The sequence below is a fragment of the Nonomuraea sp. NPDC050556 genome (assembly GCF_044457355.1).
GTDB lineage: Bacteria > Actinomycetota > Actinomycetes > Streptosporangiales > Streptosporangiaceae > Nonomuraea.
In genome coordinates this window covers 911,035-963,959 of record NZ_JBITGU010000003.1, presented here as the reverse complement: position 1 = coordinate 963,959, position 52,925 = coordinate 911,035, and the positions used below count along the sequence as shown (strand labels likewise).

General features: G+C 68.5%; 50 protein-coding genes and 1 pseudogene (1 of these 51 running past the window's edge). 23 read left to right on the top strand and 28 right to left on the bottom strand.

What is annotated here, in order from left to right:
• The 4 genes from ACIBG8_RS33545 to ACIBG8_RS33530 form a co-directional block, all read right to left on the bottom strand.
• A partial coding sequence (locus ACIBG8_RS33545) for a DUF5682 family protein (protein ID WP_397347077.1) occupies positions 1 to 2,046 on the bottom strand: 2,046 nt, incomplete at its 3' end.
• Positions 2,043 to 3,104 (bottom strand): AAA family ATPase, encoded by a 1,062-nt coding sequence (locus ACIBG8_RS33540; RefSeq protein ID WP_397347076.1) that lies wholly within the window; start codon positions 3,102 to 3,104, stop codon positions 2,043 to 2,045. The genes ACIBG8_RS33545 and ACIBG8_RS33540, both read right to left, overlap by 4 nt.
• Positions 3,101 to 4,414, bottom strand: coding sequence for a DUF5691 domain-containing protein (locus tag ACIBG8_RS33535; protein WP_397347075.1), 1,314 nt, complete (start codon positions 4,412 to 4,414; stop codon positions 3,101 to 3,103). The genes ACIBG8_RS33540 and ACIBG8_RS33535 overlap by 4 nt, the downstream gene beginning before the upstream one ends.
• The gene (locus ACIBG8_RS33530; protein WP_397347074.1) at positions 4,411 to 5,271 is read right to left on the bottom strand and encodes a hypothetical protein; all 861 of its coding nucleotides are present in this window, start codon (positions 5,269 to 5,271) and stop codon (positions 4,411 to 4,413) included. Before ACIBG8_RS33530 ends, ACIBG8_RS33535 begins: the two co-directional genes overlap by 4 nt.
• Positions 5,272 to 5,386: 115 nt before the next feature.
• On the opposite strand from ACIBG8_RS33530, the gene ACIBG8_RS33525 reads away from it, so the two are divergent.
• From ACIBG8_RS33525 to ACIBG8_RS33505, 5 genes are read left to right on the top strand one after another with little or no spacing between them, the layout of a single operon-like run.
• On the top strand, positions 5,387 to 6,664 hold the full coding sequence (locus ACIBG8_RS33525; RefSeq protein WP_397347073.1) for an ABC transporter substrate-binding protein: 1,278 nt from the start codon (positions 5,387 to 5,389) through the stop codon (positions 6,662 to 6,664).
• Positions 6,661 to 7,488, top strand: coding sequence for a carbohydrate ABC transporter permease (locus tag ACIBG8_RS33520; RefSeq protein WP_397347072.1), 828 nt, complete (start codon positions 6,661 to 6,663; stop codon positions 7,486 to 7,488). Before ACIBG8_RS33525 ends, ACIBG8_RS33520 begins: the two co-directional genes overlap by 4 nt.
• Positions 7,485 to 8,294: a carbohydrate ABC transporter permease gene (locus tag ACIBG8_RS33515; protein ID WP_397347071.1), complete on the top strand. Its 810-nt coding sequence runs from the start codon at positions 7,485 to 7,487 to the stop codon at positions 8,292 to 8,294. Before ACIBG8_RS33520 ends, ACIBG8_RS33515 begins: the two co-directional genes overlap by 4 nt.
• Positions 8,295 to 8,319: 25 nt before the next feature.
• Positions 8,320 to 11,622: an NACHT domain-containing protein gene (locus ACIBG8_RS33510; protein WP_397347070.1), complete on the top strand. Its 3,303-nt coding sequence runs from the start codon at positions 8,320 to 8,322 to the stop codon at positions 11,620 to 11,622.
• Entirely contained in the window at positions 11,613 to 12,158 is a 546-nt protein-coding gene (locus ACIBG8_RS33505; RefSeq protein WP_397347069.1) for a cupin domain-containing protein, read from the top strand. Before ACIBG8_RS33510 ends, ACIBG8_RS33505 begins: the two co-directional genes overlap by 10 nt.
• Here the strand turns inward: ACIBG8_RS33505 and ACIBG8_RS33500 are convergent.
• From ACIBG8_RS33500 to ACIBG8_RS33490, 3 genes are read right to left on the bottom strand one after another with little or no spacing between them, the layout of a single operon-like run.
• Positions 12,155 to 13,117 carry a DUF2278 family protein gene (locus tag ACIBG8_RS33500; protein ID WP_397347068.1) on the bottom strand — a complete coding sequence of 321 codons (963 nt, stop codon included), beginning with the start codon at positions 13,115 to 13,117 and terminating at the stop codon, positions 12,155 to 12,157. The genes ACIBG8_RS33505 and ACIBG8_RS33500 overlap by 4 nt on opposite strands.
• Before the next feature lie 60 nt (positions 13,118 to 13,177).
• Positions 13,178 to 13,663, bottom strand: coding sequence for a DinB family protein (locus tag ACIBG8_RS33495; protein WP_397347067.1), 486 nt, complete (start codon positions 13,661 to 13,663; stop codon positions 13,178 to 13,180).
• Position 13,664: 1 nt separating this feature from the next.
• Complete coding sequence (locus ACIBG8_RS33490) at positions 13,665 to 14,033, bottom strand: VOC family protein (RefSeq protein ID WP_397347066.1); 369 nt, start codon at positions 14,031 to 14,033, stop codon at positions 13,665 to 13,667.
• A gap of 23 nt (positions 14,034 to 14,056) precedes the next feature.
• Here ACIBG8_RS33490 and ACIBG8_RS33485 point away from each other — a divergent pair, with 23 nt between their 5' ends.
• Entirely contained in the window at positions 14,057 to 14,626 is a 570-nt protein-coding gene (locus tag ACIBG8_RS33485; protein WP_397347065.1) for a TetR/AcrR family transcriptional regulator, read from the top strand.
• 1 nt (position 14,627) lies between these two features.
• Here ACIBG8_RS33485 and ACIBG8_RS33480 read toward each other — a convergent pair whose 3' ends face one another.
• Complete coding sequence (locus ACIBG8_RS33480) at positions 14,628 to 15,203, bottom strand: TetR/AcrR family transcriptional regulator (RefSeq protein ID WP_397347064.1); 576 nt, start codon at positions 15,201 to 15,203, stop codon at positions 14,628 to 14,630.
• 72 nt (positions 15,204 to 15,275) lie between these two features.
• Between ACIBG8_RS33480 and ACIBG8_RS33475 the strand changes: the two genes are divergently transcribed.
• Positions 15,276 to 16,028: an MBL fold metallo-hydrolase gene (locus tag ACIBG8_RS33475; protein WP_397347063.1), complete on the top strand. Its 753-nt coding sequence runs from the start codon at positions 15,276 to 15,278 to the stop codon at positions 16,026 to 16,028.
• Between the two features lie 63 nt (positions 16,029 to 16,091).
• On the opposite strand, the gene ACIBG8_RS33470 is transcribed toward ACIBG8_RS33475, so the two are convergent.
• Positions 16,092 to 18,431 carry a choice-of-anchor L domain-containing protein gene (locus tag ACIBG8_RS33470; protein WP_397347062.1) on the bottom strand — a complete coding sequence of 780 codons (2,340 nt, stop codon included), beginning with the start codon at positions 18,429 to 18,431 and terminating at the stop codon, positions 16,092 to 16,094.
• Between the two features lie 490 nt (positions 18,432 to 18,921).
• Here ACIBG8_RS33470 and ACIBG8_RS33465 point away from each other — a divergent pair, with 490 nt between their 5' ends.
• Complete coding sequence (locus ACIBG8_RS33465) at positions 18,922 to 19,317, top strand: hypothetical protein (protein ID WP_397347061.1); 396 nt, start codon at positions 18,922 to 18,924, stop codon at positions 19,315 to 19,317.
• 11 nt (positions 19,318 to 19,328) lie between these two features.
• Here the strand turns inward: ACIBG8_RS33465 and ACIBG8_RS33460 are convergent, their stop codons facing one another.
• The 5 genes from ACIBG8_RS33460 to ACIBG8_RS33440 form a co-directional block, all read right to left on the bottom strand.
• Positions 19,329 to 20,375: an alpha/beta fold hydrolase gene (locus ACIBG8_RS33460; RefSeq protein ID WP_397347060.1), complete on the bottom strand. Its 1,047-nt coding sequence runs from the start codon at positions 20,373 to 20,375 to the stop codon at positions 19,329 to 19,331.
• Between the two features lie 96 nt (positions 20,376 to 20,471).
• The gene (locus ACIBG8_RS33455; protein WP_397347059.1) at positions 20,472 to 21,614 is read right to left on the bottom strand and encodes a methyltransferase domain-containing protein; all 1,143 of its coding nucleotides are present in this window, start codon (positions 21,612 to 21,614) and stop codon (positions 20,472 to 20,474) included.
• Between the two features lie 15 nt (positions 21,615 to 21,629).
• Positions 21,630 to 22,448, bottom strand: coding sequence for a radical SAM protein (locus ACIBG8_RS33450; RefSeq protein ID WP_397347058.1), 819 nt, complete (start codon positions 22,446 to 22,448; stop codon positions 21,630 to 21,632).
• 24 nt (positions 22,449 to 22,472) lie between these two features.
• Entirely contained in the window at positions 22,473 to 22,661 is a 189-nt protein-coding gene (locus ACIBG8_RS33445) for a hypothetical protein (RefSeq protein WP_397347057.1), read from the bottom strand.
• Positions 22,658 to 22,939, bottom strand: coding sequence for a hypothetical protein (locus tag ACIBG8_RS33440; RefSeq protein ID WP_397347056.1), 282 nt, complete (start codon positions 22,937 to 22,939; stop codon positions 22,658 to 22,660). Before ACIBG8_RS33440 ends, ACIBG8_RS33445 begins: the two co-directional genes overlap by 4 nt.
• Positions 22,940 to 23,030: 91 nt before the next feature.
• Here ACIBG8_RS33440 and ACIBG8_RS33435 point away from each other — a divergent pair, with 91 nt between their 5' ends.
• The 14 genes and pseudogenes from ACIBG8_RS33435 (at position 23,031) to ACIBG8_RS33370 (ending at position 39,877) form a co-directional block, all read left to right on the top strand.
• Positions 23,031 to 24,254, top strand: a complete 1,224-nt coding sequence (locus ACIBG8_RS33435) for a hypothetical protein (protein ID WP_397347055.1) — start codon at positions 23,031 to 23,033, stop codon at positions 24,252 to 24,254.
• Positions 24,255 to 24,920: 666 nt separating this feature from the next.
• Positions 24,921 to 25,793, top strand: coding sequence for a hypothetical protein (locus tag ACIBG8_RS33430; protein ID WP_397347054.1), 873 nt, complete (start codon positions 24,921 to 24,923; stop codon positions 25,791 to 25,793).
• A 614-nt stretch (positions 25,794 to 26,407) separates the two neighbouring features.
• Positions 26,408 to 26,656 (top strand): hypothetical protein, encoded by a 249-nt coding sequence (locus ACIBG8_RS33425; protein WP_344111467.1) that lies wholly within the window; start codon positions 26,408 to 26,410, stop codon positions 26,654 to 26,656.
• 149 nt (positions 26,657 to 26,805) lie between these two features.
• The gene (locus ACIBG8_RS33420) at positions 26,806 to 27,399 is read left to right on the top strand and encodes a PadR family transcriptional regulator (protein ID WP_397347053.1); all 594 of its coding nucleotides are present in this window, start codon (positions 26,806 to 26,808) and stop codon (positions 27,397 to 27,399) included.
• 102 nt (positions 27,400 to 27,501) lie between these two features.
• Positions 27,502 to 28,467: an ATP-binding cassette domain-containing protein gene (locus ACIBG8_RS33415; protein WP_397347052.1), complete on the top strand. Its 966-nt coding sequence runs from the start codon at positions 27,502 to 27,504 to the stop codon at positions 28,465 to 28,467.
• Entirely contained in the window at positions 28,464 to 29,309 is an 846-nt protein-coding gene (locus tag ACIBG8_RS33410; protein ID WP_397347051.1) for an ABC transporter permease, read from the top strand. Before ACIBG8_RS33415 ends, ACIBG8_RS33410 begins: the two co-directional genes overlap by 4 nt.
• A gap of 102 nt (positions 29,310 to 29,411) precedes the next feature.
• Entirely contained in the window at positions 29,412 to 29,834 is a 423-nt protein-coding gene (locus tag ACIBG8_RS33405; RefSeq protein WP_397347049.1) for a DoxX family protein, read from the top strand.
• Between the two features lie 27 nt (positions 29,835 to 29,861).
• Positions 29,862 to 30,695: an alpha/beta fold hydrolase gene (locus ACIBG8_RS33400; RefSeq protein WP_397347048.1), complete on the top strand. Its 834-nt coding sequence runs from the start codon at positions 29,862 to 29,864 to the stop codon at positions 30,693 to 30,695.
• Positions 30,696 to 31,100: 405 nt separating this feature from the next.
• Positions 31,101 to 32,776: pseudogene (gene istA, locus ACIBG8_RS33395) on the top strand (IS21 family transposase).
• A 40-nt stretch (positions 32,777 to 32,816) separates the two neighbouring features.
• Positions 32,817 to 33,431 carry an ATP-binding protein gene (locus ACIBG8_RS33390; RefSeq protein ID WP_397347047.1) on the top strand — a complete coding sequence of 205 codons (615 nt, stop codon included), beginning with the start codon at positions 32,817 to 32,819 and terminating at the stop codon, positions 33,429 to 33,431.
• A gap of 532 nt (positions 33,432 to 33,963) precedes the next feature.
• Positions 33,964 to 35,517 (top strand): group II intron reverse transcriptase/maturase, encoded by a 1,554-nt coding sequence (ltrA, locus tag ACIBG8_RS33385; protein WP_397347046.1) that lies wholly within the window; start codon positions 33,964 to 33,966, stop codon positions 35,515 to 35,517.
• Positions 35,477 to 36,031: an ATP-binding protein gene (locus tag ACIBG8_RS33380; protein ID WP_397347045.1), complete on the top strand. Its 555-nt coding sequence runs from the start codon at positions 35,477 to 35,479 to the stop codon at positions 36,029 to 36,031. Before ltrA ends, ACIBG8_RS33380 begins: the two co-directional genes overlap by 41 nt.
• A gap of 936 nt (positions 36,032 to 36,967) precedes the next feature.
• Entirely contained in the window at positions 36,968 to 38,503 is a 1,536-nt protein-coding gene (locus ACIBG8_RS33375; protein ID WP_397347044.1) for an aldehyde dehydrogenase family protein, read from the top strand.
• Between the two features lie 108 nt (positions 38,504 to 38,611).
• Positions 38,612 to 39,877, top strand: a complete 1,266-nt coding sequence (locus ACIBG8_RS33370; RefSeq protein WP_397347043.1) for a CehA/McbA family metallohydrolase — start codon at positions 38,612 to 38,614, stop codon at positions 39,875 to 39,877.
• Between the two features lie 10 nt (positions 39,878 to 39,887).
• On the opposite strand, the gene glnII is transcribed toward ACIBG8_RS33370, so the two are convergent.
• From glnII to ACIBG8_RS33310, 12 genes are all read right to left on the bottom strand, one after another.
• On the bottom strand, positions 39,888 to 40,907 hold the full coding sequence (gene glnII / locus ACIBG8_RS33365; protein WP_397347042.1) for a glutamine synthetase: 1,020 nt from the start codon (positions 40,905 to 40,907) through the stop codon (positions 39,888 to 39,890).
• 87 nt (positions 40,908 to 40,994) lie between these two features.
• Complete coding sequence (locus tag ACIBG8_RS33360; RefSeq protein WP_397347041.1) at positions 40,995 to 42,230, bottom strand: amidohydrolase family protein; 1,236 nt, start codon at positions 42,228 to 42,230, stop codon at positions 40,995 to 40,997.
• Positions 42,227 to 42,439: a hypothetical protein gene (locus ACIBG8_RS33355; protein WP_397347039.1), complete on the bottom strand. Its 213-nt coding sequence runs from the start codon at positions 42,437 to 42,439 to the stop codon at positions 42,227 to 42,229. The genes ACIBG8_RS33360 and ACIBG8_RS33355 overlap by 4 nt, the downstream gene beginning before the upstream one ends.
• A complete protein-coding gene (locus ACIBG8_RS33350; RefSeq protein ID WP_397347038.1) occupies positions 42,433 to 42,585 on the bottom strand; it encodes a hypothetical protein in 153 nt (50 codons plus the stop codon). Before ACIBG8_RS33350 ends, ACIBG8_RS33355 begins: the two co-directional genes overlap by 7 nt.
• Entirely contained in the window at positions 42,582 to 43,730 is a 1,149-nt protein-coding gene (locus ACIBG8_RS33345) for an adenosylhomocysteinase (RefSeq protein ID WP_397347036.1), read from the bottom strand. The genes ACIBG8_RS33350 and ACIBG8_RS33345 overlap by 4 nt, the downstream gene beginning before the upstream one ends.
• Entirely contained in the window at positions 43,724 to 44,020 is a 297-nt protein-coding gene (locus ACIBG8_RS33340) for a hypothetical protein (protein ID WP_397347035.1), read from the bottom strand. Before ACIBG8_RS33340 ends, ACIBG8_RS33345 begins: the two co-directional genes overlap by 7 nt.
• Positions 44,021 to 44,092: 72 nt before the next feature.
• Positions 44,093 to 45,466 carry a cytochrome P450 gene (locus tag ACIBG8_RS33335; protein WP_397347034.1) on the bottom strand — a complete coding sequence of 458 codons (1,374 nt, stop codon included), beginning with the start codon at positions 45,464 to 45,466 and terminating at the stop codon, positions 44,093 to 44,095.
• 7 nt (positions 45,467 to 45,473) lie between these two features.
• On the bottom strand, positions 45,474 to 46,556 hold the full coding sequence (locus ACIBG8_RS33330) for a calcium:proton antiporter (RefSeq protein WP_397347033.1): 1,083 nt from the start codon (positions 46,554 to 46,556) through the stop codon (positions 45,474 to 45,476).
• A gap of 18 nt (positions 46,557 to 46,574) precedes the next feature.
• Positions 46,575 to 46,922, bottom strand: a complete 348-nt coding sequence (locus ACIBG8_RS33325; RefSeq protein WP_397347032.1) for a hypothetical protein — start codon at positions 46,920 to 46,922, stop codon at positions 46,575 to 46,577.
• A gap of 32 nt (positions 46,923 to 46,954) precedes the next feature.
• Positions 46,955 to 49,855 (bottom strand): AAA family ATPase, encoded by a 2,901-nt coding sequence (locus tag ACIBG8_RS33320; RefSeq protein ID WP_397347031.1) that lies wholly within the window; start codon positions 49,853 to 49,855, stop codon positions 46,955 to 46,957.
• Positions 49,856 to 49,933: 78 nt separating this feature from the next.
• On the bottom strand, positions 49,934 to 50,617 hold the full coding sequence (locus ACIBG8_RS33315) for a hypothetical protein (protein ID WP_397347030.1): 684 nt from the start codon (positions 50,615 to 50,617) through the stop codon (positions 49,934 to 49,936).
• Between the two features lie 124 nt (positions 50,618 to 50,741).
• Positions 50,742 to 51,137 (bottom strand): hypothetical protein, encoded by a 396-nt coding sequence (locus ACIBG8_RS33310; RefSeq protein ID WP_397347029.1) that lies wholly within the window; start codon positions 51,135 to 51,137, stop codon positions 50,742 to 50,744.
• A gap of 84 nt (positions 51,138 to 51,221) precedes the next feature.
• Between ACIBG8_RS33310 and ACIBG8_RS33305 the strand changes: the two genes are divergently transcribed.
• Positions 51,222 to 51,524, top strand: coding sequence for a carboxymuconolactone decarboxylase family protein (locus ACIBG8_RS33305; RefSeq protein ID WP_397347028.1), 303 nt, complete (start codon positions 51,222 to 51,224; stop codon positions 51,522 to 51,524).
• Here ACIBG8_RS33305 and ACIBG8_RS33300 read toward each other — a convergent pair whose 3' ends face one another.
• Both ACIBG8_RS33300 and ACIBG8_RS33295 read right to left on the bottom strand, forming a co-directional pair.
• Complete coding sequence (locus ACIBG8_RS33300; RefSeq protein WP_397347027.1) at positions 51,525 to 52,331, bottom strand: ABC transporter permease; 807 nt, start codon at positions 52,329 to 52,331, stop codon at positions 51,525 to 51,527.
• On the bottom strand, positions 52,328 to 52,925 hold the 3' portion of the coding sequence (locus ACIBG8_RS33295; protein WP_397347026.1) for an ABC transporter ATP-binding protein. The gene runs 257 nt beyond the window's last position; only the last 598 of its 855 coding nucleotides appear in the window; its start codon lies off the right edge, out of view; it ends in the stop codon at positions 52,328 to 52,330. The genes ACIBG8_RS33300 and ACIBG8_RS33295 overlap by 4 nt, the downstream gene beginning before the upstream one ends.

Here is a 52,925-nt window from a genome sequence, read left to right as displayed (position 1 = left end):
GGCGCGGGTTTCGGGAGTGGTGGGCGCTCCAGGGATGGCGCGGGTTTCGGGAGTGGTGGGCGCTCCAGGGATGGCGCGGGTTTCGGGAGTGGTGGGCGCTCCAGGGATGGCGCGGGTTTCGGGAGTGGTGGGGGCTTCGTGGGTGCTGGAGGCTTCGTGGGTGCTGGAGGCTTCGGAGGCGGTGGGGGTTTCGGAGGTGGTGGGGGTGCTGGCGAGGAGGGCGAGGGCGGTGTGGGTGGCGTCGATGTGGGTGAGCATCTGGGCGGCGGCTGAGTCGTCCAGGCTGCCCACGGCGGTGGGGAGGCCTGCGCAGATGCGGTCCAGCATCGACAGCACCACCGCGCCCAGCCCGTCGGCTGACGTTCCGCGGACGTCGCCGTACCGATGGGCGCGCACCAGTGGGGGCAGCGCCGCCATCAGGTGGGTCACGTCGGTGTCCGCGGCGGCACGCGCCGACATGGCCGCCAGCACCGACGGCAACGCGTCAGGCAGGTCCGCCAGCAGACACCGCTCCACCAAGCCGGTGAGGTCGGCCAGCGAAACCCCACCCCCCGAGGCCAGGGACACTCCAAACCTTGGGGTCGGGCTGCCTGGGCCCGATGGGGGCGCGCCGGGCGGGAGAACGCTGCCCGGCCATGGCGAGGGTGAAGGACCTGGGCCGGGGCTCCGTCCGGGCGGGAGCGGGCCGGTGGGCAGGGGGCTGGTACCTGTGGCGAGGGATTGGGCTCGGTGGGTGGCTGCTGCCAGCAGGGTGGTGCCCAGGGCGGCGTGTTCGATGAGGCGCAAGTCGTGCTCCGGGTGCCAAGCCAGAGTCCACGTCTCCCGGAAAGTGCCCAACCCCCACGACTCCCCCAACACCCCCCAAGGCACGTCGAGCAGCCGGAGCCGGTGCAGCAGATGGCTGCGCGCCAGGTCCAAAGGCTTGCGGAGGTCGAGGTCCAGCAGGCGTTCCTCGGGCTCGGGGCGCAGCCGGAGGCGCCGCTGCGCATCGCGCAGGTCACGCTGCAACGGGACCAATGGGGTGCCATCCCCCACGAAGCCCAGACGGTCGCTCACCACCATCCGGCGCTGGATCAGCGCCACCGGCAGCTCGTCCCCCTCACACAACACGGCCCGCACCGCGTCCGTCACCTCGCCCAACCCCGCCAACGGCCGCCCACGCAGCGTGGCGAGGGTCTGCGCCAGCCGTACCGCCTCGATGACGTGCGCGGACGAGACGGCCAACCCCTCAGACCGCAGGATCCCGGCCGCGGCGGCCAGCCACCGTTCCACGGGCCGGTCGGGCGTGGTGAACAGGTGGTGGTACCAGCCGGGCGAGGTGATCCCCGCCCCGTAGCCGCTCCACGACGCCAGCCTGCCGTACGTCCACGGGATCCAGGTCAGCTCGACCTTCACCTTCGCCATCCCCCGCAACAACGCCGCGTCGGACTGGGCCGACGGCAGCGTGGTGAGGGCGGGGACGTGCCAGGCGCCGCAGACCACGGCGATTCGGGAGAAACCCTCCTTCGAACACGCGCGCAGGACCTTGCGCATGTGCGCCTCGCGCTGCGCCTCACGCCCCGACGGGACGTGGCCCTCGCGCACGGCCGCCATCGCCGAGGCGATCACCTCGAAGGGAGTGTCGCCGCGGTGTTCGACCGCGTCCTCCCACCACCGCTCGGGGTCGTCGTACCCGGCCGCGTGGGCTAGCGTCCCGATCGGGTCCGTACGCAGCAGAGCCCGATCCGATCCCTCAAACGCGAGCGAGTGCGCAGCAGGCAGGTCGCAGAAGCGGACAGGCACCCCATAGCGCACGCCGTACAGCAACGCCTGCCACTCCGGCGAGAACTCCGCGAACGGCCAGAAAGCGGCGCGTGACGGATCCCCGGGCACGTGGGCGAGCAACGCCACCGGCGGCTCCAGCGACGGCACCAGTGACACCAGCGAGTCCGCCTCCGGCGGCCCCTCCACCAGGATCACGTCGGGACGCAGGCGCTCCAAAAAGGAAGCCACGGCACGCGCCGACCCTGGCCCGTGGTGCCGCACCCCGAGGACGGAGACGCTCATGACACCTCGCGGCAGGCTCGGTAGAAGTCGTGCCAGTCGGCCCGCTCCCGCACCACGGTCTCCAGGTATTCGCGCCACACCACCGCGTCAGAAACCGGCTCCTGGACCACCGCCCCGACGATCCCGGCTGCCACGTCGGCAGGGCGCAGGATGCCGTCGCCGAAGTGGGCGGCGAGCGCGATCCCGCTGGTCAGCACCGAGATCGCCTCGGCCGTCGACAGCGTGCCGCTGGGCGACTTGACCTTGGTGCGCCCGTCCTCGGTGACCCCGTCGCGCAGCTCGCGGAAGACGGTGACGACGCGGCGGATCTCGTCCATGCCGGCCGGCGGCAGTTGCAGGGAACGGCCGAGCTGGCCGACCCGCCTGGCCACGATGTCGACCTCCTCCTCCGCGCTGGCCGGGAGGGGCAGGACGACGGTGTTGAAACGGCGGCGCAGCGCGCTGGACAGCTCGTTGACGCCGCGGTCACGGTCGTTGGCTGTGGCGATCACGTTGAAGCCGCGCCGCGCCTGGACCTCGGTGCCCAGCTCGGGGATCGGCAGCGTCTTCTCCGACAGGACGGTGATGAGCGCGTCCTGCACGTCGGAGGGCATGCGGGTCAGCTCCTCCACCCGCGCGAGGCTCCCGGACACCATGGCGCGCATGATCGGCGAGGGGGTCAGCGCCTCCAGGGACGGGCCTTCCGACAGGAGCCTGGCGTAGTTCCAGCCGTAGCGGATCGCCTCCTCGGCCGTGCCCGCCGTACCCTGCACGAGCAGCGTGGAGTCGCCGCTGACCGCGGCCGCCAGGTGCTCGGAAAGCCAGGTCTTGGCCGTGCCCGGCACGCCGAGCAGCAGCAGGGCGCGGTCGGTGGCCAGGGTGGCGACCGCGACCTCGACCAGCCGACGCGAGCCCACGTATTTGGGGGTGATCCGCTCGCCGTCGCCCAGCAGGTAGGTGGTCACGGCCCACGGCGACAGCGCCCAGCCCGGCGGCCGCTCGCGGTCGTCGTCCTTGGCCAGGAGCGCGAGCTCCTCCGCGTACTGCTCCTCCGCGTGGGGACGCAGGATCTCCGTCACGTCAGCTCCTTCATCATCTCGGCGCGGAAGCGCAGCAACGCGGCGACCTCCTGGATCGGCGGTTCCGGCGCGGCGGCCAGCGGGTGCAGCAGCGGATCGATGCGCTCGCCCGCCAGCCTGGCCAGCTCGCCGAGGTTCCACGGCTGGACCTGGAGGATCTTCTTGAGTACGGCTGCCGCCAGATCGGGGCCCCACGGCGCTGACACGCCGCCGAGCACCATGATGAGCTGGCTGTCGAGGTCATGGGTGCGGACGAACCCGGCGGCGACCTCCTGCTGCTCGGCCGCGGGCAGCGCGGTGAGCAGGTCGGCGATCGGGTCCCAGGCGAACATCGCCCGCGCCCACACCGGGTCGCGCTGCAGCACGGCGGCGCGCACCCAGCCCAGCCGTACCTCGCCCTCCCACTCGGGAATCCTCCCGCGCAGCAGGTCGGTGCTCCACATGCCGAGCGGGGCGCGCGCGATGACCTGCTGCAACCACCACGCCCGCGCGCCCGTGCCGTGCGGCGGCTTGGCCCTGACGCCGTCGCGCTCCATCGCCGCGTCGCACTCGTGCGGCGGGCTGACCACGATCACTCCCTCGCGTACGGCGAGGCAGCGCCTGGCCCGCTCGGCCATCCGCAGGGACAGCCGCGACCCGGGCAGGCGGGTCAGCAGGTTGGCCGCCTCCTGGCGCACCTCGCGCCTGCGGTCGTCGAGCGCCGACTCCAGGAACTCCTCGTCGTCCATGGACAGCCCCTCGCCGAGCAGCGACACGAAGGCGGCCCTGTCGTCGGGCGTCTCGCGTTCCCAGGCGGCTTCGAGCAGCTCGCGGGCCGCCTTCTGGTCGGTGGCGCGCAGCTCGCGCAGGTGGGCGCGGCGGTCGGCCGGGGTGCCGAGCTCCCAGGCCTGCCCGGTGGCCTCCTCCAGGAGGTAGGCCCAGGCGGGGTTGCGCGCGGCCAGCCAGCGGCCGCGCTCGCCCGCCAGGACGCCGAGGTGGCACCTGATCGAGCGGTCCCGTCTGCCCTTCTCCAGCAGGTCGGGCAGGACGTGCGGAGGGACCCTGCGCCCGGTGGCGGCGGCCAGCTCCAGCCATTCGCCGACCAGCCTGGCGTGCTCGCCACCCAGGATCCGCGCCAGCCTGCCCGCAGCCGCGTTGCTGACCGGCTCCCTGGTCTCCTCCGGGGCTCTGGCCTGCTCGCCGGTGGCCATGGGCACCTGCCCTGCCCGGCGCCTGACGACCTCGACGGCCGCGGCTTCCAGCAGGTCTCCGTCGTACGGCCGGCGTGCCGTACCGACGAGCGCGGTCGAGACCAGGGACTCCCAGCTCACAGCGTCACCGCCAGGCCGTCGTCGGTCCACGTGGCCATGGGGATCAGGCCCTGTGGCGTCCACTCCACGGCGACCGTCACCGGCGCGCCCCCGGAGACGGCGATCAGCCGCCAGGGGTCGTGCGCGGCGGGATGCAACGGGAGCCCGCCGACGTGCGTGTTGCCTGGGATGACACCGGAGAGCACGAGCGGCCACGACTCGGTCCAGGGGTCCGCCGCGATCGTGGCGGCCACCTCGTCGAGCGCCTCCTCGACCGTGCTGCCCGGCGGCACGAAGGCGACTGCGGAGACCTCCCCCACCACCAGGGCGCGCAGGGGCGCCGCTCCCGGATAGAAGGCGAGCGCCGCGTCCAGCACGTCGCCGGCGCGGGGAGCGGGCGGATGCGGCTGGCCGTTCGGCGCGAAGGTCAGCAGCAACGCCGCCCGCCCGGAACCCCGCCCGCGCAACCACACCCGCCGAGCCACCAGCCGGTCCTGCGCCTCCTCCCGCACCCCCACGACCACCCACACGTCACGCACAGCGGGACCGGCCAGCACCCGGTCCTTGACCACCGTGAACCCCACCCGCGACAACACCGTCTCCACCAGCGGCCCGGGCAGCTCCCCCCGGTTGCGATAAGCCACCGCGAGCAGGTTGACCAGCGCATACTGCCCCAGCAGCCCGTCGGCGGGCACCCGCCCGAGCCGCGACACCATGCCGGCCACCCCGGGCGCCTGCGCGTCCACCAGCCGCCTGGCCTGCTCGGCCCAGTCGCGCTCGCCCGCTGCGGCCAGCCCGTGCCGCACCTGGTCGGCCAGCCAGCGCTCCAGCTCGGCCAGCCCGGCGGCGACCCGGGCCTCCCGTACGGAGAGATTCACCCGATGCACACTAACCACCCGCACCGACATTTCCCTCTGCTCTAGCGCGATGAGGAAAGGAGGCCTACTGTATTCAAAACTCAGTATTCATCATGTGACATATCATGGAGCCAGCGTGAAGAAAGCCCATGTCATAGCTGCTTTAAGCCTGCTCGCGACCGCCTCCTGCGCCACCGGCGGCGTCCCCGCGAAGGAGGTTCCGAAGATCAGCGCGGGCAAGGTGCAGGGCGAGATCCAGGTCTGGTCGTGGGACGTGGCGGCCAAGGCGCTGGAACGCCTCGCCCCGGCGTACGAGAAGGCCCACCCGGGCACCAAGGTCAAGGTCGTCGACATCGGCTACGACAACGCCTACGACAAGATCACCGTGGGTTTGAAGTCAGGTTCCGGGCTGCCCGACGTGATCACGCTGGAGGACACGGCGATCCCCGGCTACGCGGAGAACTTCCCCACCGGACTGGTCGACCTGACGGGCGTGGCGGGCAAGTACGAGAAGGACTTCGACCCGGCCAAATGGGCGGCGGCCAAGACCGCCAAGGGCCTGTACGCCCTGCCCTGGGACTCCGCCCCGGTCGGCCTGTTCTACCGTCGCGACTACTTCGAGAAGGCCGGCGTCGACCCCGAGTCGATCAAGACCTGGGACGACGCGGTCAAGGCGGGCGAGAAGATCAAGCAGGCCACCGGCAAGCGCCTGTTCGTCAGCGACCTGACCACGGCGGCCGGGTTCACCACGCTGCTGCAGCAGCTCGGCCAGGGCTACTTCAAGGGCGGCAAGGTCGCCGTCAACTCCCCCGAGGCCGTCAGGGCGCTCACGCTGCTCAAGACGCTGAAGGAGAAGGACCTCCTGCAGAACGAGAAGGGCTGGGACGGCCGGGTCACCGCCACCAAGCAGGGCAAGGCGGCCACCCAGCCGACGGCCGCCTGGTGGACGGGCACGCTGACCGGCGAGATGCCCGAGCTGAGCGGCAAGTTCGGCGTCATCCCGCTGCCCGCCTTCGACGAGGGCGGCGCGCGGACGAGCGCCAACGGCGGGTCGGCGCTGGCCATCACCGCGCAGACGAAGAACCAGGACACCGCCTGGTCGTTCGTCGAGTGGCTGCTGGCGAACAAGGAGCAGCAGGTCTCGATGATGAGGACCGAGGCGCTCTTCCCCGCCTACCTGCCCTCGCTGTCCGACCCGTTCTTCGACGAGCCCCAGGCGTACTTCGGCGGACAGAAGATCAACCGGCTGTTCGCCGACCAGGTCAGCCAGATCCCGCCCGTCGAGCTGACCGGCGACGACACCCAGGCGGGCGAGCTGCTGAAGAAGGCCATCTCCGCCGCCGTACTGAACGGCAAGGACCCGAAGGCGGCGCTGGACGAGGCCGCCCAGCAGATCGAGGCGGCCACCAGGTGAGGCGCGCGGCATGGGTCTTCGTCGGGCCCGCCGCGGCGCTGCTGCTGGTCTTCTTCGCCTACCCGCTGGCCGCCTCGCTGCTGCAGAGCCTGCAGAGCACCGACGGAGGCGTGACGCAGTGGGCGGGTCTGAGCCAGTACACCCGGATGTTCGGTGATCCGTTCTTCCTGCAGTCGCTGGCGAACGCGGGGCTGATCCTGGCCGTCCAGGTGCCGGTCATGATCGGGCTGGCGACGGTGCTCGCCTACGTGCTCAACCAGTCGTGGTTGCGGTTCAAGGCGACGTGGCGCGCGGCGTACTTCCTGCCCGCCGTGACGACGCTCGTGGCGTACGCGGTGGTGTTCCGCGTGCTGCTGCGTACGGAGGGCGGGGCGGTCAACCAGATCTTCGGCCTCGAGGTCGACTGGCTGAACGACCCGTTCTGGGCGCGGGTGGCGCTGATCGCGTCGATCACGTGGCGCTGGGCGGGTTACAACGCGATCATCCTGCTCGCCGGGTTGCAGGCGATCGGGCGCGAGCAGTACGAGGCGGCCTCCATCGACGGCGCCTCGGCCGGGAAGACGTTCGTCAAGGTGATCCTGCCGCAGCTCAAGCCGGTGCTGCTGTTCTGCTCGATCACCTCGACCATCGGCACCCTGCAACTCTTCGACGAGCCGCTGGTGCTGACCGGCGGCGGGCCGGGCGACGCGACGCTGACGCCGATCCTCTACCTGTACCAGGTGGGGTTCAAGCAGTTCGACTTCGGCTACGCGTCGGCGATCGCGTGGGTCGTGGTGCTGCTCATCGGAGGGTTGTCTTGGGCGCAGTTCAGGTGGTTCAAGTGAAGCGGCTGCTCATCTGGGCGCTGGCGCTCGCCGGCGCGCTGGTCAGCGTGGTCCCGTTCTACTGGATGATCGTCGCGGCCACGCACGACGGGAGCGAGCTGTTCGCCTCGCCGCCGCCGTTCCTGCCCGGCGGCGACCTGCTGGCCAACCTGCAGAAGCTCGAGGAATCCGTGCACTTCGCCCGGGTGATGGCCACGAGCCTGTGGACGGCTCTCGTCTACACGGTGCTCTCCGCGCTGGTGTCGGCGATGTGCGGGTACGGCCTGGCCAAGTACCGCTTCCGCGGGCGCGGGCTGCTGCTCGGCGTGGTGCTGGCGACGATGATGATCCCGATGCAGGTGCTGCTCGTGCCGCTGTTCCAGATGATGGCCAGCGTGGGCTGGGTGGACACCTTCCAGTCGATCATCATCCCGTTCCTGGCGAACTCGTTCGGTATCTTCCTCATGCGCCAGGCGTTCATGGAGTTCCCCGACGAGCTGCTGGAGAGCGGGCGACTGGACGGGGCGGGCGATCTGCGGATCTTCTACCGCATCGTGCTGCCCTGCGTCCGGCCGCAGCTGGGCGCGCTGGTGATCTTCACGTTCATGTCGCAGTGGAACGCGTTCATCTGGCCGCTGCTGATGCTGAACTCCGAGGAGCGTTACACGGTCCCTGTGGCGCTGAACCACCTGATCGGGCTCTCGCACGTGGACTACGCGGGGCTGATGCTGGGCGCCTTCCTGGCGACGCTGCCGCTGATGCTGGTCTTCCTGATCTTCCAGCGCCAGTTCGTGGCCGGGCTGATGGGAGGCGCGGTGAAGGGCTAGATTCCACGCTATGCCGGGTATAGAGGTGGCCGTCACGGCCGCAGGCAAGGCGGTCGCCGAGCGGGCGATGCGCGAGTGGCTGGCAACCAGGGCGTCGAAGAAGGACCGCGGGGCCGAGCTCACGGACCTCATCCAGAGCTCGTTTCGCGACCGTCTGGCCCCGCGCAAGTTCGACAACCAGTTGCAGGGAATGGCGCTGGCCGTGGAAGGGCGGCTGTCCGTCCTCTTGGCACACGAGTATCGCGGGCTCGCGGACGAAGACCGCGCCGCTGTACTGCACGAGGTCGTGCGGACGCTGCGGGCGGCCGACATGTCGGACGAAGCTCTGTTCGACGCGGATGCCGACCCGGCTCGGCTGGCCGAGCGGGTCGTCGCCGCCCTCCCGCTACCTGTCCTGGGCGAGGCGGCAGAGCGGTTGTACGGCGTGCTGCTTGCCGAGTGCGTCGAATGTGTCGTCGGCATGGCTCAGCAGTTGCCGCAGTATCTGCCGCGGGCCGCGACCGAGAGCCTGAGCAGGCTCAGCGGGCTGGCAGAGGGCATGGAACGGCTGCTGGCCCGCATGCCAGCGCGTTCGCTCGAAGCCCCGGAGGGCAGACAGGACGACTCCGCGTTCGAGCGCGGCTACCTGTCCTTCCTCAGCCGCACCCTGGATGAGGTGGAACTGCTCGGGGTGCGGGTCGAGAGCTATCGTCCGCGCACGTCGCTGAGCGTCGCCTATATCAGCCTCCGCGTCGCTACCGGCGACGCGCGGCCCAGACGGCCGCTCGAGCGCCTGCCACTGGCGGCCATGACCGATCCGCGCCACCAGGAGCCCCGGTCGACGCGCATCGAGTCCGCGCTGGCCAGGTCACGGCTCATGTTGCTGCGCGGCGAAGCTGGCTCCGGCAAAAGCACGCTGCTGCGCTGGCTGGCCGTCACGGCGGCGCGTGGTGGCTTCTCCGGCGACCTGACCGCGTGGAACGGCTGCGTGCCGCTCATGATCAAGCTGCGCAGCCATCCGGACGGCCTGTTCCCGCCGCCGGAACGTTTCGTGCACGACGTGGCCCAGGAGGTGGCCGGGCGTATGCCGCGCGGCTGGGTGGAGCGGGTGCTTAACTCCGGGCGCGGGCTCCTGCTAGTCGACGGGGTGGACGAGCTGCTGGTACGGCACCGCCCCGCCGTACGGCACGGACTGGAAAAGCTGCTCGCCGCCTATCCCGGGCTGCGGGTGGTCGTGACGTCGCGGCCCACGGCGGCGGATGCGAGATGGCTGGCCGATGAGGGGTTCTCCTCCGCTCTGCTGGAGCCACTCACCCCGGACGACCTGCGGGAACTGGTCCGGCAGTGGCATCTGGCCATGCGTGGATGCCCGAGCCTGCCGTGCGGCCCCGACGAGCTGGAGGGGTACGAGGGCGGACTGCTGGCACGCCTGGAGAGCAACCCGCACCTGCGCATGCTTGGCTCGACCCCGCTGCTGGCCGCGATGGTGTGCGCTCTCAACCTCGACCGCCGCACCCATCTGCCGCGCAGCCGGATGGGGCTGTACGACGCGGTCCTGGCGCTGCTGCTAGAGCGGCGCGACGCCGAGCGCGGGATCGGGGACGAGGTGCCGCTAGATCCCGCGCAGAAGGTGTGGATCCTGCGGGACCTGGCGTGGCGGCTGGTGTCCATGGGGCGGTCGGAGCTGTCCAAATTGACGGCGTTGCGGCGGGTGGAGCAGAAGCTGGCGTCGATGACCCGCATGCCCTATGCGGCGGCGGACGTGCTGGAGAACCTGCTACGGCGGAGCGGGCTGTTGCGGGAACCGGTGCCCGGGCGGATCGATTTCGCGCACAAGACGGTGCAGGAGTATCTGGCAGCCGGGCAGCTCGTCGACGACGAGGACGTGGAGGTGGCCGTCGAACGGGCGCACCTGGATCAGTGGCGCGAGGTCGTGGTGATGGCGGCGGGGCACGCGTCCGGGCGAGTGCGGAGAGAGCTGCTGTCAGGCCTGCTGGACCGGGCAGACGAGGGCGGCAAGCACGCGCGGCGGCTTCGGTTCCTGGTAGCCGGGTGCCTGGAGACGATCCAGGAGATACCGGTCGACCTGCGCGACCGCATCGAGAGGTGCCTGGCTTCGGTGATCCCGCCGAAGAACGCTGCAGAGGCGAGCCTGCTGGCTGCGGCGGGCGAGGAGGTCCTTCGCCGCCTGCCCGACGACCTGTCGTCGCTGTCCGAACGGAGGGCGGCCCTGGCGGTGCGCACGGCGTGCCTGATCAACGGGCGACAGGCGCTGGACAAGCTGGCTTCCTATGCGGCCGACCCTCGCTGGGAGGTCGGTGATGAGTTGATCACCGGCTGGGATTACTTCGACTCGGACGAGTACGCCCGTCGCGTCCTGTCCAAGGCGACGCCGATTACCTTCGTCAACCTGATGACCGCGCGACACGTCAAACACCTCCGCCATCTGCCCAACCTGACCGACCTCTACATCCATTCCAAGCGGCCGATCACCGACCTCTCCTTCCTCGGCGGAACCCCTCAGCTGAAGACTCTGAGCATCTCCGTCGTCGAGGTCGACGACATCGACGCCATCGGTGCGCACGGGGGGCTTCGTGAGGTCCTCCTCTACACGAAGGGTTCGCGGCGGATCGATCTGAGCCCTCTGGAACGGGTGGAAGATCTGGAGAGGCTGATCGTCGATGATGTTTTCGCTCCTCTCACAATTCTCGACTCCCTTCCGCGTCTGATGGCGCTCCGCATCGGCGTGCTACGCGACGAGGATCTCGGCCCGCTGGCCCGACAGACGGAGCTGCTAACTCTTGGGATTACCGGCGAGCACCAAACGATCATGCCATCGGAACTGACCAGCGTGCTGAAGGTCAGGAATCTCACCCTGCGCCGGATGGAAGTCTCCGGCGGCCTCGAAGCCGCCGCCCGCGCCTGGCCTTACCTCGGCATGCTGAACCTTGAGGATCTCCAAGAGCTGGATGACCTCGCGGGTCTTCACATGATGGACCTTGATCGCCTGCGCCTGGCCGCGTGCCCCAGGATCGGCGACCTTACGCCACTCCGGAGTCAAAGCAGGCTCTATGAACTCCGACTCGACGATCTGCCCATCGTCGGCCTCCACCCTCTCGCCGATCTCGACCAGCTGAAGGCAATCCACCTGACGAACTGCCCCCGGGTGGTCGACCTGTCGCCGCTCGCGAACCTGACCGCGCTCGAGACTCTCAGGCTCGGCGGCGTGGCCGACGTCGACCTCGCTCCGCTGGCGTACCTACCGAGACTCCAGGTCATCGTGCCCGGTGGCCAGCGCATCCGGGCACCCAAGGGCATGAGGATCATAGGATCGGGTGAATGGAGATGACGATCTACCCTGACGGGCCCACGTTCACGGTGGCCGATGAGGGCGAGGCGCTGGCCAGCACGCAGGACGGCCAACTCGTCCTCGACGGTCGCTTCCTGCGCAGGAACGTGCGCGGTGAGGCGGTGGCCTTCGTCGAGCGCCCGCCGATCGCCGAAGCGCTCGACCTGCTTCCCCACCCCGAGGGCGGCTGGTACCGCGAGACCTGGAAGACCCGGCACACGTTCACTCCCGACAGGTACCCGGGCGAGCGGTTCAGCGCCACCGGCATCTACTTCCTCCTCCAGCCCGGCGAGGAGTCCGCTCCCCACGTCGTGCGCTCCGACGAGCTGTGGCTCTGGCACCGGGGCGGGGCGCTGGAGCTGGTCGTCGGCGACGAGACGGTCGTCCTCGGCCCCATGGTCGAGGAGGGTCAGCGCCCGCAGGTGGTCGTGCCCGGCGGGGTCTGGCAGTCCGCGCGGCCGGCGGGAGACGAGGCGGTGCTGGTGAGCTGCGTCGTCTCCCCCGGCTTCGACTTCGCCGACTTCCAGATGCGCTAGAAGACGATCGTCCAGCCCTCACGCCGCGCCTGGTCGGCGGTATAGGCGACGCCGTGGACCTTCAGCCCCTCCGCGTCCAGGAGGGTCAGCGCGCCGCCGTCCGGGCTGAGCGGGAGGGCCGGCGTCGCGACGAGTGTGACCCCGGGCGCGAGCGACCCCGCCTCCAGGGGTACGGCACGCCCGCCGCTCGCCAGCTTCCACCCGGCCAGGTCGATCGCGCCGGGCGAGGCGTTGATGAGGGTGACGCGGACCGGGTCGAGCAGGGCGGCGACGACACGCACCGGCTCCTGCCCCGCGACCGGGCGGGACGGGCGGTCGCCGATCGGGTCGCCGGTCCTGTCGTCGGTGTGCCACGCCTGCGACTGGAACGCCAGGAACAGCGCGACGTAGCGGGACTCCGACGGCAGGTGCAGGATGAGCCCGCCGTCCTGCCAGACTCCGTTGTCCGAGGCGAACCTGCCGCTGTTGCCCTGGTTCATATGGATGTCGTGCACGCCGTTGCCGGGCAGGAACCCGAACACCTTGTCCCTGGTGCGCGGCTCGGGACCCCAGCGCTCGCCGTACACGTAGACGGCGGCCTCCTGGTCGGCGATGGCCCGCTCCACGTAGTGGTCGAGCAGGTCGGCCAGGTCGTTGTCCGGGCCGGATAAGTCCGGCGGCAGCGTACGCATCCTGGCGGGGTCGAACAGGTTGCCCCTGATGAAGTCCAGGCCCTTGGTCAGCGCGGTCCAGCCGGAGCCGCGCTTGGGCAGCTGCTCGGTCATGGGGTGCCGGAAGTCGTCGTCGGCCAGGTAGAGCAGCTCCGACGGCGCCTGCTGGGACAGGACGTTCACCGCGATCCGGTAGGAGATCCCCGCGTCGTCGGTGAGGTGGAGCTGGTAGTGCGGCGTGTCCGACCGCCCCTCGCGGCGCTTGGCCACGGCCCGCGCGGCAAGGACTCCGTAGTGGCGCAGAGGCATGGCAGATCCCTTTCACGGCATTTGCGGGACAGCCTCATCCTGTCACGAACGCCCAGGAATTCAGCCGGTAAGAACCATCCAGCACCGGCCGTCGATGAGCTCGCGCACCGCGTCCAGATGCCCCGCGTGGCAGGCCGTCTCCACCATGACGTGCAGCAGGCACTCGCGCAGGTCCTGCGCCGGTTCGTCGCCGAAGATGTCGGACGGCCACCACTTCGGCGGCGCGTCGATCGGGGTCGCCTCGATCACGGCGTCGGCCAGCGCGATCTCCCGCCGATACAGCTCCAGCACTTCGGCTGCCGGCACGTCGTCGGCGACCAGCCACCCGTCGTCCACGCCGCTGTAGTGCACGTCGAGCACCTCCTGCTCGGCGGCCACGACGCCGCGGAACCAGAACCGCTCGACGTCGATCGCCAGGTGCCGCACCAGGCCCACGCAGTTCCACCCCGAGGGCAGGACGGGGCGGCGCATGGCCGTGTCGTCCAGGCCGTCGAGGATGCCCAGGACGTGCTTGCGCTGGGCGGTCAGGAAGGAGAGCTCCATCATGCTATTTCGCGATCTCCCAGATGTGCCCGGCCGGGTCGGCGAAGCACGCCGTGCGCACGCCCCACGGGCGGTCCATCGGGCCGTTGATCAGCTTCACCCCGCGCCTGGCCAGCTCCTCGCACTTGGCGTCCACATCGTCCACGTCGATGGTGAGCTGGAACCGTGCCCCCGCGTCCCGGCCACCGACCGGCGCCGGGTCGACCAGCTCCGGCGCAGCCGTCACCCGCAGCAGGTTGACCAGGGTGTTGCCGAAGTCGAACACGGCGGACTCGTCGTCCTCGTAGTGGACGGGCAGGTCGAAGACCTCCTGGTAGAACTGCTTGGTCGCAGGCAGATCCTCGACGAAGAGGGTGATGGCCGGGAGCGTCATGTCCACACCGTATACTTTCGAACGTGTTCGAAGCAAGAAGCACCTACCACCACGGTGACCTGCGCGAGGCTCTCGTGCGTGCCGGGCTGGAGATGGCTCGCGCCGAGGGCGCACAGGCGGTCGTCCTGCGCGAGGCCACCAGACGGGCAGGTGTTACGGCACGCGCCGCCTACCGGCACTTCGCCGACCGGGAGGCGCTGGTGCGCGCGGTCGCCGGGGCGGCGCTGACCGAGATGGCCGCCACGATCACCCGCTGCCAGGCGGGCGCTTCGGACGGGCTCGCGCTGCTGCGCGGGGTCGGTGAGGGTTACATCCGCTTCGCCCTGGACGAACCGGGGTGGTTCGACGTGGCCTTCTTCGCGATGGGCGATCCGGTGCAACCGTCGCGCTCGCCGTACCACCTGCTGGAGGAGGCCCTGCGGCTCCTGGTCGGGCCCGACCGGGTGGCGGGCGCGGCGATCATGTGCTGGTCGGGGGTGCACGGGTTCGCCACGCTGGCCACGCGCGGGCCGTTGCGCGCGCTGCCGCGCGCCGCGATCGACGCGCAGGGGCGGGAGCTGGTCGACCAGCTGTGCGACAACGTCCTCAGGTAACTCACCGGTAGGGCTTGAGCAGGGTGTCGAGGAGGGCGGGCAGCGGCGGCCAGGGAAAGTCCGGACGATCCCGGCGAAGGCTGACCAGCCCGTGCAGCGAGGCCCACAGACAGATGGCCTCATACTCCGCGTCCCCGCCCATGCAGTCTTGTACGGCTTCGCGGAGCAGGGCCAGCGCCCGCAGGCCGTGCAGCTCGTCGAGCTCCCATCCCGTCATGCCGGAGGTGCCGAACAGGATGCGGTAGTGGGCGGGATGCCTGAGCGCGTAGTCGCAGTAGGCAAGACAGATCGCCCTCAGCCTGCCGTACGGCTCCGCCCTCGTCTTCGCCGCCGTCTCCTCAAGGTCGGCGAGCAGCTCGGCGAACCGTTCCTGGAGCACCGCCGAGACCAGGGACTTCTTGTCCGCGAAATGCAGATAAACGCTCTGCGGCGCGACCTTCGCCTCCCTGGCGACGGCGCGCAACGAGAGCGCCTCCTCGCTGCCGAGCGTGGCCAGCAGCTCCCCCGCCACCCTCACGAGCTCGGCCCGGAGCAACTCCCCCTGCCCCCGCCGGTTGGGCACGCGCTTCTGCTCCATGGTTGACAAATATAGCCAGACGGCTGTCCACTGACAACCATCAGTAGACAGCCGTCTTCCTATGGAGCCCCCATGCCCACCACCACCGTCCGCCGCATCGTCCACGCGAGCACGTTGATCGACTTCGACGGCGCCCAGATCCTCACCGACCCCTGGTTCTCGGAACGCCGTGGCTACCGGCACGGCGAACCCCGCTGGCTGGACTCAGCAGCCGACCTCCCCGAACTCGCCGGGATCGTGATCAGCCACGCCCACTACGACCACTGCGACCTCCCGGCCCTGGCCGCGTATCCCCACAAGAACGTCCCCTTCGCCGTGGTAACCGGCCTCGCCGCAAAGGTCCGCGCCGCAGGCTTCCCCAACGTCGTCGAACTCTCCCCCTGGCAGTCGACCCACCTCGGCCCGGTGAAGGTGACCGCCACCCCCGCCCTGCACGGTGTCCCCGAGGTCACGTATGTCCTCGAATCCGCGGGATCCAGCGTGTATTTCGGCGCCGACACGCTGCGCATCACCGAACTCGACGAGATCGCCCGGCGCTTCCCGGAGCTGGACCTGGCGTTGCTCCCGATCAACGGCCTGCGCATCCGCCCGGCGATGAACCGCCAGGTCGTGATGAACGCAGCCGAGGCCGCCGACCTGACCGCCGCATTACACCCGAGGCTGGCCGTACCCATCCATTACGCCTTCACAGCAGGCCCGGTGGGCGACCGCCTGTTCCTGAAGATGGACCGCGCCCGCCCGGACCTCTACCGGGCCGCAACCGCCGACCTGGCCCCCGACACCACCGTCCACATCCTCCCCCCAGGCCAACCCCTCACCCTCTGAGCTCGCAGCCCCTGCGACAACGGATAGGACCCGCCCCCGATCGGGTCCTGTCCAACCGTGCCGTCAGCTGGCCCAGATGCCCTGGTCGAGCAGGGCCACGGCGCTGTCGTAGATCCGGTCCGACGAGTCCGCCACGGTGATCTTCACGGTGACGGGCTGCCCCGCCTTGACCGGCACCTTGCACTCCAGGGGGATCGTCAACCCGTCCATGCTGGTCGACAGGCCGGCCGCGCCACCGGTGTTGTCGATGTAGTACTGCGAATTGACGTTCATGTTGATGGAGTTGACGGAGACCGGCGTGGCCGTACCGGGCAGCAGAGCACAGTTCTTGCCGCCGACGAGCACCGCCATGACGTCGTTGTACTGAGATCCCACGTACTCCGGGTACTCCTCGCTGGCGAAGAGGTACTTGACGTGGAGGGTGGACCCGTCCGGCACCAGCGTCACCGTGTAGGAGACCGCGTCGTACGTCGGATGGCCGGACAGCTCGGTCAGGTCGTCGTCGCCAGGCCCGCCGAGCTGGGTGCTCGCGAACTTCGACGGCACCCCGACCACGTCACCGATGTCGCCGGTGCTCAGCACCCACGTCTTCTTCCCCGGCACCAGCCCGGACAGGTAGCCCCACTGGTTCTGCCCACCCGAGACGGCGTCCTCTACTTTCGTCACTCCGTCACCGAGCACCGTGTCGCCTGGGGTGCTCGCCTTCTCGCAGCCACTGGGCAAGTACCACGGCGAGCCCGGATAGGGCGACTCCCCGTCCAGGGCCTTCAGCGGGATCGTCGCGGAGATGTCGAAGCTGCCGAGGAAGGCCTTGGCGGTGAGGTTGAGGCTGCGACTGAAGGCCGCCGCCGCCTTGAGGCAGACGTTGTACCGCGGGTCGTCGGCGGGGAAGACCGGGGTGAAGGTGGCGTCCAGGGGATAGAAGTCCCCGCCGAGCCCCGCGATGACGCCGGCCTTGCTCGTGCCCGCCCCCGCGCCCACGATGAGCTTCCCGCCGAGCTTCAGGTTGAGCCCCACGTTCGCCTCGATCACCGGCGTGGTGGGCGCCGCGCTCAGGATCGGGCTCGCGGTGAACGAAGCACCGTCCTTGACGCTCAGGTGACCCGCAACCTGCACGCCGCCGGTGGCGGTCAGGCCGACGTTGCTCACGCTCGCCTTGCCGCTCAGAGTGAGCTTGGCCTTCGGCTCGAGATAGATGGAGAACGGCACGGGCTGCGTGGCCAGCGTCACCATCTTCGGCTCCACCTCCAGGGTGCAGGAGGCGGCTGCAGAGGTCTTCACCGCGACCGTGCCCGACACCGTCGCGGTCACCGCCATGTCCAACGTGGCCCCGGTGGGGATGTTCTTTCCGAGGAAGGAGTATTTGGTGATGACACCGTGGAAGTGACCGCCGATGGACACCGCGGGGGTGAAGGTGACACCGGCTTCGGCGCTCGCACTGCACGACAGCTCTGCCCCCGCACCGCCGGCGGCACCCCCGGCGGCCTTGGCCGCCGGCTTGGACGCCGCCGTCGGGAGCGGCTTGCGCTTGGACGGTGACACCGGGCCGGACGACGGGGATGGGGACGCCTTCAGCGTGGCGGCCGGCTGCGGGTCCCCACCCTGGATGTTGGGAACGGACAGCTCGTAGTAGTCGAACGCATCCGATATGCCGCCCGCCACCAGGTCAAGGGTGCGGCCGTCCGCCTGAACCCCGGCCACGACTCCGAGGTAGCCGCCCGGCAGTGACGACGAGATCGGCAGCGTGACGCCCGCGCCGATCAGAGGTGTCGCCAGGCCGGGAGCGAGCGTGAGCCGTACGCCGGAGCCCGTGGGCACGGCGGCGACGATGTCGTCGGCGTCGAGGAGCTGCGTCTGCGGGCCGGCGACGTACGTCGCGTGCTTCGGGTCCGCGGAGGCCGTCCCGACTCTCAGCACCATGGGGCCGGACCACTTGCCGCGGTACTGGGCGAAGAGTCCGTAGGTGTACTCGGTTCCGGACTTCAGACCGGTATCGGTGGCGGAGTCTCCGCTGACCGGCACGTCGACGCCCTGGTCGGGCGCCTTGGCCGGGGCCGGGCCGGGCGTCCGCCGCACGGTGATCCGATAGCGGGGGTCGGCCGTCCACGTCAGCGTGAGACTGGTCTGATGGATGGCGCTCGCGCGGAAGTCCTTGGCTGAGTCGTCGAGCGTGTAGGTGACGCGGAGGTCGGCTGTACGGCCCGCGGTCGCCGGCACCTCGGGCCTGCTGAGGTCGGGGACGTAGAAGCGCCCGTCGACGGTCATTCCGTCGGCGACCACCTTGTAGGCGCCGGGGTCCACCGTGAGGACGATCGTGGCCGTGCTGCCGGCCTCCGGCTTCGCCGCCACGTAGGTCGACTTGCCGGAGAGCTTGACGCTGGCGGGGATACCGCTGGGGGTCACGATGGTGACCCGAATAGTACTGTCTGCCTGCTTTGCGGCGAATGCGCTGGCACCGGGAAGCGCGAGGGCGAGGATTAATGCAGCGATGCCAAAGAGAATGCCCGAACGTGCTATTCGTACCATTTCTACTCCTGAGGAGCGAGGGGGATGCCGATCCGTCGGCGCTGGTAGATGCTCCTTCCCATCGGATTGGAACGCTCTAGGAGCATACGGATGGCAGAAATAACAGGGCATTCTCTGGCGATATCGTTATCTCGCTTTAATATGACCAAAGTCCCCAAAAGGAGAGTAAGTTCGACACGAAATAAAGCACCCCAAATCACCATTAATAGGGTTTTGGAGCCGCGCCAGCCAGCATGCGGCCGAACCGGTCGCCACGCCGGGTAGTCGCGGCCTTCCATTGACCGGCCCTGATCTTCGGTCACGGATATTCGCTGGACATCCGCTGCTCGACGCTGCGCATCATGGCGAGGTGATCACCAGGCCTTCTGTGACCGAGGCTCAGCTGCCGTCGGACGTCGATCCCGCCCTGTGGTTCGAGTCGGCTCCCTGCGGACGGCACTACCTGGTCGAGGGGAACCCGCACACCTTTCCCGGCCGCATGTACGCCTATTGCGTACTGGAGGGCATCTACACCCGGGTGTCCAAACAGGACATCGAGGTGTGCTCACGAGAGACCGAATACTTCGTCCGCGGATACCTGTCCGGCGATGAGCCCGACCCACGCGACCCTCCGACGGCCCGGTGGCAAAGGAGCATCGAGCTGTTCCGCCAGACCGGCTTCTGGCGAGACGACCCCGGCCCCTGCGAACTGTGTGGCGCCACGCTCCTGCACTCCGAGGCACCCGCCGAAGGACAGCCCTGCACCCAGTGCCCGCCCGCGTGACCGACGCTCGGTCAGCGGCGAACCTTGTCGCACATCTCGGTGATGGCCTTCACGATCAGTTCGGGCTCGTCGATCTGGATGTTGTGCGCGGCCCGCTCGGCGACGATCAACGTGCTCTCGTCGGACAGGCTGGCCAGGTCAGCCTGGATGCGGCCCCAAACGCGGGCATAGCGCTCTTGCACGTCTGGCGGCCTGTTGGCGAAATACTCGTAGTAGTACGTGCTGGGGGCCGGGCTCGGAGCCTTGGAGATGACGGTCAACGGCATGCTGCCGAAGTGCTTCCGCTCGGCCTCCAGCACCGGGACGACCCCGGCCCGGCCGAGACCTTCCATGACTTCGGCACGGCGCTGCCCGCTCGTCAGCTCCATCGCCAGGGCGGTCTCGACCAGGTCCGCCGGGACTCTCTGCCGCATGCGTCGCAGCAGGTCAGGCTCGTCGCCGCCTAGCATCGCCCGGCGCAATCTCGCCCGGACAAGGCCGCAGGGCGTCAAGGCATAGGTGAGAGCCTGCTTGAAGCGCCGGAGCGGCCCATACTGCTTGCGGCCGAACTCCTCGACGAGCCACGTATGGCGCTCGGAAGGCGAATCAACCAGCACCATGCCCGCGACGCGATCCGGGTGGCGCGAGCCGTACAGCCGGACGATCTCACCACCCATCGAGTGACCGACGAGGAGGTACGGCCCAGCCTCCCCGGACGCTTCGAGCACCCGGTGCAGCTCGTCCGCCAGCGTCGAAGAACTACGCCACTCCCACCACGGGGCGGCCTGACTCCAGCCGAGACCCGCCCTGTCATACAGCACCACCCGGTGGCCGGGCACCAGCCCGCGCTGCACGCGTACCCAGCTCAGGCAGTTGTCGGTCATGCCCGGCACGATGACCACGGTCGGCCCGCCCTCACCTTCCGCCCACACGTGGACCTTGCGCCCTTTGACGTCGACGAGGCGCCCGGGTGGAGGGAAGCGGCGACGGTCAGCCCGCTCGCTGAGCGTTTGATAAACGGGGCTGACGGCACCGGCCAGAGCGAGGGCCAGAGCGGCTTTCCGGAATGTGGGGGTCATGGCATGGCTCCTTTGGTGGAGGGGCTGGCTGACCTTGCGTCGTGGCAGGTGGATGGCGTGACTGCCGCGTTCCTCATTTTCCAGCGGGCGGTCTCCCTAGCGAATGACGGCTTTCCAGTCGCCCCGGCTCAAGAGGATTCGGCCGTCGGGCCGGACGATGGCCTTAGCTCCACGCACGGGGAGTTCCCCGTGCTCCAGCCAGTACCGTCGAATGTCGTCCAGGTGATCCCACAGCCGCTGCGGGCCGCCTTGATGGACGACCGCGCCGCCTTCGGGCCTGGAGACGGCCCGCGCCCATGAGCCGTCTCCGTGCCACATGTAGGCCGTGCGGATACCGTTGTCGGCCTGGTCGAAGTCGTGCTGGATGCCGGGCGTGGATATCTCCAGCATGGCGGCAAGATCCCACGCATCGGACGCGAACACTACGGGCAGGGGGCTGGTGGTTACAGCGTCTCCGTCGCCGACGGACGCCGACGGCCGATCGGCTCGAGGCGGATAGGAGCCTGGTCCACTGCGGGTGCCCATGAACATCGCCCGGTCCCACTCGATGCGACCAACTGCACCGCCACGATCGTCCTTCTTGGCCGTCAGGATGAGCGACGTGCCCCCGACGACTGTGGCAAGCCGTCCGCCGGGCCGAAGTGCGGTAAGCCAGCTTGCGGGGATGGGCCGGATGCCGACCATGGAGACGATGCAGTCGTAGGTTCCGGGCAGTTCGCCACGGGCGTCCTGCGTGACCAAGACCGGGCGGTGCCCGATGTCGGCCAGGCGCTCCCGCGCGACGTCCACCAGATACGGATCCACGTCCAGGCTGGTGACGCGCTGGCTGCCCAGCAGGTGCGAGAGCAGGGCTGCCGAGTAGCCGGAGCCCGTGGCCACATCCAGCACGTCGGCGTCGGGGTGAACGTCGGCGTACTGGAGCATGCGCACCACCAGGCTGGGCAGTGTGGCCGAGGACGTGGGCAGACCTTCGACATGCTGACCTCGTGCGACGAGATCGGCGTGCTGCCCGTTGACCTGGGTGATCAGCGTCTGGTCGCTGTAGGCCGCCGCCAGCCAGGCCGCATCGTCGACGGGTCCGTCGATCCGCTCCCATTTCCCGAACTGAGCACCGTACGGAGTGTCCCACCAGAAGGGAATGAGCCGGTGGCGTGGGGTATGGGCGACTGCTTCACGCCAGAGCGACCCCCGACCGGTGACAGTGTCGGCCAGGCTGAGGGCTGACGCCTCCCAGGGCATGAGGTTGTGTCCTCCCTACTCGTCAGGGTTACAGAACGAAGGGTCGCACGTCTCGGTCTCGGCGGGCGCGCAGTCGCCGCCGTCGCCTGTTGACGGCTTGCAGTCGGGGTTGCATGCCCGACCTGGTCGCGGCGCGGGTACGGTGGCCACCAACTTCCGCCAGGCCGGGCCGTACAGGATGTCGGCCAGCGGCTCCTCGCGCACGTTTCCTGCGACCATCCATCGGGACATGACGCAAGGCCATACGTCACCGTCTGGGCTGATGGCCGCCTTGCCGTGGCCGCAGCGCCCACACAGTTTCGAGACATCGTCCTGCGCCCGCGCGCCGGTTCCGCGACCGTAGGGGCGAACCCCATCCGTGCCGATGGTCTCGACACCCTGCCGCTTCAGGTCTGCGATGGCCTGCTGAACGCGCTGGCCATCCTGGACATCGACGATGGCAGCCCGAACGGGGATGCCCCGTGCCAGTGCCTCAGCGATGTTGGCACGAGTACGGGCATGGCTTCCCGCCCGGCCAGTCACCTGGTCGTGCTGGTCAGCCCGGTCGCTGTAGTAGCTCGTGGCCAGCAGGTTCGAGAAGACCTCCACGGTCAGACCGTAATCGAGTGCGGCGGCGAGGATCTGGGCGAACGCCGGGTACGCGGTCGGCTCCCCGCCGATGAGCTGGATATGGGTGACGCCGAGGGTTGTGCCTTGCTCCAGGACGTTCAACCAGTCTGAGGCCGTCATGACGCCGTGGCCGCCGGTCGGGCCGGAGTCGGCGTAGCAGTGCAGGCATTGCAGAGGACACCTGCCGGTCAGCTCCAGGTCCAGTCTGGTGATGGTCAGGGACATGATGAAGTCCTTCCTGGGAGGGGCTCAACTGACCTCGCGTAGGTGGGGCCGGTCTGCTTCCAGCACGTTGCGCAGCACCGCGAGGGTCTCGGCACAGATCACGGTCGGTTTGTTGGGGACGGTCATGGTGCGGATGGCCGCGTATCCGCCCGACCAGATCAGGACGTGCCACTCCCGGAACTGGGGTAGCAGCGACGCGGCATCCCAGATCATCCGGATGCCACCGCCTTGACTGCGGTCTCCACGTCCGGGCTGAGCGCCCGGCTCGACTGCGTGGCGACCAGGAAGCCATCCAGCTCACAGGTGACGGTGGCCAGCGGCTCGGGCGGGTAGCGGCGGCAGGATCTACTGCCCCGCATCTGGACCTCGACCCGTTCGACCAGCGGGGCTCGCAGCCCCTGCTCACGCAGCCCAGCCCCCACCGGCGCGAGAGCGCGTGCCTGTCTGTCGGCCTGGTCGTGAGGCATCTCGATGGAGGCTGAGGGGGTCATGTTCCCAGCCAACGCCCGCGGCCAGGCCGGGCGGGAGATGATACTCACGGATGGACGCGGACACCCCTTATCCCCGGAGGTGCTGGAGCCCATGAGCGATCAGAGCATGAGCGCCCGCCTCCGCGCCGAGCGCGAGCGGCGCAACTGGAGCGTCAAGGACATGGCCGCCAGACTTCGCGCCGCAGCCGACCCCGACACGCGGGCCAGGATGCCGACGAACGAGAGCCTGCGCCGGATGATCCGCAGCTGGGAGTCGGGCCAGCACGAGCCGTCCGAGCCCTATCCAGCGCTGTACGCGGCGGCCTTCGGCATGACGGTGTCAGCGCTGTTCGACCGGCCGCAGGTGTGGGCCGACGACGAGCTGGACGCGCTGGAACTGGCCCGCAGGGTAGCTGCATCCGATATTGGTGAGGCCACACTGCTCGCCCTGGAGCTGGCTGTGGACGACCTGGCCACCGCATACCACCGCACTCCAGCCGTCGTGCTGCTGGACCGCGTGCGGCGGCATCTTGCCTACGTCTCCCGCCTCATGGAAGGCAGGGCGACACTGGCCGAGCGTAAGCGACTGGTGGTGGCAGGAGGCTGGCTGTCACTGCTCGCCGGCACGTGCCACATCGACCTGCTGGACTACCCGGCAGCTGCGGCCCGCCTGCGCACGGCCGCCGCGCTTGCCGGTCACGCCGACCATCGCGAGATCGCCGCCTGGTGCCTGGAAACGGAGGCCTGGCAGGTCCTCACCGACGGTGACTACATGCGGGCGGCCATCCTGTCCCAAGCCGCCCAGGACATCGCCCCTAGGGACAGTTCGGCCTATATCCAGGCCACTGCCCAAGAGTCGCGCGCCTGGGCTCACATCGGGGACGGCCCCAAGTCACGCGACGCTCTGCTGCGGCTGCACCGATTGGCGGAGCCCATGCCGGTGCCCGAGCGGCCCGAGCACCATTACCGCTACGACCCACTGAAGTCCCAGGCATTCACGGCGCTGATTCTCGCTTGGCTGAAGGACCCGGCGGCCGAGAGCTGTGCCCGGCAGGTCTTGACCACCATGGAGACCCCCGCGGCCGGACCACCCCGCAAGCGCAGGGCGGTTTCCGCACGACTTGACCTGGGGCTGGCGTTGCTGGCCTCCGACAACCTGGACGAAGCTGCGCATCACACCCTGGACGCTGTCACCTCCGGGTTGCTGGTGCCGTCCAACTTCTGGCGCGCGACCGAGGTGATCACGGCCGTAGAGCGTCGCCAGGTCCCCGAGGCAGCGGAACTGCGCGCGGCGTATCAGGAACTGGGCGCGCGACGCACCGCTCCCCCAGAGTGACCCGCACATGCTTACGGCCTAAGGCCCCAGGACATGGCACTAGCCCTCTTCCTCCGACAGCATCAGCTCGGGTTGAAGGTGCGGGTCGACGTGCTGAAGGGTCGGTCTATGCACGAGCATTGACGCCAACTACGAGTGAGCTTGAAGGCTCAGTTCAGAAGTGCCGGCGAGCGCAAAGCGTAGATCTACTCCTCCGGGGGCCTGAACTGGGTATTCACGAGGCCAGATAAGGCTCACGCCTCCAGCATGATTCAGACATTTGACACCCCCCGCTAGGAGAGTGTGGCGGTATCAGCTCACCGCTTGATTTGACTCGGGCAAACAACCTGGATACCTGTAAGCCCTTACGTGATCATCGTGCATGTCCCGCACTCGCATCATCTGCGGACCGCAAAGTCCTGACGAGTTACGATAGGCCCCCACCACCGCCCTATCCCCTTATCGTTCGCCAACGAGAGGCGGCGCCGTGAGCATTCGATCTTGCCGAGGTTCCCATCTGTCACTCGTTCGATATGGCTGACCAGGCTTGGGCTCCGCCAGGAGCGAGAGGACGAAGCGATCGTGTCGTCACACTGCGCGATGCGGCCCGCGTCAGGCAAAATCGTCACCTCGGAGCCGGAATGCGCCCGCCGACATCCCTAGCCGCTCGTCCCCAGAGGAGTATGCATGAGCGCTCTTTTGGCGGTGCTCGGAGTCATCGCCTCGATCGCCGGCGTCGTCCAAACGGTGGTCGTCATCATCGAGAGGGCCGAGCGCAAGCGCCGAGAACTGCCGACCTCCACATCGACCCCAGAACGAAGCAGTGCCAGCGGTCGAGCGGAACGCGGTAAGGACGTCGCCGTCGACGTTGAGCCGCCCTGGGACCCGGACGTTGCAGACGGTTCATGGCGCTCCGCTCTTGCATATCTACTTGGATTTGTCGGAGGCCTAATCTTCCGACGCGATCACCGGCCGAACGTACGTTTCCACGCAGTGCAATCAATCTTGATCGACATAGTCGCTGTAGCATATTTCTTGATCACCCTAATTTTGGCAGGTATCTACGCCGCGATTCGGTACCAGGGAATCCGGACCGAGATTCCGTCGGACGATGTCGTCATGTGGACATGGGTGCTCACATTCCTACTCGGCCCGCCCGCCCTGCACCTTCTCCTAGCCGCCTTGGTGCTCGCAGGCCGGAGACCCCGGATTCCACTCCTCTGCAAGATCGCGGCGACCATCACCGCCCGACCGGTCAAAAACACCGGCCGAAACCCCGACCCGGCACTTTCTGGCGCTTCTGGGCCAGTGCCGAGGCATCCCCATCCGCGGACCGAAGAAGTAGGGCCCAAAGCACGGCACATGTCAACCGACTTGATTGAGGAGAGACCGTACGAACCGACACTGCACCGTGGGCGACGTGCGGTTGAGGCCGGATGCTCTTGGCACGGCCGTACTTGCAACGAGACGGTGGTCGCCAGTGTCCTGACGCGCGACAAGGGCGGGGAGACGTGGCATGCCGTTTGCCAGCGGGCGTTGAAGGCGCTTCGCGGCAGCTGATAGCAAACGGCTACGTGCCCTGCGCAAGGACAATGGCGACTGCTTCTGGGTGAGACCAGAAATGTGGCCAAGTATATTAAGGCCGGAGGCCTCAAAGATCTTCTTTGCTGCCGGAGCTGAAGGGCGCGTGCAGGAGTTCGACGGCGGCAGCTACTGGTTCCCAATCTCTGAAGCGATGGCAGGCACGGACCGCAGGGGCGACGAGGCCCGTCGAGCAGTTCAGCCACGGTCCTGAGTAGGTGGAACGGCGGCTCGCCCTGGTTCGGATCAGCCAGCGGCATAACCTGACAGTTACGGGCTGCGGATCTCCGGGCGACGATTGGCCATAATCCATGATGAGCCTTGCGCGTGCTTCTGATCGTTCGCTCTAACGATTGACACGCCGGCCGCGCGGGCCCCGACCTGCCGGAGAGTCGCAGCGCGGTCAGCGACCGCGCCTGCGCGGGTCGGTCGCCGAAAGCGTCGGCCTTGATGTCAGTGAAGATAGTCGGTTTTCGATCATGGCCGCGTTAGTCCAGACGCATTCGATGCCGGCCTGGCTTTGGAGGTCTCCACCAGCACCGTTTGCAGGTCAGTGCTGACACCACCCGGACCAGGAGGGAACCCTAGTGTTGGTGGGAGTTGACACCACCCTGGCGGGCGCGCAAGCGGAGCTCGTAGAGCAGGCCAAGTGGCGGGAGCACCCCAATCGGGACACCCCCGAGCACGTCCGCGATCAGGCCGAACTGTGGGCGGGACAGGCACGCACCGAACTGGAGTGGGCGAAGAGCCTGAGCAAACGACTGTCTGAGGGCGCCTACACCATGGCCGATGATCCGGGTTCGTGGCGAACGGTCCCCGATCACCTCAAGATGCGCGCCTAATCAACCTTGACTAGACGTTTCGTCCTCGTGTACTTTAGCCAAGTAGTCAAACTTGACTAGCTCACCAATCCGTTCGCAACACGGGAGAAGGAATCGAACCCATGGGAAAGCTCGCGATCGAGACGAGAGGGTTGAGCGGAGGTGGGCGCATGTCGGCGACGAAGCTCCTGGTACTCGGTATCGTGCACCTCTCCGGCGGCGCGCATGGCTACCAGGTGCGGTCCGAACTGCAGAGCTGGGGTGCGGAGAGTTGGGCCAAGATCAAGCCCGGCTCGATTTATCACGCGCTGAAGAAGGCGGCGGCTGATGGCCTCCTCACCGAACACGCCGAGCCGGGCAACTCCGGGCCGGAGCGCGTTCTGTACCGCGCGACAGCTCGGGGACGTGACGAGATGGTCGAACTGGTCCGCGACGGTCTGCGGCGCACCCACGACCCGGACATGCTCAACGCGTCCATCGCCATGTTGCCCATGCTGACCAGGACAGATGCCATCGCGCAGGTTAGCGAGCGGGTCGCGCGCCTGGAAGCGGAGCTCGTAGTGCAGGCCGAGTGGCGGGAGCACCCCAATCGGGACACCCCCGAGCACGTCCGCGATCAGGCCGAACTGTGGGCGGGACAGGCACGCACCGAACTGGAGTGGGCGAAGAGCCTGAGCAAACGACTGTCTGAGGGCGCCTACAGCATGGCCGATGATCCGGGTTCGTGGCGAACGGTCCCCGATCACCTCAAGATGCGCGCCTAATCAACCTTGACTAGACGTTTCGCCCTCGTCTGCTTTGGCCAAGTAGTCAAACTTGACTAGCTCACCAATCCGTTCGCAACGCCGAGAGAAGGAATCGAACCCATGGGAAAGCTCGCGATCGAGACGAGAGGGTTGAAGAAGAGCTTCGGCACGACCCACGCGGTCGCCGGTGTGGACCTGGCCGTGAGCGCCGGGGGCGTGTACAGCGTGCTCGGTCCGAACGGGGCGGGCAAGACCACCACGATCCGCATGCTGGCCACGCTCCTGCGCCCCGACGCCGGAGAGGCGCAAGTGCTCGGCTACGACGTCGTGCGTGACGCCCGGGCGGTGCGGAGCAGGGTGGGCCTTACCGGGCAGTTCGCGTCGGTCGACGAAGACCTCACCGGGGTAGAGAACCTGTTGCTGCTCGCCAGGCTGCTCGGCTACTCGCGCCCGCGGGCCAAGCGGCGAGCGGCCGACCTGCTCGACGCGTTCGGTCTTGCCGAGGCGGCCGACCGGCAGGTGAAGAAGTACTCCGGCGGGATGCGCCGGCGCATCGACATCGCGGCGAGCCTGGTCGTCACCCCCGAACTGATCTTCCTCGACGAGCCCACGACCGGGCTCGACCCGCGCAGCAGGAACCAGGTCTGGGAGATCGTCAGGGGCATGGTCGCCGAGGGCGCCACCGTGTTGCTGACCACGCAGTACCTCGACGAGGCCGACCAGTTGGCCGACCGGATAGCGGTGATCGACCACGGGAAGGTCATCGCCGAGGGCTCGAGCGGCGAGCTCAAGGCATCGGTCGGCGCCGGCTCGCTGCATGTACGGCTACGTGCGCCCGAGCAGCGGGCCGAGGCCGAACGGGTCCTCGCCGGCGTCCTCGAGGTGGCGGCTGAGCCGTCCGCCGACCCGGCCGCGCTGTCCGCGCGGATCTCCGACCCCGAGCGGGTCGCCCGCGCCCTGGCCGAGCTGTCCCGCGGCGGCATCGACGTCACCGAGTTCGCGCTCGGTCAGCCGAGCCTGGACGAGGTGTTCCTCACCCTGACCGGACACGCCGCCGAGGAGACACCCGAGGAGGATGCCGCATGAATGCCACGTCCGCGGAGCAGGCGTCGGCGCCGGTCACTGAGGACGCGCTGCGCAGTGTGCTGTTGGCCGGTGAGCGGCCGTCTCGCCCCGGCCCGGTGCGCACCTCGTTGACATTCGGCTGGCGCGCTCTGCTGAAGATCAAACACGTCCCGGAGCAGCTCGTCGACGTGACCACGTTCCCGATCATGTTCACACTGATGTTCACCTACCTGTTCGGCGGCGCGCTCGCCGGGTCGACACAGGCGTACCTACAGTTCCTGCTGCCCGGCATCCTGGTGCAGGCGAACGTCATGATCACCATGAACACCGGCATAACGCTGAACACCGACATCCAGAAGGGGGTGTTCGACAGGTTCAGGTCACTTCCGGTGTGGCGACCGTCCCCGCTGGTCGGCGCCCTGCTCGGCGATGTGATGCGCTACTCGATCGGGTCGGCGATCGTGATCACGCTCGGCCTGGTCCTAGGGTTCCGGCCGGAGGGTGGCGCCGTCGGCGTGGTGCTCTCGGTGGTGCTGCTGCTGGTGTTCTCGTTCTGCCTGTCGTGGCTGTGGACGATGCTCAGCCTGATCCTGCGCACGCCGAACTCGGTGGCGGGGGTCAGCCTGATGGTGATGTTCCCGCTGACGTTCGTGAGCAACATCTTCGTGGACCCGAAGACGATGCCCGGGTGGATGCAGGCGGTCGTCGAGGTCAACCCGATCACCCACCTGGCGACCGTGGTACGCGGCCTGATGCACGGCTCGGTGCCCGCCGGGGAAATCGGCTGGGTGCTCGTCTCGTCAGCGCTGCTCGTCGCGGTCTTCGGTCCCATCACCATGGTCCTCTACCGCAACAAGAAGTAGATGCCGCTCCCGCGAGCACTTGGTCGAAATCAACTCTGACAACCCGGCCCACTCGGCCAACGCCATCACCGGTACCAGACCCGGACACGACAAGAGAGCCGAATGAGCACCATTCCCAAGAAAACCTCGGAAACCGTTGCGCACACGCCCGGGCGGGCGAGCAGCATCGGGGTCTGGATTCTGCAAGTCGTGCTGGCGGCGATAGTCGCCGGCGGCGGAATCTCGAAGCTCGCCGGCGACCCGGTCATGGTGGACATGTTCGCCGACATCGGGGCTGGCCAGTGGCTCCGGTACCTGGTCGGAACGCTGGAGGTCGCGGGAGGGGTTGGACTTCTGATCCCGGCTCTGGCGGGCCTGGCCAGTCTCGGGTTGGCGGCATTGCTGACCGGTGCTGTCATCACCGATCAGTTCGTACTCGAGCAGAGCCCTTGGCTGCCGCTCGCCTTACTCGTCGTGGCGGCCGTGATCGCAAGGACGCGATGGTCGCGCACCGAGGCCGTCGTCGGCACGCTGCTCAGGCGCTGAGACAAACCTCTCGAACGGAGATGTGAGATGAACGAGATGGCCTTTCGCGTGACATCAAACGATGGCACCACCATCGCCTACGACCGGAAGGGAAGCGGTCCGGCCGTCATTCTGGTGGGCGGAGCACTCGACGAGGGGGTGGAGAACGCTCCCTTGGCGCCGGCTCTCGCCGAGCACTTCACGGTCTACAACTATGCCCGTCGGGGACGCGGCGCGAGCGGCTTCACCGAGCCGTACGCCGTGGAGAGGGAGATCGAGGACCTGGATGCGTTGATCGCGGAGGCGGGCGGCTCGGCACACCTGTTCGGGGCGTCCTCTGGTGGCGCGCTGGCGCTGGAAGCGGCCGCGGCCGGGTCAGCCATCGACACGATCGCCGTGTGGGAGGTGCCCTACGCGGTCGGGGACGACATACGCCCGCGATTCGAGGAGTACATCGCGGACACCCGACGCGCCTTCGACGCCGGGCGAGACGAGGAGGTTCTCGAACTGTTCATGCGTATGACCGGCGCCTCCGACGACAACATCGCGGCCAGGAAAGCGGCAGGCAAGCAGACGGCGCATTGGGCGGATTCGGTCGCCCTCGCGCCCACGCTGGTCCACGACAGCGTCTTCCTCAACCGCTACCAATTGCCGGCCGATCGACTGGCAACGGTCACCCAACCGGTCCTGGTCACCACCGGAGGACCGATCACGGTCCCCTACATGGCAGGCCTGCCCTCGGACTTCTTCGACCGCGCGGCCGACGAGCTTGCAGACCTCCTACCCCACGCTCAACGGGAGACCCTCGAGGGGCCGGATCACGTCGTCGACCCACAGACCGTCGGCCCGCTGTTGCGACGGTTCTTCAGCAGCGAACGCTGAGGGGCCCGCGAGGTGCTGCGGGAAGACCGATTAGGCACCGCACAAGCAGATCTTCGTCGCGCCAGGGACACGGGGCGGACAGGTGGTGTCGAGGTTGATGTCGTCGGCGGCATCACAGGCCTGATCCTGGGCGTGCTCGTCACCACGCAAGGCCGGGCCGTCGTAGTGACCTGGGCTTCAGTGGGACTCGACCTGCCTACTCGCTGCTCATCGGCTCCGTCGTCGGTCGTACCCCGCACTCCGGGCCGACTCAGTACCGCCCACCGAAGCCCTGCGCAGCACATGACCAGGCACCTCGGTAGGGCCAGTGATTCCGGGCTGTGGTCGCATGCGGTCACCGTTCCCGGGCGGTGGCCCGGTGCCGAAGGTCGTGCCCACGACGTGCTCACGTCAGGAGTGCCACCGATGACGCAGCCGCGTTCCCGGGTCGACCTGTACGCGGCGATCCGACGGGATGCCCGATCTGGGATGTCCAACCGCGCGCTGCAGCGCAAGCACGGCGTCGGCTTCCGAACCGTGACAGCGGCGCTGGAATCTGCATGGCCGAAGGAGAGAAAGCAACCGCCCAAACGCGGCTCACGGCTTGACGCGTACCGAGTGGTGATCGACGACTGGCTGCGCTCGGACCTCGACGCGCCGCGGAAGCAGCGACACACGGCGAAGCGGATCTTCGATCGACTGCTTGACGAACATGACGGGGCCGGGGTGGTGTCGTACTGGATGGTCCGCGAGTACGTCGCCACCCGACGCCGTGAGATTCGCGTCGAGGTCGGACGGGAACCTGCCAACGCGTTCATCCCGCAAGAGCACCTCCCGGGCCGCGAGGCCGAGGTTGACTTCGGCGACGTCGCCATCCGCCTGCGCGGCGAGCTCGTAACCTGCGCGCTGTTCAGCCTTCGGCTCTCCTACTCGGGCAAGGCCGTGCACAGGGTCAGTGCCTCGGCTGGGCAGGAAGCCTTCTTCGAGGGTCACGTCCACGCCTTCAACGTGCTCGGCGGGGTGCCGACCGGGAAGATCCGCTACGACAACCTCAAGGCCGCCGTCGCGAGCGTGATCGGGTTCTCCCGCCAGCGGGTCGAGGCCGACAGGTGGACCGCCGTCCGTTCCCACTACGGCATCGAAGCCTTCTATTGCCAGCCTGGAATCCAAGGTACGCACGAGAAGGGCGGCGTCGAGGGGCAGATCGGCTGGTTCCGACGCAACCACCTCGTCCCTATCCCGAGGTCGACTCCCTCGCCGAGCTCAACGCTATGGTCGACGCCTGGGACGAAGCCGACGATGCCCGGCGGATCGGGTCCCGCGCCCGCACGGTCGGGGAACACTTCGCCACCGAGCAGCCACTCCTCGCGCCCCTTCCGACCGAGCCGTTCGAGACCGGCCGCTGGTTCACCCCGCGCGTGGACCGGTACGCCCAGGTCACGGTCCGGATGAACAAGTACTCCGTGCCCGCGCGCATGGTCGGCCGTCAAGCCCGGGTGCTCCTGAACGCCAGCGACCTGGTCGTGTTCGACGGCAGGACCGAGATCGCCCGCCACGAACGGCTCATGACCAAGGGCTCGACCCGGGTCGACCTGGACCACTATCTCGAGGTCCTCCTCCGCAAACCGGGCGCGCTACCCGGTGCGAAAGCGCTGGAGCAGGCCAGGGCATCCGGGCGGTTCACGCCCGTTCACGACGCCTGGTGGGCCGCGGCCTGCAAGGCCCGCGGTGACGCCGACGGCACCCGTGCCCTCATTGAGGTCCTGATGCTGCACCGGCACCTTCCACACGACCACGTCGTCGCCGGACTCGCGACGGCGCTGCGTGCAGGCGCGCTCACCGCGGACGCTGTCGCGTTGGAAGCGCGCAAGTACAACGACACAGCAGATGGCGGAGCCGACGACACGACAGCGGACCACCAGTCCCTGATGAGCGGCGACAGGGCACGCGGAGAAGGCGAGATCCCTGCCGTGCGATCGCTGACCGAGCGCCGGCTCCGCGCCCACATCCCGGCCGACACTCGGCCGCTGCCGAGCGTGGAGAAGTACGACCAGCTGTTGGCCAGCCGACGTGACACCCCGAACGAAGGAGCCGCACCGTGACCACCAAGCGACGTGACACCCCGAACGAAGGAGCCGCACCGTGACCACCAAGCGGCGTGGAATGACCGAAGAAGCAGCCGACGCCGCGATCGACCAAGCGTGCCGGATGCTGCGAATGCCCACCATCCGCAACTCCTTCACCGACTACGCCGACCGGGCAGGGCGTGAGCAGATGTCTTACCGCGGGTTCCTCGCCGAACTATTGCTTGCCGAGTGCGACGATCGCGCCCGACGCCGGTCCGAACGCCGGATCAAGGCCGCCAAGTTCCCCCGCGAGAAGTCCCTGCGGGCCTTCGACTTCGACGCCAACCCCAACATCGATCCCGCCGTGATCCACACCCTCGCCAAGTGCGAATGGGTCCAGAAGGGACAGCCGCTGTGTCTGATCGGGGACTCCGGCACCGGCAAGTCCCATCTGCTGATCGCACTCGGCACCGAGGCCGCCATGGCCGGCTACCGGGTCAAGTACACCCTGGCGACCCAGCTTGCCAACGAGCTCGTCGAGGCCGCCGACGAGATGACGCTGGCGAAGACCATCGCCCGCTATGGCCGCGTCGACCTGCTGTGCATCGACGAACTCGGCTGTGCGCCACGAGGCGCTGTTGGATCTCGCGGGATGAGAGGCCCGCCGCTGGTCCTCGCAGGGACCGGTTGAAGCTGGAGGCAGGCTGAAACCCCGGGTTGGGGGTGAGGCCGGGAGCAGCCTCGACAACGTAGGGACGGACCGACACCACCAGACGGTTCGTGCCCGCAAGCGAAGACGGAATGGGTGCAAGGAAACTGAACCAGTGGTTGACGTCCCGTGAGTCGTCAGCGGCCTGCCGAACCTGGTGGATGGGCCGCTCGCAGTGCTGGGGAGGGCTCTATCCGATGGCCTTCTCCTCTCCCGTTGTCTCTATCCCATGGGCTGCGGGAGGCCCGGACCAAGACTGCGATGTGCGGTCCGTGGCGATGCTGCCGGGGTATAGCTGGGTGCCGAAGCCGTCGAAGAGATCCGCAGTGAACGTGGGAAGCGATCTGGCATCGCCCTTCCCGTCCGGCAGCCAGCCGGGCGGCGGGCAGGCGCGACGCCCGCTGATGAGGCCAGATCGTGGCGGAGTCGCCGTAGTACTCCGAGGCCGGGAAAGCCGGTCACATGGGGAAGGGCGACAGCGTGATGGCAGCGGAACTGCTGTCGGGGAGGAACGTTGTTGAACAACGACGCGCCGTCGCATGAGTGGCCGGAGGCAATACCGCCACAAGAGTGGCCGGGCTTGCCCTCGGCTCAGCGACGGGTACTCGATCATCAGACCAAGCTGCACCGATGGGCAAGGAACGAACCGGAACGCCGGTTCGATGATGTATTCAACTTGATCTGCGACCGGGCCACGCTGTTGGTGGCCTGGGAGCGGGTGTCCGGCAACCGAGGCGCCCGGACAGCAGGCGTGGATGCGGTCACCCGCTTCCACATCGAGGAACGCCATGGGGTGATTCCGTTCTTGGAGGAGCTGCGTTCCTCGCTCAAGGACGGGTCCTTCACCGCGTTACCGGTCAAGCAGGCGGTCATTCCCAAGAAGAACGGCAAGGTTCGTTACCTGGGGATCCCGACCCTGCGCGACCGGGTCGCGCAGATGGCGCTCAAGCTGGTCCTGGAACCGATCTTCGAGGTCGACTTCTATCCGTCCAGTTACGGGTATCGGCCTGGCAGGCGGGCTCAGGATGCCATCGCCGAGATCCACCGCTTCACCCGCAAGCCGTCGACCTACGACTGGGTCATCGAGGGCGACATCAAGGCTTGCTTCGACAACGTCGATCATCACGTCCTGATGGACCTGGTGGCCGAGCGCGTCAAGGACCGCAAGGTTCTGCGGCTGGTTAGCGCGTTTCTGCGGGCCGGAGTTGTCGAGCTGCATGGTGGATTCGCGGAGACCCTCACCGGTACTCCGCAAGGAGGGATCGTCTCTCCGCTGCTGGCCAACATCTATCTCTCCGTCCTGGATCGGCACTTCGCGCGGATCTGGAACACCGAGATGAGCCCCGGATGGCGCAGGCAACAACGCCGCCGCCGGGGGCTGCCGAACTTCCGGCTGGTGCGTTACGCCGACGACTTCGTCGTGCTCGTGCACGGCACGAAGCCCGAGGCCGAAGCGCTCAAGGCGGAGATCGGTGAGTTGCTGGCCCGCAAGCTGAAGATGACCCTCTCGGCAGAGAAGACCCACATCACCCACATCGACGACGGCTTCGTCTTCCTGGGCTTCCACATCCAGCGCAGACCCTTCGGCAACGGCCGTCGCGTCGTGCTCACCATCCCGTCCAAGCAAGCCTTGGCGAACGTGATGCACAAGATCAAGAAACTGACGGGGCGCAGCACCACCTCGCTCTCACTGGAGCAAGTGCTGCGGGCGGTCAACCCGGTCCTTCGGGGCTGGGCGGCCTACTTCCGCTACGGCGTCTCCAAGAAGACGTTCTCCTATCTGGGCTGGTACGCCTGGTGGAGAGTGGTCCTCTGGATCCGCTACAAGCGCCCCCACCTGACCTGGAAACAGGTGGGCCGCCGCTACTACGGGGCGGACCGCATCACAGAGGGCGGCATCGTCCTCTACAACCCGGCGAAGATGAGGGTCGAGCGCTACCAGTTCCGCGGCGCTCAGATCAGCACGCCCTACAACATCGACGAGGTTGACCCCGAGGGAGCACGCTTCCGACGGACCAGGCACGACGATGCGGCCTTCGTCGGCCAGGTCAGCGAATACCTCGCCTGACCCATCGGATCACGTGGAGAGCCGGATGCTCGGCCAACGGGCACGTCCGGTTCGGCGGGCGGGGACGGGAAGACCGACGCCCGAAACGGCGCACGGCGCCTCGTCCCCGACCCACCACATGCAACTCGACCGCCGCGGCGCGGAACTCCTCTTCCAGGTCCTCACCGAGCGTGAGGAGAAGGCCTCGGTCGCGATCGCGTCCAATGAGTCCTTCGGCGGCTGGACCAAGACCTTCACCGACCCCCGGCTATGCGCAGCCATCGTCGACTCACCTTCGGCGGCACCATCCTCGAGACCGGCACCGACTCCTACCGTCTGGCCCAAGCCACAAGGCAGCGGACAACCTGACACCCGTCGGGCGCGGAAGCGGTGTCGACGCAAACCAACATCCGCGGCACCGACACGTGCCCGGCGGTGTCAGAACTCGCCAACAAGCGGTGTCGGACGAAACCTCCGCAGCCACCGGCCAGAAGAACGATGGCCGCGAACTCGGTGTCGGCCAGTGGTGCGGTAGATCGAGTTGTAGAGCATCCTCCCACGCAGGCTGATCTCCGGCGCTGGAAGCTCGTGGAGTGAGTGGAACAGTGCTACGGCAGGTCTCGCCACACCGTATGGGATGGTCCAGCGACCCGTGTACAGGGCCTATACCTAAGGAGAGATCACCCAAAACGGTCTGCTGACCTCCGGCCATAGGTCTGCTTGGGCGACGTGAATGAAGGCGGCGATGGTCCAGCGGTACCGTGGGCCAGCGGATGCGGCCCCTGAGCCATCGGTCCACTGACTTCGACAGGTAGCAAAGACCAGGCATGTCATCCGATCGCGCCGACCAGCGATGAAGGGCCTATTGGTCGTTGCCGTGGCCTTCCTCAAGCCGATCTAGGCGTAGGCCCGTGACGCGGTGCTGGATCAGCCTTCGAGAGACGGTCAGTGCATCCCACCTCGATCGCAATCCACTTCGATCAAGAGCCCAGGAGATGCCTGACACCTCGGGGGTCCGGGGGCCGGTAGGCCCCCGGCTGGGGGTTTGGGGGCTCGGCCCCCAAAGAAGGGGAGCCCGAAGCCAACCCGCGCGAAGCGCGCCCCCAAGCGAAGGCCCAAGCAGTACATCCCACGACGACCGCTCAACGCCCTAACCCGCTCAAACGGCCCAAGACCTCGGGGGGCCGGGGGCCGGAAGGCCACCCGGCTGGGGGTCTTGGGGGGCTCGGCCCCCCAATAAGAGGAGTCCGAAGCCAACCCGCGCGAAGCGCGCCCCCAAGCGAAGGCCCATGCGCGCAGCACCCTCAAGCGACACAGAGCCACTCAAAGCCCCTCATAGTCTCTCAAAGCTTGAAAGCTCATGGTTTTCATAGTCGTCCCTGGCAAGGGAGAGGTTTTGTGGGTGGGGGTTCGATTTCGTGGAAGTTCGGCGGAATGATTGGCTGTGCGGAGGAACTCTGAGGAGGCACCGGTGACCCGACAGATCGGTTCTGTGGTTGGTGGCAAAGACGCCCCGGCCACGACCACCTACGACTCGACCAACCCAGCCCACATCACCACCGTGGTAGCCCGGGTAGGCCTGGCGGACGCGGACACGTTCGCCGCCGCCTGCCGTACCGCCAAGGATGCGCAGAAAGAGTGGGCCAAGGTCCCCGCCCCCGTCCGAGGCAGGGTGATCGCGTCCATCGGCCGCCTGGTGGAGGAGAACGCCGAAACGCTCGCCAAGCTGGTCACCCAGGAGATCGGCAAGCCGTACGCAGAAGCCCTGGGTGAGGTGCGGGAGATCGTCGACACCTGCGACTTCTTCCTGGGTGAGGGCAGGAGGCTGTACGGCCAGACCGTGCCGTCAGAAATGCCGGACAAGAACCTGTTCACCTTCCGCAACCCCATCGGTGTGGCCGCGGTGATCACGGCGGGGAACTTCCCGGTCGCGGTGCCGTCCTGGTATCTGATCCCGGCCCTGCTGTGTGGCAACGCCGTCGTGTGGAAGCCTGCCGAGTACGCTGCCGCGTCTGCCCATGCCTTCTACCAGCTCATCGCCGCCTCCGGCCTCCCCGAGGGCGTGCTGAACATCGTGTTCGCCGACGGCAAGAGCACCTTTGAGGGACTCGAAAAGGCCCTAAACGACGGAACTGTTCAGAAGGTCGGGTTCACCGGGTCCAGCGAGGTCGGCAGGAAGATCGGCGAGCTCACCGGCCGCCACCTGCAGTCCGCGTGCCTGGAGCTCGGCGGCAAGAACCCGATGGTCGTCATGCCGGACGCCGACCTCGACCTGGCCGTGGAGGGGGCGCTGTTCGCCGGGTTCGGTACGGCCGGCCAGCGCTGCACGAGCCTCGGCACGGTCATCGTGCACGAGGACGTCCACGACGAGTTCGTGCGAAGGTTCGCCACAGCGGTGAAGAACGCGAGGATCGGCGACCCGACCGAGGATGTTCTGGCCGGTCCTCTGCTGGACCAGAAGTTCGCGGACCGGTACGAAGAGTTCCTGACCTGGATCCAGCCCCACCACCAGGTGATATCAGGAAATATCGGAAGAATCGCACACACCAATCCCCGCCACGACTTCACCGGCGAGGACGGCCTCTACTACCACCCCGTCGTGGTTGACGGGGTCAAGCCCACGGACCAGCTCTTCCTCGAAGAGACCTTCGGCCCCATCGTCGGCGTCACCACCTTCACGACGCTCGACGAGGCCATCGAACTCGCCAACCTCCCCGGCTACGGCCTGTCCAGCTCCATCTACACCACCAACCCCAGCAGCGCCTTCCGCTTCCGCGAGGGCATCTCCGCTGGCATGGTCAGCGTCAACAACTCCACCAGCGGCGCGGAAGCCCACCTCCCCTTCGGCGGCAACGGCAAGTCGGGCAACGGCAGCCGCCAGTCCGGTATGTGGGTGCTCGACCAGTTCACCCGCTGGCAGGCGATGAACTGGGACCACTCCGGCCGCCTGCAGAAGGCCCAGATGGACGTAGCCGAAATTACGCCAGACCTGGGTTTCCGGCTCTAGATCCTTCTACCAGGAGGTATGAAACCCCACCCGCCGGGACTGGACACCCTTTCCGGCGGGTGATGGTCGTGGCACGATAACGGCGCCTTCGATTACGGGGAGAAGCCGATGCGTGACACTGCGAGATTACGGCTCAGGGCCGGGTTCCCCTGCCGCTGGAGCGTGTGGAGCGACGACGGGCGGGGCTGGTACCCCCTCGGCACCTCCCCGGCGCGGGACCTCGACGGCCTGCCGTACTTCCATGGAGACGACCTGGTGCTCGACGTCCCGCACGAGCGGGTGACGGTCAGGGCGGCCAGGGGCATGGAGTACGGCTTCGCGGAAACGATCCTGGTCCCGGAGGAACCGGGCGAGACGCTCGTCGAGCTCGCCCCGCAACGGATCTACGACGCCGCCGCCAAGGGGTGGTACGGCGGCGACCTGCACGTGCGGTTCAACCGCCCGCCGCTCTGGATGGCCGCCTCCCAGCACGGCGAGGACCTGCACGTCGTCAACCTGCTGTCCGGCGACGCGGAGGCCACGCGGGAATGGGTCGGCCGCAACCTGCCCTGGTCGGACGCGACGCACGTCGCCAGGGTCGACCTGGCCCACGACGCCGCGACCACCGGGGTGGACAAGCTGCGCGAGCGCGGCGCGCTCATCGGTTACGCCAACGCCTTCCGCGGCCCGGTCGAGACGCCGGAGCAGCTGCTCAAGGCGGGCGATCCCGGCTACGACGCGCGCATGTCGGTGGTCGACGCGGCCGTCGGCCTGGTCGACAGCTTCTCCTCGGCGATCGGCTCGGCGCGGGCCTACCGGCGGCTGATCGGCGCGGGCAACAGGGTCGCCGCGGTGGCCGGCACGGGCCAGCGGCTGGGGCCGATCGGGCGCGAGCGCACCTACGCGCACGTGCAGGGCCCGCTGACCGCGCAGTCCTACGCGCAGGCCGTACGGCGGGGCCGTACGTTCGCCACGACCGGGCCCTTCCTGGAGCTGTTCGTGGACGGGCAGGGGCCGGGCAGCACGCTCGACCTGTCCCCCGGCGACTCGGTGCAGGTGCACGCGCGGGTGATCGGGCCGCAGGCGGAGACGGTGCGCATCCTGACGGCGGACGGCGAGCTGGCGGCCGGGCCGCCGGGCGAGGTGAGCGCGGAGCTGTCGGTGGTGTGGCCGACGTACGTCGTCGCCGTGGCGGAGGGCGGCGGGCTGGTCAGGGCGCACACCAGCCCGGTCTACCTGGACGTCGAGCGGCGCCGGGTGGCCCGGGAGGAGGACGTGACGTTCTGCCTGCGCTGGCTGGAGCTGCTGGAGGACCTGATCAGGGATCGGGTCACCGACGACTACCTGGAGGTCGTGGAAGAGGCGCGCCGGGTCTACCAGGCGCGCCTCATGTGACCGAGGGGTTCTAGACCTGGCCGGCCTTCTCCAGCGCCGAGCAGCAGGTGTTGACCAGCAGGCGGGTCACCACGTACGGGTCGACGTTGGCGTTCGGGCGGCGGTCCTCGATGTAGCCCTTCTTGTCCACCTCGACCTGCCACGGGATGCGCACGGAAGCGCCGCGGTTGGAGACGCCGTAGCTGTACTTGTTCCACGGGGCGGTCTCGTGCGCGCCGGTCAGGCGGCTCTCGATGCCGGAACCGTACTGGCTGATGTGCTCCAGCGGCTTGTCGCCCTCGCCCAGCGCCTCGCAGGCGGTGATGATGGCGTCGTAGCCCTCGCGCATGGCCTTGGTGGAGAAGTTGGTGTGCGCGCCTGCGCCGTTCCAGTCGCCGCGGGCGGGCTTGGCGTCGAGGGTGGCCTCGACGCCGAACTCCTCCGCGGTGCGGTAGAGCAGCCAGCGGGCGATCCACATGTGGTCGGACACGTCGAGCGGCGAAGCCGGGCCGATCTGGAACTCCCACTGGCCGGGCATGACCTCGGCGTTGATGCCGGAGATCTCCAGGCCGGCGGCGAGGCAGCGGTCGAGGTGCAGCTCGACGATCTCACGGCCGAAGATGGCGTCGGCGCCGACACCGCAGTAGTAGGGGCCCTGCGGCGCGGGGAAGCCGCCCTCGGGGAAGCCCAGCGGGCGCGAGCCCTTGAAGAAGGTGTACTCCTGCTCGATGCCGAACCAGGACTCCTGGTCGGCGAACTGCTCGGCGATCGGGCGGAGCAGCGCGCGGGTGTTGCTCTTGTGCGGCTCGCCGTTGATCTCCTCGACCTCGCACAGCACCAGGATGTTGGCGCCGCCGCGGATCGGGTCGGGACAGGTGAAGACCGGGCGCAGCACGCGGTCCGAGGAGTGGCCCTCGGCCTGGTTGGTGCTGGAGCCGTCGAAGCCCCAGACCGGAGCCTCGGCACCGTCGGCAAGGATCTTCGTCTTCGAGCGCAGCAGAGCCGTGGGCTCGGTGCCGTCGATCCAGATGTACTCAGCCTTAACGCTCACGGGGACGATCCTTTCGGGGTGTTTCTCAGCCACACCGAGAGTCGCGTGCTGCCATTTCGAGGTTTTTGCCCGAATGTGAACGCCGTGTTAATCGGTGCCCATGTGACCAACGTCACTGCCGCCGACGAACGTGGCCACGCAGCGCCCCTGACCCTTCTCGATCAGGGTCCTGTACGGCTCGCGCGCGCCGGGGTCGATGTCGAAGACGGCGAAGTCGGCGCGCGCCCCTGGAGCCAGGCAGCCGATCTCGCCGGTCAGTCCCATGGCGGCCGCGCCGCCGAGGGTCGCGGCCTCGACGAGGCGCCGGTCGAGGTCGCCGTCCCGATAGCCCTGCCGTACGGCGAGGTCGCGGAGCGCGGCGACGTCGGCGAGCAGGTCGAGCGACGGCGAGGACGACAGCGAGTCGGTGCCGACCGCGATGGGGTTGCCCTCGCGCAGCAGCGCGGCGACGTCGGGGCCGTCCAGGCCGAGGACGCGGTTGGAGCGCGGGCACAACGCGACGGCCGTCTCTCGTGTACGCAGCAGCGAACGGTCGTGCGCGGTGAGGTGGACGCCGTGCGCGATGTGGCAGTCGGGGCCGAGCAGGCCGAGGCTGTCGAGGTAGTCGACCGGCGCCAGGCCGGAGCCGCCGTCGCGGACGATCCCGAAGCCCAGCTCGTCGACGAAGCGGCGCAGCGGCCCGGTGGCCGCGGTGGTGAACTCGTGCTCGTGCGGCGACTCGGCGAGATGGATGTGCAGCCGCATCCCCCGATCGCGGGCCAGCTCGGCGAGCTCGGCCAGGACGCCGGTGTCGAGGGAGTAGGGCGCGTGCGGGGAGATCCCGGACACCCCATCCAGCATCCCCTCGAAGCGGGCACGGCCCCCGGACGCCCAGCTGGTGTCGCTGTCGCCGATGGCCTCCAGGTAACGTACCCCGCCCAGCGGCGAGTCGACCAGCGCCTCGAGGTCGGTGACGATGTCGGCCACCGACGTGGTGCCCGACCTGAGGCACTGCCACGCCCCGTCCAGCGCAGAAGCCGCCCAGTCCCACGCCCCCTTGCGGAGCATCGGGTCCCAGCTGCCGTCAGCGGAGCCGAAGTAGACGTCGTTGAACACGCGGGCCCAGGCGTCGAAGTCGGGATAGACCCGCTGCCCCACCTCAGCCATGCACGTGTACTGCAGGTGGGTGTGCGCGTTGACCAGCCCGGCGACGAGCACCCCTTCGTGGTGCACGTCGCCGCGCCCGGTCGTCACGTCGACGACACGACCGTCCTCTACCACCACCGCACCGTTTTTCACGATATTTCCGGTCATGGGGAGGACCAGCTCCGCGCTGTGAATCACGGCACCCATACGACGTCGACTCCGAAGATCTTGTAGGCGAGCACGGCGACCGCCAGAACGGCGAACCCCGCCACAAGAACGTAGTCGGTCCCGCCGAAGGACAGTTCACGCATCCAGGTCCGCCGGCGAGCCCCGAAAGCCCGCAGGTCCATCGCGTTGGCCGTGTCCTCGGCGTCGATGAGCGAGTTCACGGTGAGCGGGATCACCACCGGCTGAGCGAGATCAGCCTCCTGACCGGGTTGTTCGTCCGAGGATGGATGTACCCGCCGCTGTCCACCCTCAGGTCCACGCCGTGGAGCACCTGGAGGCCGGTGGCGCGGTAGCGGACGGACGCCTCGCGCAGGTCGATGATCACAGGCCACGGTCCAGGAACGCGCGTTGCGCCGCCGACGGCGTGTCCACGGCGAGGCCTAGTGCGCCGAGCTTGAGCCTGGCCACCCGCTCGTCGAGCTCGGTCGGCAAGAGGTGTACGGCGGGCGGCAGGTCGTGCGTGAGCAGGTGCTCCACGGCCAGCGCCTGCAGGGACAGCGACAGGTCCATGATCTCGATCGGGTTGCCCTCGGCCGCCGCGCAGTTCACGCACTCCCCGTCGGCCAGCAGGGTGATCTTCAGGCCGTCGGGCACCGGCTCGACCTCGTCGCGCACTCCCCCGGCGACGGCCACGACCGCGCCCGGTTTCAGCGCGGCCAGGTGCTCGGCGGTGATCGTGTGGGCCACGCCGGTGGCGCTGAACAGCAGGTCGGCGTCCGGGCAGGCGTCGATCAGCGGGCGCACGTCGTGCCCGTCGTGGAAGGCGCGCAGCGCGGCGAGCGGGTCGACCTCGGACACGACGATCCTGGCGCCGAGCGCGGCGGCGTAGCGGGCCACGCCCTGGCCGACGTTGCCGTACCCGGCGACCACGCAGGTGGCGCCGTCCAACTGCAGGCCGGTGAGGTCGAGCGCGGCCATCACGCACGACTGGCCGGTGCCGTGGACGTTGTCGAACAGGTACTTGGAGCGGGCGTCGTTGACGGCCATGACCGGGATGCGCAGGTCGCCCGCGCGTTCCATGACGCGCAGCGGCCGCAGCCCGCTGGTGGTCTCCTCCGCCGCTCCCCTGAGCGGGCCGAGGCGGTCCTCCGCGTGCGCCAGCCGTACGACCCTGGAGCCGTCGTCGACCAGGACGTCGAGGCCCTGGTCGAGCATCAGCCTGGCCAGGTCGTCGTCCTGGGCGCGGGTGGCGTCCGAGCGGGCCAGGACGGGGATGCCCGCGTGGACGAGGGCGGCGGCGACGTCGTCCGAGGTGTCCCTGCCGGGGCAGGTGACGATCACGTCGGCGCCGGCGTCCCTGAGCGTCAGGGCGAGGTTGGCGGTCTTGGGCTCCAGCACCAGCACGAGGCCGACGCGGGCGCCGCGCAGATCGAGGTCGAGCGCGGCCATGACGGGCATGAACCGCCGCGCCCAGCCGATCTTCTCCAGCCCGCCGGGCCAGAGCGCGGCGTCCCTGATGTCGCTCAGCACGACAGGTCCACGACGTAGACGCCGTCGAGCTCGGTGACGCCCTCGCGCAGCCGTACGCCGGTCTTCTGGGGGTACGGCACGGCCAGGATCGTCCCGGGTCTGAGCAGGGCGGGGTCGGTCGCGCCGATGACGATGTCGGCCTCGGCGAGCGCGGCTCCCGGATGGGCGCCCATCCTCTGGAGGCGTTCGGCAAGACCTGGGACGTCGGCGGTGATCGCGATGCGTTTGCCCGCCATGAGCAGGTTGGTGCGGCGGAGAAGGGTCTGGATGATCTGCTGCGGTTCACCCACGGTCCGATAATGACCTATCCGGACGCCTGACGCAGCAGGGCGAGGGCCTCTTTCACCAGCGTGTCGACCCGATCAGACCACTTTGTGGAGCGTCATCGGGATCCCGTTGCGCGGCCGCAGCGTCACCGTCGCCTCGGGCACCACCTCGGCCCCCTCCCGCAGCTCCAGCCGGAACCGCTGCACGAGCATCGCGATGATCAGCGTGGCCTCCATGACCGCGAACCCGGCGCCCACGCAGATGCGCCGCCCGCCGCCGAAGGGCAGGTAGGCGAAGCGCGGCGGCTGGCTGCGCCCCGGCAGGAACCGCCGCGGGTCGAACCGGTCGGGGTCCGGCCACAGGCGCGGGTTGCGGTGCGCGAGGTAGACGGGGATGACGATCGAGGTGCCCGCCGGGATCTCGTGCCCGTTGAGCGTGTCCGCCTCGGCGGTGGTCCTGACGATCGACCACGCAGGCGGGTAGAGGCGCAGCGCCTCCTGGAAGGCGGCGGCCGTCCAGACCAGCTTGTCGGCGTCGCCGGCGGTGGGAACCCGGCCGCGGAGCACGTCCTCGACCTCGTCGCACACCCGGTCGCGGACCTCGGGGTGGGTGGCCAGCAGGTACCAGAGCCAGGCCAGGCCGTTGGCCGTGGTCTCGTGCCCGGCCAGCAGGAACGTCATCAGCTCGTCGCGCACCTGGCGGCGCGGCATCGCCTCGCCGGTTTCCGGGTCGCGGGCGGCCAGCAGCAGGCCGAGCAGGTCGTCCGACCCCTCGGGGTGCCCGGCGATGATCTCCTCGACGACCTCGTCCGTGGTACGGAGCACGTCGTGGATCCAGCGCAGCCCCGGCGTCCAGGACGGCGCCCGCCGTACGAGCCCCGGGGCCTTCTCCACCAGCCACGGCGGCGGGTCGAACAGGAGCTGCAGCCGCGCGGCGCGCACCCCGGCGCGCAGGCCGGAGGTGAGGACGGGTCCCAGCCTGGCCGCCTTGCCGGACAGCTCGGCGCCGAACAGGGCGCGGCCGACGACGTCGAGGGTGAGGGTGTTCATAGCGGTGGCCGCGTCGACCTGGTCGCCGTCGTCGAGCGTCGACCAGACCCTGACGAAGTCGCCGATGGCGTCGGTCATGTGCTCGGCGAACCGGCCCAGGTGGCGCTTGGCGAACATCGGCTGGATCACCCGGCGCTGGCTCGTCCACAGCTCGCCCTCGCTGGTGAGCAGCCCTTCGCCGACGACCACGGCGAGCAGGCGGTACTGCGCGGACTTGACGTAGAGGTGCTGGTGGGTGACGAGGATGCGCTCGAGTAACTCGGGCTCCCAGACGACGTAGTAGGAGGCCCGGCCGCCCTCGACCTTCACCAGGCCCGAGGACCGGTCGGAGATCATCTCGAACCGGTCGAGCACCTGCTGGAAGGTGAACAGCGCCTTGAGGCGTTGAATCCGGCCGATCCTTACCGTCTCCAGCGTCACCCTCCCACTATGGCGTCACAGCAAGGAACAGAAAAGCGCCAAATATCGCGAGATGTACGGTTCCCTGCATCAGCGTCGCGCGTCCCGGCGCCACGGTCAGCGTGGTCACCACCACGGTCAGCGCCAGCATCACCATCTCCTTGGCGCCCAGCCCCAGCGTCAGCTTCCCGCCCAGCCACACGCTGGCCAGCGCGATCGCCGGGATGGTCAGCCCGATGCTGGCCAGCGCCGACCCCAGCGCCAGGTTGAGGCTGGTCTGCACTCGGTTGCGCGCGGCGGCGCGCACGGCGGCCGTGGTCTCGGGCAGCAGCACGAGCAGCGCGATGGCCACGCCGACGACGGCGCGGGGCGCGCCCATCGCCTCGACCGCGCCCTCGATCGCCGGGGAGGCGGTCTTGGCCAGCCCGACCACCGCGACCAGGCAGAGGAGCAGCGCCACGAGGCTGGTGGTCGCGTCGCGGGCGGTGGGCGGGGAGGCGTGCTCCTCGTCGGGCTTGAGCGGCAGGAAGTAGTCGCGGTGCCGTACGGTCTGCATGAACACGAACACGCCGTAGAGGATCAGCGACGCGACACCGGCGAAGGCGAGCTGCGCGGGCGAGAACGTCGGGCCCGGGGTGGTCGTGGTGAACGCCGGGAGCACCAGGGCCAGCGTGGCGACCGCGCTCAACGTCGCCAGCGCGGCGGTGACGCCCTCGACCCTGAACTCCAGCACGCGGTGCTTCAGCGCGCCGACGAACAGGCACAGGCCGATGATGCCGTTGCACACGATCATGAAGGCGGCGAAGACGGTGTCCCTGGCGAGCGAGTCCGAGCCCTCGCCGCCCGCCGACATCAGCATGATGATCAGGCCGACCTCGATCACCGTGACCGCGATGGCCAGGATGAGCGTGCCGAACGGCTCGCCCACCCGGTGGGCGACGACCTCGGCGTGATGGACCGCCGCGATCACCGCGCCGACGAGCGCGGCCGCCACGATGATCATTACGAAGCCGTTGAGCGACCGGCCCCAGGTGAGCGCGAGCACGAGCGCGGCCACGATGGGGGTGATGGTGGCCGAACGCAACCAGCTGTAACGTTTCGTGACGATCATGCCCCTACCCTACGGGGGTTATGGGCGCTCGTGCACGCTCCCGTCCTGTTCCACGACCACTTTTGCCTGCGGGCCGAGTCCACCGCAGTCCTTGCCGTTCGGGTAGACGGGCTTCGGCGTCACCGTGACCTTCCGCCCTGCCACGCGCACCTCGACGGGATTCTCCGGCAGGCCTTCCACGCGGGCGAAACCGCTCGTCACCTTGGCGGTACGGCAGGAGCCGGACCAGCACACCTCCAGCTCCGTGACCTTGGTCGCCGACTCCACCACGATCCCCGGGTCGGCTCCGATCAGGGTGCACGCCTTCCCCGTGTCGCAGGCGGTGACAGTCGTGCAGAGGGCCAGCAGGACGAGGAGTCGGCGCATGCCCTGTAGGACGTGCGCCGACTCCGGGTGGTTCACCTGCGCTCGTCGCCCTCCTGCCCGTCGTAGCCGAGCAGGCGCATCGCCGTCTCCGGGTCCATGGCCGCCGCCAGGAGCTGGGCCCTGGCGTTGGCCCTGTCGCGGTCCTGCTCCGCCCTGGCGTGGGACGCCCTGACCGACCTGATCGCGATGAGCGCCACGCCGACCCCGACGATCACCCCGACCACGATGACGAACAGCAGGAGCAGCAGTCCCGGCGAGGCGATCCCCGAGGCGGCGGCCACCGCGCCTGACCCGACGCCCGAGACGGCGAGCGCGCCGAGCACCGCGATGGTCACCAGCGCCACCAGCGAGCCGATCACCACCCAGATGCCCTTGGACGACCTGCGCTCGGGAGCCTTGGCGGGCGCAGCGGACTGCGACTCGCCGAAGACGGGGCTCGCCGCCTGACCGAAGGCCGGTTGTGGCTGCGCCCACGGCACGAACTCCGGCCGCGGTCCGTCGGCTGCCGGGACGACCGCGGCCCCCTGACCGATGGTCGCTGCCGCCTGCGCGGTGATCGGCTGCGGCCCCTCCACCACCACGGCGTCCACGACCTGCGGCTCCTCTGCCACGCCTGGCAGGTTGCGCTCGATGCGGCTGTGCTCGTGGTGGGCGCGCGCCGCGTCGTGGTGGTACTCCTCCAGCTCGTCGTAGAGCTCGTCGGAGGCGTAGATCGTGCCGTCGATCAGCGGTCCCGGCTGCTTCTCGATGATCGCCACGACGTCGTCGCCGTTGAGCGTCTTGTGCGTCTCCAGGGCGTGCGCCAGGCAGAGCACGTCGCGCCGGTACTCCTGCAGCAGCCGCTCGGTCTTCTCCAGCAGCCGCACCAGGTTGAACTCGATGCGCTCGCCCAGCACGTCCGGCGTCATGTCCGGCTTGTTCGTGCGCGGCTCCCTGTCGGTGATGCCGATCGCGCCGCCTCCGCCGCCTCCGCGCTGGCGCGGCATCGCCTTGCCGCCGCCCATGATCTCCAGCGCCTGCAGCGCGGGCAGCGAGGTCACGCCGGTGCCCATGCCCCAGTACGACTCCATGAGCGCGGTCAGGAACGTCGCCGAGTGCAGGTCGCCGGAGACTCCCGAGGAGTTGTCCTCGCCGAAGAACATGCGCTCCCCCGCCAGGCTGGCCAGGGAGACCATGATGTCGGCCTCGTACTCCGACTTCCACCGGGTGAACTGGTCCTCGGGCTTGATCGAGGCGACCATGCCGAGGTAGTCGGCGCCCTTCTCGATCGTGGCGATGTCGATCTCGAGGTGGAAGCGGGTCCGGTACGCCACGACCGCGTGGCAGGCCTCGTGTACGGCCACGGCATGCCGTTCCCGCTCGATGTACTCCACGTCCTCCGGGGGGCCGAGCTGCTTGAGCCGCTTGGCGCGCAGCACGTCCGACCAGGTGATGACGTCGCGGTCGTCGCGGATCGCGGTGATCAGGGCCTCGTTGACCAGGTCCTTGATCGTGGCGCCCGTGGCATAGGGGGTGATGGTGGCCAGCTTGTCGATCTGCTCGGGGGTCAGCTCGTGCTCGACCTTGGCGAAGTAGCCCTCGTAGGTGCGCACCCGCCCGGCCTTGGACGGGTAGCCGACCTTGTAGATGCGGTCGATACGGCCCGGCCTGAGCAGCGCCTCGTCCAGCGCGTCCGGCATGTTGGTGGCCATCATGACCAGGATGCGGTACTTGGGCGGGGGCTTGGGGCGCATGCCGAGGGCTCGCCGTACGAGCCTGTTGAAGAAGCCTCTGGGCTTCTTCAGCCCGGACAGCTCGGTGAGCAGGGCCTGCAGGGTGCCCATGTCGCCGCTGCCGCCGTTCATGCCGCCGCCCATGAAGAAGCGGCTGTCCTCGCCCTGCGGGAAGTGGATCAGCGAACGGCTCTGCTCCGACAGGTAGTTCATGCCGTGACAGCCGTCGAAGCCCTGGCCGGGCGGGCCCTGCTGGCTGAGCCTGCCGCGGCGGCCGAGCGAGTCCGCCTCGTCGAAGAAGACGATCACGCCGCCGTAGCGCAGTGCGAGCTTGCGCAGCTTCCTGAACAGGCCCTTCACCTTCAGGATGCCGACGCCCATGAACATGTTGACGAACGCGCCGGGGTCGACGAAGACGTACGGCTTGCCGGTCTCGCCCGCGACCGCTTCTGCCATCAGCGTTTTTCCGGTGCCCGGCGGGCCCCAGAGCAGCAGGCCGCTGGGCACGTAGCCGCCGCGCTCCTCGATCTCCAGGGGCTTCTCCAGGAAGACGATGTTCTCCCTGACCCGCTCGACCACGTGGTCCTGGCCCCACACGTCGGTGAAGCGGGTCTTGATGTCGTCGGGGTAGTAGGTCTCCACGCCACCGCGCGACAGGAACCAGAACAGGCCGACGAACTGGAAGATGACGAAGAAGAACGCGAAGATCAGCTGGCCGACCAGCGGCAGCGCCTTGAGCGCCAGCGCGGGGGCCATGAACAGCGCGATGAACGGGCTGACGTCCAGGACCGCGGCCAGGACCATGGCGAGCAGCGTCACCCAGAACAGGATCTTGACGACCCTGGAGATCCGGAATCTGGTCCAGTCGCTGAACTTGCGGTGCGTCCAGCGCTCGGTGCCGCCGAAGACGCCCCTGTGCCAGAAGCGGTGGTAACCCGACCAGCGCTCGCTGACGAAGAAGTGAAGTTGCCTGACCAGCTCCAGGCCGATCAGCCAGAAGATCCACGGATAGGCGAAGGCGATGGCCTGCAGCGCCTCCGGGAAGGTGACGATGCCCTGGAAGTCGGCCATGGTCTTCCAGGTGAGCACCAGGAAGGCCAGGCCGAGACCGAGCAGGAACTTGCTGCGGTCCCAGAACTGCATCTTCTTGCGGGTGATGGCGTCGGGGTCGGTGGGGCCGCTGCCGGGAGCGCGCAGTCCCTCATGGTGGGTCGTTGTCATGAGACCTCCTTCGTCGGCCTCATGACCAAGGTGCTGTGTTCATTGATGACCTCAACAAGTTCGGTCATGAGCGCTCCCTCATCCGGGCAGCCGGAGCAATTTGAAGGATTCCGAGATCTTGTCGAACTCTGCCGCTCGCTGCCGGTAGCAGAGGGACTGGCAGCTGATCAGCAGCACGGAGACGGTTCCGCCCTGCTCGTCCAGATAGGCGGTGTGGTCGAAGGTCTGGACGTCGTCGCCGATCTGGTAGTTGAACCGGACGTGCACGCCCCTGGCGCCCTTGTCGAGGAAGACCGGTTCGTTCACGATCTCCTCGAACTTGGTGAACCTCAGCTGCTTGCCGGTCATCGCGGCCTGGGTCTCGATCGCCTCGCGCAGCTTCTTCGTCACCGGGAGGATGAAGTCGCGCAGCTGGTCGAGCGAGACGGCGTCGCGTTCCTCGTCCTTGAGCTTGTGCACGGTCGCGTACACGAACGGGGTCATCGAGGCGAACATGTGGTTGGGGTTGGGCTCTTTCGACTGGTCGAAAGCCGTCGACCAGACCCGCGCCCTGGCCAGCTTCGCCGCCTCCGAGTAGGGATGGTCCCCGCTCAGGAACAGGTCGATGGGATAGGACTCGATCTTCGTGAAGGAGGCCGGCACCTTGAAGTAGGTGGTGCCCTCTCGATCACGGACGTAGGTGAACTCAGGCTGGCCGCATGCCGCGACCCCTGACAGCAAGAAGACCGCGAGTACGGCCGCGGCCACCCTTGACCCTTTCACAGGGCTTACCTCCGCTTTACGGGCCAACGAGGTTGTTCTGCCCGTTTTCCAAGCGAAAGTGCTCTATGTCACGTGAGAAATCTTGACCAAATCTTGCCCGAAGTTAGGTCTTACTTGTTACAGATCATTTGATGGGCACCTGGATCGTCGCGGTCCCGGCCTCGTCGAAGGTGAAGGTGGCCGGAACGTACCCCGGCGCGGGGGTGGGGAGCCCGGCGACGGAGGCGAGCGGCTTGTCCGAGCCGACGGGCGTGTCCGGCAACAGCTCCACCGGCCCGGCCAGCGTCGCCGTGGCGCCCTGCATGGTGATCTGCCGGAGGCGGTCGGGACCCTGGGCCCCGTTGATGAGCACCGCGTGCAACTGGCCCTGGGCGATGTAGACGTTGCGCACGTGCATGCCGCGCAGGTCGGCGTTGCCGCCCTCGTTGCGCGGCAGCGACGCTCCCGGCGCCGCCCCCTGGCCCGCGCCGCAACCGGTCAGCAGGAGCAGGGTGGCGACGACGATCACAGTGGCCCGCATATGTCCAAGGTCGCCCCTGGAGGTGTCTGCGTAAATAGCGAAAGATGGGAAGGTTCGCATCTTTCTCGATCTCGGAGACCTTCCATGACCGACTGGGAGCCGCCCGGCGACTTCTACGCCCTCACCGCCGAGCACCTCTTCGCCGAGGTGTGGTCGCGTCAGGGGCTGACGATGCGCGACCGGCGGTTGCTGCTCATCGGGCTGCTGGTGGGGCAGGGGCTCTCGGCTCAGCTGGCCGTACAGCTGGACGCCGCGTTGCGCACCGGTGAGCTCACCGGGAACGAGCTGCGCGAGGTGGTCGTCTTCCTCACCCACTACGCGGGCTGGGCCCGCGGCTCCGAGCTGAACAACCAGGTCGAAGACCTCATCGCGCGCCTCGCCGGCTGATCACGCCACGCGCTGCAGGGCACGCTCCCGCCTGGCGGCCACGCTGGAACCCGACTCGCCGCGGGCCATCGTGCGCAGGACCATCGGCGCGAGCACCAGGCCGAGCACCGCCCAGCCGCCGAGGACCGCGATGGTCTCCAGGTGCCGCCACGACTCGCCGATCTCGATCGACACGGCCGACTCTGGCAGCAGGGCGGAGCGCATGCCGAGCCCGAGCCAGTAGAACGGGAAGACCTGCGCGATCCCCTGCACCCACTCGGGCATCGCGGTGATCGGGTAGAAGATCCCCGAGATCGCGATCGCGCCCAGCACCGGCAACTGCAGCAGCCCCTGGCTGCGCGCGCTGGTGAACACCGAGCCGAGCACGGCGCCGATCGGCAGCGTGGCCACCATGCCGAGCACCACCACCCAGAGCAGCGTCACCCACGACCTCGGGCTGATCACCAGGCCCTGGATGATGAACAGGCCGGGGATGAGGAAGATCGCCAGGTCGGCCAGGAGGCCGCCGGAGACCGACACGACCTTGCCGACCAGGTAGCCGCGCACCCCGTTCGGGGTGGCCTTGGCGCGCAGCAGCGTGCCGTCCTCGCGGTCGGCGGTGAGCTGCTGGCTCATGCTGACCAGGCCCATCGCGACGTTCATGCCGAGGATGCTGGGCAGGAGGACGGGGCCCAGCTTGAGGCCTGCGAAGGTCAGGTCGCGCATGAAGTACATGGCGACCAGGAGCAGCACCGGCCACAGGAAGTGCGAGACGAGCTCGGCCGGGTTGGTGAACGACTGCCGCAGCTCGATCAGCCCTCTTCTCATGCCGCTTCCTTCCGTTCTGCCTGGTGCACGAGCGTGAGGTAGGTCTGTTCGAGGGAGGCGCGGTGCACTTCCAGCTCTCGTACGGCTTCGCCGTACCGTGCGAAGAGGTCGCGGACGAAGGCGGTCGAGTCGGACGACTCCTCGGTGAAGCGGGTGTCGTTCATGGTCCAGCGGATCTGGTCCCGGCCCGCGATGGTTCTGGCGAGCTCGGCTGCCGTGCCGTCGGCGATGATGCGGCCGCCGTTCAGGATGACGATGCGGTCGGCGAGCTTCTCCGCCTCGGTCAGGTCGTGGGTGGTGAGGAGGATCGTGGTGTCCAGGCCTCGGATGAGCTCGTGGAAGTCCTGGCGGGCTTGGGGGTCGAAGCCGGTGGTGGGTTCGTCGAGGAAGAGGACGTCCGGGCGGCCGACGATGCCGATCGCCACGTCCAGCCTGCGGCGCTGGCCGCCGGAGAGGGTTTTGATCTTCTTGTTGGCGTGTGGGGTGAGGCCTACGGTTTCGACCAGTTCGTCGGGGTTCCACGGGTTTCGGTAGGGGGTGTAGTAGGTGGCCAGGTGGGCCAGGAGTTCACGGACGCGCCATTTGCCGTGGTCG

Coding starts and splice junctions, on each gene's coding strand:
- ACIBG8_RS33415 (WP_397347052.1), top strand. CDS start 27,502: ATGGGAAAGCTCGCGATCGAGACGAGAGGGTTGAAGAAGAGCTTCGGC.
- ACIBG8_RS33320 (WP_397347031.1), bottom strand. CDS start 49,855: ATGACAACGACCCACCATGAGGGACTGCGCGCTCCCGGCAGCGGCCCC.
- ACIBG8_RS33495 (WP_397347067.1), bottom strand. CDS start 13,663: ATGATGGAGCTCTCCTTCCTGACCGCCCAGCGCAAGCACGTCCTGGGC.
- ACIBG8_RS33300 (WP_397347027.1), bottom strand. CDS start 52,331: ATGAGAAGAGGGCTGATCGAGCTGCGGCAGTCGTTCACCAACCCGGCC.
- ACIBG8_RS33490 (WP_397347066.1), bottom strand. CDS start 14,033: ATGACGCTCCCGGCCATCACCCTCTTCGTCGAGGATCTGCCTGCGACC.
- ACIBG8_RS33440 (WP_397347056.1), bottom strand. CDS start 22,939: ATGACCCCCTCAGCCTCCATCGAGATGCCTCACGACCAGGCCGACAGA.
- ACIBG8_RS33445 (WP_397347057.1), bottom strand. CDS start 22,661: ATGATCTGGGATGCCGCGTCGCTGCTACCCCAGTTCCGGGAGTGGCAC.
- ACIBG8_RS33330 (WP_397347033.1), bottom strand. CDS start 46,556: ATGATCGTCACGAAACGTTACAGCTGGTTGCGTTCGGCCACCATCACC.
- ACIBG8_RS33475 (WP_397347063.1), top strand. CDS start 15,276: ATGCCCACCACCACCGTCCGCCGCATCGTCCACGCGAGCACGTTGATC.
- ACIBG8_RS33310 (WP_397347029.1), bottom strand. CDS start 51,137: ATGCGGGCCACTGTGATCGTCGTCGCCACCCTGCTCCTGCTGACCGGT.
- ACIBG8_RS33480 (WP_397347064.1), bottom strand. CDS start 15,203: ATGGAGCAGAAGCGCGTGCCCAACCGGCGGGGGCAGGGGGAGTTGCTC.
- ACIBG8_RS33435 (WP_397347055.1), top strand. CDS start 23,031: ATGAGCGATCAGAGCATGAGCGCCCGCCTCCGCGCCGAGCGCGAGCGG.
- ACIBG8_RS33370 (WP_397347043.1), top strand. CDS start 38,612: ATGCGTGACACTGCGAGATTACGGCTCAGGGCCGGGTTCCCCTGCCGC.
- ACIBG8_RS33380 (WP_397347045.1), top strand. CDS start 35,477: ATGCGGCCTTCGTCGGCCAGGTCAGCGAATACCTCGCCTGACCCATCG.
- ACIBG8_RS33460 (WP_397347060.1), bottom strand. CDS start 20,375: ATGACCCCCACATTCCGGAAAGCCGCTCTGGCCCTCGCTCTGGCCGGT.
- ACIBG8_RS33455 (WP_397347059.1), bottom strand. CDS start 21,614: ATGCCCTGGGAGGCGTCAGCCCTCAGCCTGGCCGACACTGTCACCGGT.
- ACIBG8_RS33410 (WP_397347051.1), top strand. CDS start 28,464: ATGAATGCCACGTCCGCGGAGCAGGCGTCGGCGCCGGTCACTGAGGAC.
- ACIBG8_RS33420 (WP_397347053.1), top strand. CDS start 26,806: ATGTCGGCGACGAAGCTCCTGGTACTCGGTATCGTGCACCTCTCCGGC.
- ACIBG8_RS33305 (WP_397347028.1), top strand. CDS start 51,222: ATGACCGACTGGGAGCCGCCCGGCGACTTCTACGCCCTCACCGCCGAG.
- ACIBG8_RS33325 (WP_397347032.1), bottom strand. CDS start 46,922: ATGCGCCGACTCCTCGTCCTGCTGGCCCTCTGCACGACTGTCACCGCC.
- ACIBG8_RS33450 (WP_397347058.1), bottom strand. CDS start 22,448: ATGTCCCTGACCATCACCAGACTGGACCTGGAGCTGACCGGCAGGTGT.
- ACIBG8_RS33400 (WP_397347048.1), top strand. CDS start 29,862: ATGAACGAGATGGCCTTTCGCGTGACATCAAACGATGGCACCACCATC.
- ACIBG8_RS33500 (WP_397347068.1), bottom strand. CDS start 13,117: ATGCCTCTGCGCCACTACGGAGTCCTTGCCGCGCGGGCCGTGGCCAAG.
- ACIBG8_RS33405 (WP_397347049.1), top strand. CDS start 29,412: ATGAGCACCATTCCCAAGAAAACCTCGGAAACCGTTGCGCACACGCCC.
- ACIBG8_RS33430 (WP_397347054.1), top strand. CDS start 24,921: ATGAGCGCTCTTTTGGCGGTGCTCGGAGTCATCGCCTCGATCGCCGGC.
- ACIBG8_RS33505 (WP_397347069.1), top strand. CDS start 11,613: ATGGAGATGACGATCTACCCTGACGGGCCCACGTTCACGGTGGCCGAT.